This is a genomic window from Mycobacterium simulans, from assembly GCF_900232995.1.
Lineage (GTDB): Bacteria > Actinomycetota > Actinomycetes > Mycobacteriales > Mycobacteriaceae > Mycobacterium > Mycobacterium simulans.
This window is the reverse complement of record NZ_OCVX01000003.1, coordinates 535929-593599: the sequence shown is the minus strand read 5'-3', so window position 1 is coordinate 593599 and position 57671 is coordinate 535929. Positions and strand designations below refer to the sequence as shown.

Below are 57671 nucleotides of genomic sequence, written 5' to 3'. Positions count from 1 at the left end.
GAAACGTCGGTGGCATCAACACCGGGAGCGACAGCAAGAAGGTGATTAAGGAGGGCCTGGTCGATACCGTCGCCGGAGAGTTCGCGGTAGCGGACCGTAGGGCCAATCTGCTGCAAATTAGACCCCGCATCGGCCAGCGAGACGCTGGTGCCGCCGGCGCCGAAGTCGCACAACGCGACGACGCCGTCGGCCGGGAACCCGGGTTGGGCCCCCAGCGCCGCGAGCGCGGCCGTGGCGTCGGAGATCAACATCGGCGCACCGTCGGGCGCCAGGGTCGGCTGGGTTTGCAACGCCTGGCGCAGCGCCGCAACCTGCCCTTCCGACCAATAAGCGGGAACCGCGATGGTGACCGGTGCCCCGTAGCCGACGGTGCGTGCCATCGCGTCGAGCGCTGCGACCGTCAGCGCAGCGCCGGGGTACCTGGTCCCGTCGGCAGCCACCAGCGGAGCCTGGTCCCCGACCCGCTCGACAAATCCACGCAGCACCAGGCCGGGTTCATTCAGGTTCGGGTTCTCTTCTGGCAGACCGACTTCGGCCGCTCGGTGGTCGAATAGCGTCAATACCGAACCGCGGGGCACCGGGTTGCCGCCTGCCCGAGCTGCGACCAGGTTCGCCACCCCGATCGACAACCCGAGCGACTCGCTCATATATCGCATTCCCCCGTGTTCGTTGCTTCGCTGGTCGGTCGGCGGTCGTTCCCCACCATAGCGGCGGTCAAAGACCCGGCCGCAAATTGATCACGGTGGGCATCGAGGGCAGCGTTATCTCTGACGGCAGCGTCGGCAACGCCCCGGGCGCCGGGGAATTGGTGGTCGTCGGTGGCGTGGTGGTGGTGGTTGTGATGACCGACGCGGGAGAGGGGCCGTGCACGAGCTCGACAATGCCGTAAACAATCACCGCGATGAGAGCGGCGATGAGCACACCCCAACCGACCAAGGCCAGGGGTTTGGCCCATCCGGGGGTGGGCTCGGGCTGCGGCTGTTGCCCGTATCCGCCCTGGTTGCCGCCGTAGCCGTAGTTGCCATAGGCGGACGGATCGTTGGCCCCATAGTCCGGCGGGTCGTACCTTGCCACGGCCGCCGATGCTAGTTGCTACGAGCAAACGACCACCTCAGCCACGCTGGCCGTTGCAGATCGGTGACCTGGCTACGGAAGGTTGGGCGGCAGCGTGATCGTCGTCGGCACCCCGGGAATGGTGATTACCGACGGCAGCGGCGGCAGCGGCGGCAGATGCGGGTGATGGGGCGGCGGGGCCTGTGTCGTCTGTCGCGGTGGCTGGACAGGGGGATTGGTGGCCGGCGGAGCCGTCGTGGCCGGCGGGACCGTGGTTGTTGTGGTGATCGCCGGCGTAGGGGTGGTGGTAGTGATCGGCGCTGTGGTGCTGGTAGCGGGGACCGTCGTGGTATGGGGCGTGCGTACGGTGCCTTGGTTTTCACCGATCAGCTGGACAATGCCGTAGATGATCAGCGCGATCAGGATCGCGACGACCAGCGACCAGCCAATAAGCGGCACGGGTTTGCGGTACCAGGGCTTGAACTCGGTCTCTGGGTCGTACGGCTCGAATTGGTCAGTCGGAACTTGTGACAACTCGTCAGGGGGCGGATGTGGCGCCGGGTAGTCGCCCCCGCCAAAGGGAGCATGTTGCGTCTGCGCGCTGTTGACGTCCTCGGGTGGGCCATAACGTGCCACGGCACCGATGGTACTGATGCCAGCCAGTAACGCTTGGCCAACAGCTCAGAACGTATCGACCTTCTCGATGCTGACGAACATGCCGTGGCCCGTGCCGTTGTTCTGGAAGCGGGTGCCGTCCTTAGTCGCGATGATGGTCCAGCCCTGCGCGTCGTAGGTCTGGTAGTCGATGGTGACGGTGGGGATGGCGCCGAGATTGCCCAGGATCCACTGCACGGAGCCTGCGGCGGTGATGTGGACGCCGTTGGCGTGCTCGCCGTCCTTTATGGGGGAGTTAGTGAATGGGGCTTCGCAGCCGACGCTGTCCTTGTTGATTTGGCAGCGCGTCTGGCCGGATTTGGTTTCGATGAAGACGTAACCGCTCTCGTCGGGTGGAAGCGGAATGGCGCCCGCCGGCGCGGTGGGACTGGCCGGCGTTGTCGGTGGTGCCGAGCCGGTGGGCGGCGGCGTCGGCGGCCTGGATGTCGGGAAAGACGGCTCGGTCGGTCCCGACCCGGGTGCGGCGACAGGCCTTCCGTCAATGGTGGTGCTGCACCCGGATACCAGCGCGGCACCCGCCAGAGCGGCCAGTCCCCACCGTGCCTTTTGCGATACCCGCACGCCCTCCTCCCGAAATCTGAGATATCGATGGTCAGATTACGCAGCAGGAGGCGCGAGGTGGGAGGAGGGACGCGTTTTTGAAACACCGCCGATGACAAAGTGTTACCGCATTATCTCGGAGGCCCGACGAGCCGCGGCGACGATCCCTTGATAACCGGTGCATCGGCAGAAGTTCCCGGACAGCCCTTCGCGTATCTCCTCGTCGGTGGGATCCGGGTGGTCGCGCAACAGTGCGGTAATCGACATGACGAAGCCCGGGGTGCAGAAGCCGCATTGCAGGCCATGGCACTCCCGCAGGGCTGATTGAACCGCGGACAATTCGCCGTCGGGCGAGGCGATACCCTCGACCGTCGTCACCTCCATGTCGTCGACCTGCACCGCGAACAGCAGGCACGAGCGCACGGCATCGCCGTCCACCAGCACCGTGCAAGCGCCGCACGCCCCGTGTTCGCAGCCGAGGTGGGTGCCGGTGAGTCCACACTTGTCCCGCAGGAAGTCCGCCAGCGTCATGCGCGGTTCAACACTGGCCGCAGTGGGAGTTCCGTTGACCGTCAACCGGACTGATTGTTCATGCATGTATTGCCCCCACTGTTGCTTCGTTGACGGCGTGGGTCCAGGCGCGCGCCGTCATGGCTGCGCCCACCCGAGCGCGGTATGCCGCCGACCCTTGCAGGTCTGTCGGAATATCGTCGAGTCCCGTCATGGCGGCCCGTCCGATCTCCGCAGGCTCCAGGTCGCCGACGGGCTTGCCGATCATCGCCTCCTCTGCCGCGGTTGCGCGCTTGGGCGTGGAGCCCAGACCCAACAGCCCTATCGCGCAGCGGGATACCCGGTCACTTTCATCGAGCTCGACCGCAACGACTGAACCGGCGATCGCGTAATCGCCGTGGCGGCGCGCGAATTCGTGGACCGCGAAGCCGGATCTGCCATTCCACTGCGGGAATCGGACCCCGGTGAGTACTTCATCGGGCTCCACCGTGGTTTCCCATAGGCCGGCGAAGAAGTCCGCTGCGGCTATCTCGCGTCGCCCCCGTGGCGACAGCACCTCCATCACCGCATCCAGCGTCAGTGCCACCGCCGGATACTCGCCGGCGGCATCGGCGTGCGCGATCGACCCACCGAGGGTGCCCCTATTGCGGATCTGGAAGTGCCCGACGTACGGAGTGACCCGGGTCAGGAGCGGAACCGCCTCCCGGACTCGGTCATCGCCGCCCACCTTGGCCTCGGTGGTTCCCGCACCGATCCATAGCTGGTCACCCCGGTGCTCGATGCCCTGCAATTCGCCCAGCCGCGAGATGTCGATGAGGTGGTCGAAGAACGCCAGTCGCATCGACAGCATCGGCACCAGGCTCTGTCCGCCGGCCAGGATCTTGGCTTCTTCGCCCAGCTCGGCCAGCAGGCTGACGGCCTCCTCGATGGTGCCGGGGCGGTGGTAGGCGAACGGCGCGGGCTTCACCGCTGTCCTTCTTCGAGTAACGAGACGATCGACGCCGGGCTGGCTGGCAGCCGGGTGACGGTCACACCCAGCGGCGCGAGCGCGTCGTTGATCGCGTTGATCACCGCGGGCACCGAGCCGATGGCCCCGCCTTCGCCGACACCCTTGTATCCGCCGGGTCCCGGCCCGGGTATCTCAATGTGGCCGTATTCGATGGGTGGTACCTCGGCTGTCGTCGGCAGCAGATAGTCGACGAAGGTGGTGGCCAGCGGGTTGCCGTCGTCGTCGTAAACGAGGTTTTCCATCAATGCGCCACCGATGCCCTGGACCGTCCCGCCTGCGATCTGGCCTTCTACGATGGCCGGGTTGATCATGGGCCCGACGTCTTCGCTGACGATGTAGCGCAGCAGCGTGACTTTGCCTGTCTCCGTGTCGACTTCGCAGGTGCAGGCGTGGGTGGCGTTGGCCCACAGAATGGGCGCCTTGGTGACGTAGCGGGCAGTAACCTCCAGCATTGGCGATATGTCCGACGGCAGTTGCTGTGGCTGGTAATACGCGACGTAGGCCAGCTCACCGAAACTCACCGTCTTCAACGGGTCATCCCGCACCATGGCCGTTGAATGCGCCAGTTCCACTTCGGATTCGGCCACTTTGAGGTGGTGTGCGGCCAGCGCCACGATCTTGTTGCGCAGGATGCTCCCCGCCTCGTTGACGGCTCCGGCGGTCATCGGGCCGCTGCGGCTGCCTTGCGTCCCGGCTCCGTACGGCGTGATCGCGGTGTCGCCCTGGATGGTGGCTACATCGTCGATGTCGGCACCAAGCGCATCGGCAGTCAGTTGAATGACAGTGGTTTCCAAGCTGTTTCCGCTCGACCCGCCGTTGACGTAGACGTTGATCTTGCCCGTAGGCTCCATCCGCATGATGGCGCCTTCGGTGGCCAGGTGGCCGGTTGCGGCTCCCGTCGGCTCGATGTACGCCGAGAAACCGAGGCCGAGGTAGCGCCCTTGCGCCAGCGCTTCGCGCTGTTCTTTCCGAAATCCTTCGTGGTCAAGGATTTTCACGGCCTGCTCGAACGTCTCGATGGGGGCTACATGGTCGTAGGGCATGCCGTTGGGGTTGAAGTAGGGCATCTCGTCGCGGCGCAACAGATTGCGCCGGCGCAACTCCACGGGATCGATGTTTAACTTACGCGCTGCAATGTCGAGCAGGACCTCCCGCGCGAGCGTTTCAAATTGCCAAGGACCCCGGTAGGCGGCCAGGCCGCTGGTGTTGGAAAAGACCGTCTTGTATTTGAAACTGGCCTTCGGCACCCGGTAAGGCCCCGGGAAGAACATGCCAATGGCGGCGCTGGTCAACACCGGGTAGGGGGTCGGATAGGCGCCGACGTCCTGGGCATAGTCGATATCGACCGCCTGCAAAGTGCCGTCTTCATCAAAAGCAAGTCTCGCCATTCCATTTACGTGGCGAGCCTGCCCGGCCGACATCAGGTTCTCGCGCCGGTCTTCGATCCACTTCAGCGCCGCAGGCACCTTTCGGGCGGCCAGCATGATGCACATGTCTTCGCGCATCGGCACGACCTTTTGGCCGAAGCCGCCACCGGTATCGCGCATGATGACCCGAACGCGTTGTGCGGCAATGCCTAACAGACGTGCACAAAACGCACGAAGTTCGTGGGGCGTCTGTGTTGATGCCCAGAGCGTGAGTTCCTCGGTAGCCGCCGCCCATTCAACGACCAGGCCCCGAGTCTCGATCGGCACCGGCGCATAGATCTGTTGGTAGATGTTCTCCTTGACGGCACAGGGAGACGTCGCGAATATCTCTTCGTCCGGCGGCGCCCCGGCCATCCCGCCCGCGACGTTGTCGGGGTAACTGTCGTGCACAAGCACATCCGAGGACTGCGCTCGGGTGAAATCGGTGATCGCCGGCAGGGGTTCGTAGTCGACGTCAACCAGTTCAATCGCATCCTCGGCGGCATACCGGCTCTCGGCGACGACCAGCGCGACCGGATCCCCGACGAACTTTGCCTCGCCCTCGGCCAGCGGCGGCCGCGGGGTGTCCGGCACGTCCTTGCCCGCTACGGCATGCCAGGCCTCCCTGACGTCCGGGTTGAGGTCGTCGGCGGTGAACACCGCGCACACGCCGGGCAGCGCAAGCGCGGCGGAGGCGTCGATGCCGTTGATTCGGGCGCGGGCAAACGGACTGCGCACAAAGCAGGCATGCAGCAATCCGGGGCGGGTGATGTCGTCGACGAAGCCGCCGCGACCCGTCAACAGCCGGCCGTCTTCGACCCGTTGGAACCGGGTGCCGGCGTACCGGGGCGAGACGGCCCCCTGCACGTCTTGGGTCATCGTGCTCCATCCCGTTGTCGCCTGACGAGAAGCTCAATGTCATCATATGAGAGTGTCGTTATCAGAGTCGATAGTCGTCGGCGTCTTGCTGGCCGCGGGCGCTGGCCGCCGGTATGGCAAGCCGAAGATACTGGTCGACGGCTGGCTGGACGCCGCGGTCAGCGCGTTGCGCGACGGCGGCTGCGCCGATGTCATTGTGGTGCTCGGCGCCGCCGAGATTCCGGCTCCGCCGGGTGTCATCGCGATCGCCGCGCCGGACTGGCAGCAGGGTCTTAGTGCCTCGGTTCGTGCCGGTTTGGTCGAGGCGGAACGCCGGAATGCGGACTACGCCGCCTTGCATGTGATCGATACTCCCGACGTCGACGCCAAGGTGGTAGCTCGGGTCCTTGACCGCGCATTGACGTCCCGCAGCGGTCTGGCGCGGGCATTCTTCGGAGACCGACCGGGCCATCCGGTGGTCATCGCGCGCAAGCATTGGCCCGACGTGCTGGCCCGGATCTCCGGGGATCAGGGCGCGGCCGCGTACCTGGGCAGTGCCCCCGATGTCGAGGCGGTGGACTGTGCAGACCTGGCTAGTGGCCGCGACGTCGATGAGCCGGGTCCTGCGGGGTGCGCCGGTTCAAGCCGTCAATAACCCAATTGGCCCAATCGATTTCATGCTGGGTCCAACGCAGACCTTGCTCTAGAACCGCTCGGGCGAAGAAGGCGTCGTCGTCTTCCGACCAGTCGTAGGAGTCGAGGATCTCGCGATAGTGAGCGTGCTCCTGCTCGGACAGCGACCGTAATGACTGTAAGTACTCCTGCGCCTGGCTGGGGGAGAGCTGGCCGAGGAGGAAGACACGCAGCATCGCGGCGTTGCGAATTGGCGGATCCTCCCCCGGAGATGTCATCCACCGATACAGCTCGGCGCGTCCGGAGTCCGTGATCGCGTATTCCTTGCGCCCGCGCGGCCCGACGTCCGAGACCTTGATAAGGCCGCGGTCGGCCAGCTTGTTGAGCTCGCCGTAGAGCTGGCTCTGGGTGGCAGGCCACACGTTGTCGACCGACTGCTTGAACTTCTTGAGCAGGTCGTATCCGCTGGCGGGCTCCTGTGCGAGCAGTCCCAGAGCGGCGTGTCGGAGACTCACGCCACCACCTTAACCATGCACCTTTGACATGTCACCATAGAAATACCAATGTCGACATGTCAGGATTGGAGGCTCGGTCAGCGGCCTACTCGCTGATCTCCTGAACGGTAGGCGCCTCGGTGACGTCTTGAGCCGCCGCTACTACCCGATCGCGGACCAGATACCAGCCGCCGATGAGCGCGGGGACCCCGATCACCAGCGCGCCGAGCATCCAGGGACCGTGCACTTCATCGAAGAACATCAGGACCAGCACGCCCACCAGGAAGGCCAGTGTGAGGTAACCGCTGTAGGGGGCGAGCGGCATCCGGAACGTCGGTCGCGCCAGCTGTCCGGCCTTCACCAGCCGGTGGAATTTGAGTTGACAGGCCACGATCGTCCCCCAGGCCACGATGACTCCCGTCGCTGCGATGTGCAGGACGATCTCGAACGCTTGGCTCGGTTTGATGGCGTTGAGCACGATGCCGAAAAGACCGATCCCGGCGGTCAGCAGGATCCCTCCGTACGGCACGCCGTTCTTGGACATCGGCGCGGTGAACTTGGGGCCGCTGCCGTTGATGGACATCGACCGGAGAATCCTGCCGGTGGAATAGAGTCCGGCGTTCAAGCTCGAGAGGGCCGCGGTAAGCACCACGAGGTTCATCAGGCTGCCGCCGCCCGCAAAGCCCACTTTGGAGAAGAACGTCACGAACGGGCTCACGTGTTCGCGGTAGGCGGTGTAGGGCAGCAGCAGGGCCAGCAGGACGGTCGATCCGATGTAGAACACCGCGATGCGGAACACCACCGAGTTGATTGCGCGTGGCATGATCCGCTCCGGGTCGGCCGTTTCCCCGGCCGCGATGCCGACCAACTCGATGGCGGCATAGGCAAACACCACACCCGACGTGACGAGCACCAGGGGCAGCAGGCCGCTCGGCAAGAGCCCGCCATGGCTGCTCCACAGCGACACCCCGGTCGCCTGACCGTCGACCTTGAAGCGACCGGCCAGAAAGATCGTCCCGACGACCAGGAAAGTCACCAACGCCAGCACCTTGATCAAGGCGGCCCAGAACTCCAGCTCGCCGAAGAGCTTGACCGAGATCAGGTTCATCGACAGCACCACCATGAGCGCGATCAACGCGAGGGTCCATTGCGGAATGACTTGGAACGTTTTCCAGTAGTGGCAGTAGTGCGCGATCGCGGTGGTGTCGACGATTCCGGTCATCGCCCAGTTGAGGAAGTACATCCAACCCGCGGCGAAAGCTACTTTCTCGCCGAAGAATTCGCGCGCATAGGACACGAACGACCCCGACGACGGGCGGTGCAGCACCAGTTCGCCGAGCGCTCGCAGGATCAGGAAGACGAAGATGCCGCAGATTCCGTAGACCACGAACAACCCCGGTCCCGCCGACGCAAGTCGCCCGCCGGCGCCCAGGAAAAGGCCGGTTCCGATGGCGCCGCCCAGCGCGATCATCTGCAACTGACGGTTCTTGAGGGCCTTGTGATAACCGGTGTCTTCGCGGGCGAGCCGGTCGGCGGCGACGTCTAGCGGTGGCCCCAATTTTTGAGCTCCTAACGCCCGAGAAACGGCTGGCTGTCAGGCTATCGCACCCGGGTGCAACGAGCGCGCCAACAATCCATCAATCAAGCGCGGCGGACAGTGCGTTGGAGTCAGGCAGGACTCGTTCTTCCACGAGCTTGCCCCATACGATGCGGGTGAACTGTACGCCGCGGTAGACCAACTGTCCGTCGCGTCGCGCCGCGTAGCGGGTGGCGATCCGAGTCGACCACGGGCCGCCCTCGACGAGCATCTCTTCCACTTCAAAACGCAGGCCCGGCAGGCGACGGAAGAACACGTTACGCAGCCAGTCGCGCATCTGGTCGGCGCCGTGCAACTCCGTTGACAGCGGGTGGTCACCGAGGTAGACGAAGTGGACGTCGTCCGCGATCGGGATCTCATCGATACGTTGATCGGACAGCCGATCCCATAGAACCCGAGCCCGTTTGCGAACAAACCAGCGATAGAGCATCACTGCGAGCATAGCCCCTCGCCCAACGGTGGACCCTGCTGGAGGAGTTCATGCGCAACGCCCGTCGGTGACGATGAAAGCTATTCTGGTGGCGGGCTGTTCGGCCGGCTTCTCGGCCCGGCAGAGATCGAAGTCGACGACGCAGCCGTCGATTTGGGGGGCGCCAAGATGGGCGAGCGCAACTACATCCTGACCGAGACCGCGGCAGACGCGGAAAGTGCGCGCCTGACGTTACTCGAGCGGCTCTTCGACCCGGCAACCGTCCGCAGGCTGGAGCGCCTTGACATCTCTGCGGGGGCGCGCTGCCTGGAGGTCGGGGCCGGGCGCGGGTCGATTGCGCGCTGGCTCGTCGGCCGAGTGTTCCCGGGCGGGCGTGTGGTGGCCGCGGATATCGACTGCCGCCACCTCGGCGGGCTGCCGGAAGACATCGAGGTGCGCACCCTCGACATCCGCACCGACACGCCCGAGCCCGACGCGTTCGATCTTGTGCACTGCAGGGCGCTGCTGATGCACCTGCCCGACCCGCTCGACGCGCTGCGCCGCATGACGGCCGCACTGCGGCCGGGCGGTGTGCTGCTGGCCGAAGAAGGCGATCATGGGCTGCATGTTTACAGTGGACATCCCGATGCGCCCTGGCTCACCGAGCTCACCCACCGGGTATTCGCCGGACTCGCATCCGCAAAGATCATGAATGCCTACCTGGGTCGCAGTCTGCCCGGCATGCTCACAGCGGCCGGCCTGGAACTAGCCGGCGGCGAAATTGACAGCGGGGTCGCGCGATCCGGCGAACCCGCCTTCGAATTCGAAAGGCGCACCGCCGAAGCCGCGGCACCAGCCCTCATCGCCGCCGGCCTCATGACCGAGGCAGAGGATCGGCGTGCACGCGCTGTGCGGTCGGCATCGGCGACCGTGATGAACACCTGGTCACTGGTCGCCGCCTGGGGCCGTCGACCGAACTGACTGGCGCGCGATCGGCCCTAGCCTCGCTGCGGTGCGGTGCGGTCATCCGAGGAACGGATTGTGCGTCGGAAGCGGCTTGATGAGCGGATCGAGCAGTTTCGACGACTGTTCGACCGTAAGCACCTCGGACGGATCGAGCTCGATGATTTCTCGTACCGTGTCGTCGTACTCCCAGACGTCTTCGCCGATCAACCGGCCATGATCGTCGTATGGCCAGATCATGTGCTCGGCGGTCTTCACCAGATAGGTGGCGGCGGGGTTGACAGGCGCGCCCTCGGCGGCCAGGACGCTGCCGGGAGTCTGCTGGTAGATGAACGACGTCGACACGATCATGGTGTCGCTGATCGCCAGCGTCTCGTCGTCGGCGTAGAAGATGCACTGCGCCGTGTCCGCCCATGCGCTGTAAAGGGATTTGACCTCCTCGGCGCCTTCGACCGTGATGCTCTTGCCGAGCATGTTGAAGTGGTACACCGGTTTCTCGACGGTCATGTCCGGGGCGAAGATCTCCTCGTAACGGCCGGCCATTTCCAGGTAACGGTGGCGGTTGTAGGTTTGCAACAGGTAGAGGTGACGCGGGTTCTCCGTCGTCTCGATCAACCGTTCCACGGCGCGGTTCGTCTGTGTGATGTCGAAGCGGCTCATCTTGAGTTTCCTTTCTTGGGTTGGGTCAGGCTGGTATGAACAGGTGTCGCAGCTCGGATTTCTTGAACTTGCCGGTGGCCGGGCAGGGAATCGCGGCCACGAATTCGAAGCGGTCGGGCAACTGCCACTTGGCGAAGTCCTGTGCGAGGTGCTCGCGGAGTTCGTCGGCAGAGGCCTGGCCATCGTCACGGAGCGCCACGACGGCCAGCGGCCGCTCGCCCCAACGGTCATCGGGAACCGCGATCACAGCCGCCTGAGCGACCGCGGGGTGGGCCATGAGCTGGTTCTCCAGATCCACCGAGGAGATCCACTCGCCCCCGGACTTCACCAGATCCTTTGAGCGGTCGCAGATCCGGACGCAACCGTGCTTGTCGATGCGCACCACATCGCCGGTCTTGAACCACCCATCGGCGGTGAAGCTGTCGGCTCCTCGGCCACCGTGATAGCCGGACGCCACCCAGGGGCCGCGCACCTCGAGTTCACCCATGGCAGCGTCGTCCCAAGCGATGGGCTGGCCGTCCTCGTCGCGGGCTCGGATGTCGAAAAATGGGCTCGCGACGCCCTGCCGGGTGCGGTAGCGGTACCGCTCGTCGCGCTCGGCGTCGTCCAGGCTTGCCGGGAGCCGGCAGACCGTCCCCAACGGCGCCGTCTCCGTCATACCCCAGGCTTGGACGACGGTAAGGCCGTGGCGGTCGAACCCTTCGAACATCGACCGCGGCACGGCGGCTCCACCCACGATCAACCGGTCCAGCTCCGAGAGGTCCCATCGGTCTGGTTCGGCGTCCAGCGCGGCGAGCAGCCCCATCCACACGGTCGGAACGCCCGCCGTCATGGTGACCCGTTCGTCGACGCACAGGTCGAGCACGCCTTGCGGGTCGAGTTGTGGACCCGGCAGAACCAGGCGCGCCCCGGTTAGTGCCGCCGCGTAGGGCAGGCCCCAGGCGTTGGCGTGAAACATCGGTACAACGGGAAGGATTGTGTCCCTTGCGGATACGGCGAGCTGGTCCTGCAGCGCCGCGACCAGCGAGTGCAGCACGAGAGCTCGGTGCGAGTACACGACACCCTTCGGACGCCCGGTAGTGCCAGAGGTGTAACACATTGCCGCGGCTTGGCGTTCGTCGAGCGCCGGCCACTCGATTGGTTTCGCGCCTGCCACCAGCCACTCGTAGTCAAGTGTCCCGGCCGGGGCTTCCTCCGTGTGCGTGACGACGATGACATGGGTGAAATTGCGCCCGTTACAAAAGCTTTCGAATACGTCCAGCAACGACTCGTCCACGACGAGCACTCGATCTTCGGCGTCGTCGACGATGTAGCCGAGTTCATCAGGGAACAGGCGGGGGTTGAGCGTGTGGATGACCGCACCCATCGCCGGAACCGCGAAGTACAGCTCGAGGTGTTCGCTCTGGTTCCACAGCAGCGTGGCCACCCGATCGCCTTCGCGCACACCGAGTTCGGACAGCGCGCCGGCGAGGCGCCGGGCTCGGCGAGCGCAGGCACCCAACGTGGTGCGGGCAATCGCGCCGGAAGGACGACGTGATACGACTTCCTGGTCGGCGTGGAATCGTTGCGCCCGCTCGACGATGCTCGCCAACGTGAGTTGGTAGTCGTCCATGCTGTTGCCGCGGAACATGTTTCCGTTCATCAGCGTGCCTTTTGAGCGGTCGAACTGCTCGCCAGTTCGCGCAATTCGTCCAGGCCCGCGTGCACCGCATCCAGGATGGGCCACGGGTCGTCGAGCAGTTCGCGATCGACGACTATGCCGAACTCAAGCGAATCCTGGTAGCTCATCACGGTGATGTTGATGCCGATGCCGTCCAGCACTCCGGACACCGGGAACTGTGCGCGTTGCCTCGCGCCGCCGAGATACAACCGGGTCGACGGGCCCGGAACATTCGAGATCATCACGTTGGCCGGCTGGTTGATGCCGCGCATACTCGCCAATCGTGAAGTGGCCCTTGCTGCTTGCGCGAAGAGCGCTGGGGGAATGAAGTGATTGGCGTCCTGCAGAAGTGACGCCGGCAGCGCGCGGTGGCGCTCCTTGGCCGTCTGCATCGTCTCGTTGATGCGGCGCAGGCGCTCTAGGGGATCGGCCGAATCGGTTGGTAGCTCGGCGATCATTACCGAGACCCGGTTGCCGAATGTTCCCATCTGCTCCGGCGTTCGCACCGACATCGGGATGAAACCCGCAAGGGGTGCCGCGGGGAGCTCACCTCGCTCGTCCAACCAGCTGCGCAGCCCGGCCGTGCAGATCGCGAGGACGACGTCGTTGACGGTGCAGCCGAACGTGTTCTTGATCGCCTTGACCTCGGCCAGCGACAACGAGCCGAACGCGACCCGGCGGTGCGGAGACACCCGTGCCTGGAATCGGGTCCGAGGAGCCTTGACATCGGTGCCGCGCAAGGCGACACCGCCCGGACTCGTCGACAGTGCTCGCTTGAGCAGCCGCCCACTGCGCGCGATGGTCCTGACGCCGGGCAAGTGCCCGATCGTCGGTACGTCGTCGAGATGTGGCAATGCGGTGGGCCCAGCACGCAGCACGCGCAGCGGGTGGCGCAGCAGACCGACCAGACCGCGGCCCAGCATCTCCACCTCGGACGGGAAGGTCTCCGCGACGACCGCCGGCGCCGATTCCGGTTTCCGCCCGGTCGCGGCGTCGTCGAGAAGGATGCTCATGACCTCCGCCCCCGAAACTCCGTCCACGGCGGCGTGATGCATCTTCGTCAGCACTGCGACGCCGCCATCCTCAAGTCCATGGATCACATACACCTCCCAGAGGGGGCGCGCGCGGTCCAACTGTCGGCCGATGATCCGGGCCACCTGCTCGGCGAGCTGACGCTGACCGCCGGGGGCGGGCAGCGCGAGCTCGCGGACGTGGTATTCGAGGTCGAAGGTGCCGTCGTCGACCCAGTACGGGTAGTCAAGTGCGAACGGCACCGTCGCGAGCCGCCACCGGAAGGTGGGCAACAGATGCAATCGTTGGCCGATCAGCTCGCGGACCAGCGCGGCATCCAGCGGCCGTCCCGACTCGGTCACGGGGTCGTAGGTCCCCAGCACGCTCACGTGCCCTTGAACACGGTCGTTTTCCATGGCGAGGAACTGGGCATCGAGGCTGGTGAGTTGTCGCATGCGACGATCGTCGTGCGCACGCGCCGCGTTCCGCTTGTCTGCAAGCGCCAACGCGCCCCCCCGCCGTTGTCGAATATCCGCACCTGGGGATGGCCACGGCGATAGCGTGCAGGGCATGCAGCCGGACTGGAGCGCCGCACAGGGCGATGACCAGCGGCGGGGGGGGGCGGCGGTGCTGCGGCCGGCCGCGACCGAACTGGCGGAGCGTGCCGCCGAGATCGCGGCCGCGGTAAACACTTACACCAGTGAGCGATTGACCGATCTGCTCAGCAGCGCGGAGGCGCTCGAAGTAAACCGCGCTAGCACCGAAGCCAGCATTCGCGACTTCGCTGAGGTGCTCATATCCGGCGCCGACCCAGCCGAGGCCGCCCGCCTCGGCCCACCGACCCTCGCCTACGCACAAGCCGGTGCGCAACAGGGCATACCGCTCACCACGTTGATGCGCAGCTATCGGCTCGCCCATGCCGAGACGTCTCGACACTTCAACGCCATCCTGGACACGCACGCCCGCAATGCCGACGAGTTGAAGGTTGCTTCCGAGTTGGGTTCGGCGTGGATGTTCGCCTATGCCGACGCCGCGCTGTGTCTGGTCGAGGAGGTCTATACCGCCGAGCGCGACCGATGGCTGCGCAGCGCCGCCGCCAGCCAGGCCGAAACGATCCGCACCATCCTGGCCGGACAACCCATCGACACCGACGTGGCGAGCCGGCGGCTTCGTCACGAGGTCAGCCGCGTGCACGTCGCAGCCATCGCCTGGCTCGAATCTCACGAAGAAGGCCGTAACACCCAGGCCATTCTGGAAGCCGCCATCCGCGACATCGCCGCCCTAGTAGGCAATCAGAAACCTCTCGTCTATCCGCTCGGCATCCTGTCGGTCGCGGCCTGGATCAGCTCCCACAGCGACGTGCCGTCAAAGGTCCTCGACGAGTTGCGGTTTCGGACCGCGACCGCACCGGGCGTCCGGGTCGCCATCGGCGAACCGGCACGCGGCATCGCGGGGTTTCGCGCCAGCCATTTCGAGGCCCTGGAAGCGCAACGCGTCGCCGCACTGGCCGCTCGCCCCGTCGGCAGCGTCACCCGCTACCACAACGTCTCCCTGCGCGCCATCGCCACGGCCGACATCGAACAGGCGCGTGCCTTCGTGCGACGTGAATTGGGCCGCTTGGGATCCGACGATGAAACCACCCGCCGCCTCGTCGCCACGCTGCGGACCTATCTCGACGAGAACTGCAGCCGCGGGCGAACCGCCAAGCGACTGCACGTTCACGAAAACACGGTTGCCTACCGGATCCGCCAAGCCGAGGAGATTTTGGGGAGATCGATAGACAGGCGCACGCTCGAGCTGCGCGTCGCGCTGTCCCTTGCCGAGCTCGTCGCCCAGGCCTCGGACGCGCCGACGGCCCCTTAGGCGTCAAGCATCGCCTCGCGAACCCGTCCCACTCCGGCCAAGCGCGCGAGTTCGCCGATCAGAACCGGCGCGACGGCGCCGACCCCCACGAGTAGACGCACGCCGACCGACGCACCGGTGGTCTCCGGCCGGTCTCGCTCGATCGCATCCGCCACCGCCCGCGCGACATCCGCCGGTGAGCTGGTACCGAAGCCACGCGGCAGGGTGACCCCGGTTTCGGCCAACATCCCGGCATCGCGGATGGGCCCCGGAAAGATCGTGGAGACGCCCACACCCGTGCCGCGCAGCTCCTGCCTCAGGGCAAGCCCGAGCCCGCGCAGTCCCCATTTGGTGGCCGTGTAAACAGTGCCGTTTCCCGGTGTTGCGACCAGTCCCGCTCCCGACGAAATGAACACGATGTGGCCCTGGCCGCGCTGCTTCATCGGTGCCAACGCCGCGCGCGCGAGCGCGGCCGGGGCGAGCAGGTTGATGCGGACGGCCTCCTCGACCTGCTCGTCGCCCAGCATCGCGAGGTCCTGTGGGATGCCGATGCCGGCATTGGCGACGAGCACGTCCACCGGGCCCGTGCGTGTCATCAGCCGGTGTACCTCGTCCAGATTGGTGAGGTCGGCGGTCACCCCCCGGGCCGACGGGCCCAGCTCGCGGGCAAGGCGGCGGAGCTCCTGCTGCCGCCGACCCGTGAGCGTCAGCGCGCATCCGCGCGCCGCCAGTTCACGCGCGATGGCATTACCGATGCCTCCCGTCGCGCCGGTTACCAGAGCGTGTCGACCCTTGAGCTGCATATCGAATCCTCGTGCTCGTCAAGTCATTTCGACAGCTCGGCCGCGCGCATTGCGAGCCACCGGGCCAGCGGCGGGGTGACACGAGAGAGCGCGTACATCACGTGCGCCTCGGCGGCGGTCGGCGCCACGGCACGATTGCGGGCGACCGCGCGCAGTATGTTGTTGGCCACGCGCTTCGCCGTGTACCCGCGCTTCTCATAGGCCGATGCGAGGCGTTTGCGGCGTTCGCCGTGGTCCCCGCCGCCGCGGATGGGCGTGTTCTGCGTGATGGTGGTGTTGATGATGCCGGGGCATACGGCGGTGACGCCGATGCCGTGGGGGTTCAGCTCCATGCGCAGCGCCTCGGACAACCCGAGAACCGCGAACTTCGTTGCGCTGTAGGCGCTTAACTGGGGGTTGGCCAGCAGCCCGGCGGCCGAGGACAGGTTGACGACGTGGCCGCCGGGTCCCGACTCAACCATGGCGGGCAGGAAGGCCTCGCAGCCGTGCACGACCCCCATGAGGTTGATGTCGATCAGCCATTGCCAGTCCTTGCGGCTGGTGTCGAGGAACCCGCCGACCAGGCCGACCCCGGCGTTGTTGACCAACAGGTCGACCCGATCGAACTGGTCGAACGTGGCCTCTGCGAAGGGCGGCATGTCTTCGGGGTCGGACACGTCGACTCGCGAGGTCAGCACCTGGGTGCCCAGGTTTTGGGCCGCCTCGGCGGTGTCGGCCAACGCGGCCTCGTTGATGTCGCAGAGCGCCAGGCGGGCACCGCGTTCCGCGCATAACAGCGCCAGCTCGCGGCCGATGCCGCTGCCTGCGCCAGTGATGACCACCACCCGATCGGTCAGGTCAGTGGTCTTGAGACGGGATCGAAATCTAGGCATGGGAGCAAACTAGGGCCACGGCGCGACGATCCGCCTGTACTAAAGCGCCAGAATGTTGGTCGCCGGTTGTGGCACTGCGACAACGGTCCATCGTTGCGTCCGTTCGACCCGGCGCTCACTGCAGGTACCGGATGAGATGGGCCCCAATGAGTTTCATCGCCGCGTGCGCGGTATCGGTTTCTGATCTGGTGAAACCGTGGTCCGTGTGCGCGAAACGGTGATGGGTAACCGCGACACCGCGGCCAGACAGTTGTGCCGCGAGATCGTCGCCCTCGGGGCCGAGCGTGTCGAGCTCGCCGGTCATGATGAGCGTGGGTGGCATCGCCGCCGCCAGGTCGACGTCGAGTACGGGGGACGCCAACGGCTGGTGGCGGGCGTTCGGGTCGACGACGTAGGCGTCGATGGCCAGTCGCTGGATGCGCGGTGAGATTCGTGGGCGCTTCTTGATTGAGGTTCGATCGGCGCGGGTGAGGTCGACGACCGGGAACGCCAGCACTGCTGCCCGCAGTGCGAAATCCCCTGCACGATAAGCCTGTTGGCACACGTTGACGGCTAGTTTTGCGCCAGCACTGGCACCCGTGACCGACATCCGCGACGCATCCCAACCGCGGTGCGGAGCTTCGGCACGCACCCATGCTGCGATGTCGAAGCACTGTTGTTCGGCCACGGGGTATCGAGCTTGAGGTGCGGTCGCATAGTCGGCTAGCACCACCACGGCACCGGCCTCCGACGCAATGTATTGCGCGATGTACTCCTCTTGCCGCGGGTTGCGCACGATGAATGCGCCGCCGTGCAGGTGTAGGTCAATCGGAAGTCCGTCCCCGTTGGTCTTCGCGAGTGGGGCGTCCGGATGCGGCCAGTAGAGCAGGCACCGGACAGGTCCGTGGCGGGTCGGCACGTTTACCCTCGCCGGTTTGGCGACGTGACGGGTGGCGAAACGGAAGCTGCGCGGCGCGCGGACGAGCGGCAGCAGACGCTGCGCTAGATGGGCGGCGACCCACGTGCCCGCTCGGCGCCTCGGGGTTTCGGGCATCGGACTCCGCGTCTTTCGTTTGACCGCTTCGAACCACGTCCGCGCTGCGGCGGCTCTGCTCCTGACGGAAGTTAGCGACGGCGTGCCCACGCACGCTTGTCGCGAATGGACGAAACTCTTAGGTGCTTTTGTTCGGCGAGGACAACCCCAACAATTCGTCGCGCTGAACGCTCACGAAGTGCGCGGCCGCGCTGTCGCGCGCGATGCCGCCTGATCGGCTCGAATGGCTTGGACCCGGATGCGCGCGCCGCGGTGTGGGACGAAGGTGACGTGCTTTAACCTTTCGCGTTCATCGGGGGCTGTGGTGGTGCTCAATTCGACCCGGCGCAGAACCTCGCGCAGCACGACTCGCATCTCGACCATGGCGAAAGCGGCGCCGAGGCAGCGACGGTTGCCGCCGCCAAACGGTAACCAAGTGGAAGGGCTCAGCGTGGTGCCCAGCATCCGGTCCGGGTCAAAGCGGTCCGGATTCGGATACTGGTCGGCGCTGGCGTGCACCAGGCCGATCGCCGGGGCGACCAGGACACCAGCGGGCAGCCGGTAGCCGGCCAGCTTGACGGGCTCGGTCAGCACCCGGCCGACGTCGAACACGACCGGACGGATTCGCAGCGTCTCCTTGGCCACTGCGTCGAGGTAGTCGTCGCCAGCTGGGTCGCCCGCCGCGCTTGCCTCCGCGGCCCGCATCGCCTTGGCCAGCGTCGCCGGGTGGCGCGTCAGTCGCTCCAGCGCCCAGGACAGCCCCGTCGCTGTCGTGTCGTGCCCAGCGACGAGCAATGTCATGAGTTGGTCGCGCAGCTCTTGGTCGGTGATGGTTCGTTCGTCGTCGTGAGCGGCGCGAACCAGCATGGCCAGTACGTCGGAGCGCGAGGCCAGGTCGGGATCGTTTCGGCGCTCGGCGATCTCGGCGTACAGCAGGCGGTTCGCTTCCTCGATTCGCCGCTGCAGCCCTCGCCACGGACGGTGGCGCTGCAGATTCTGGTTGGCGATCGCCAGGCTCGCCCATGGTCCGATGGTGAGCAGCCGCGGCATCACCTGCCGCAGCGCGGCCAGCCGCGCCGGGTCGCTGGCGCCGATGACGGTGCGCAGGATCACCTCGAGCGTGATCTGCGCCATCTTGGGCGCCACGGCGAACTCGCGACCCACCGGCCACCCGGCAGCGTTCGCCGCTGCGATTTCGGCCATCACCGCGGCTTGGCGACTGACTGCGTCGCGATGGAACGGCGCCAGCATCAGCCGTCGTCGATCCTGATGCGCGTCTTCGTCGATGACCAGCACCGAGCTGTCGCCAAGCAGTCCGCGCAGCATCGAGTTGGCCTCCCCGGCGTGGAAAATCTTGGGGTTGCCGGCGAACACCTTCTTGATGTCGGCGGGGTCGCTCAGATACACCAGGGTGCCGATCGACGCGATTCGCAGTGTGAACACGCTGCCGTAGCGGCGTCGGCACGTGGCCGCCAAGCGCGGCCCGTAGCGGAGGATAAGTACGGTCTGGAGCCACTTGGGGAGCCGTGGCCCCGGGGGCAGGGTGGTGTCGAGTGTCATGACGCACCGGCAGCAGTGTTTTCAACAGAGGAAGTCCGAGGCCAGGCGGCGTCCGCCGGAACGGTCTCCCCGACGACGCAACGGTCACCGGAACGTTGCGACCCGACCGTGGGTGCGATGACACGACATCACCCGGTAGCTTCGTGCGGCTCGCTTCGTGGCCGGAAAGCAACGACAGGGAGTTGGCGGACCAGACGTTGTCGAGCGTCCTCGCTGCCGTCGTAGTGCCATCCGAGTAGCGCGCTCAGCCCTCGACGCACGATCGGCCCGATCCAGTGGTTGCGTCGTTCATAGCCCGCGATGACCGTTATCGCTTCGGGTTCGTCGAGCACGCGGTGCTGCGGCCGGAAACGGCGGCGGCCGACGACAACCTCGATGGCGGGGTTGGCCTCGATATTGCGATACCAATCCGACGACGGGCCCCACCCGGCGACAACCATGTACTCACCGGCCGTCGGCTTGGTGTCGACAACCTCGAGCACGGTACGGTACCGGCGACCCGACTTCCGTCCAACGTGTGTCAAACACAGCAGCCGCCTACTCAGCAGCCACCCGAAACCGGTGTCGTACAAGCGAATTGGGGCCCGGAACATCCAGCGGAGGAGCGGACCCGGATCACTCAAGCTCATTGCGCTCCTTCACCCCTGTGTTGGCTCCCGGCCAGCTCGCTTGCGCAAGTCCGGTTCAACTCGGTGATCAATGAGGCGGATTCGCCGGCTAGAGCTGCGGGCACTGCCTTTTCATTTGCATGCCTGCCATTTGCATGCCTGCCGCGGTCCTCCTCGTGGGTACGGATCGCCCGAGGGACCCCTTATCCCCGTGGGCAAGCCATCGGGAGCCGTCGTATCGAGTACGCATACCATGCTATGCACAATTGTTGCGCTAGGCAATTAAACGGCGAGCCCCATCGAGTCGAAAGCCCTCGGGAACAAGAACCGATCAACCCCCGTTAGCATGGGCAGCAAGTTGAGCGAACCAGACTCAATCCTAGGTTGACATCACGGCGCCGGTCAGGGCAGTCTTGAGCGAGGTTCACTCAGCATAGTGCTGGCAACAAGCTCTACATACTCAGGAGGATTCACCATGGCTCGTGCGGTCGGGATCGACCTCGGGACCACTAACTCTGTCGTCGCGGTTCTGGAAGGTGGCGACCCAGTCGTCGTCGCTAACTCCGAGGGCTCCAGGACCACACCGTCAGTCGTCGCGTTCGCCCGCAACGGCGAAGTGCTGGTCGGCCAGCCCGCCAAGAACCAGGCGGTGACCAACGTCGATCGCACCGTGCGCTCGGTCAAGCGGCACATGGGCAGCGACTGGCACATCGAGATCGACGACAAGAAATACACGGCCCCGGAGATCAGCGCCCGTGTCCTGATGAAACTGAAGCGGGACGCCGAGGCGTACCTCGGTGAGGACATCACCGATGCGGTGATCACCACGCCCGCCTACTTCAACGACGCCCAGCGTCAGGCTACTAAGGATGCCGGCCAGATCGCCGGCCTCAACGTGCTGCGCATCGTCAACGAGCCGACGGCCGCGGCGCTGGCCTACGGCCTGGACAAGGGCGAGAAGGAGCAGCGCATCCTGGTCTTCGACCTGGGTGGCGGTACCTTCGACGTCTCGCTTCTGGAAATCGGCGAGGGCGTCGTCGAGGTCCGTGCCACCAGCGGTGACAACCACCTCGGCGGTGACGACTGGGACCAGCGCGTCGTCGACTGGCTGGTGGAGAAGTTCAAGGGTACCAGCGGTATCGATCTGACCAAGGACAAGATGGCCATGCAGCGGCTCCGCGAAGCCGCCGAGAAGGCCAAGATCGAGCTCTCCAGCTCGCAGTCCACGTCGATCAACCTGCCCTACATCACCGTCGATTCGGACAAGAACCCGCTGTTCCTCGACGAGCAGCTGACTCGGGCGGAATTCCAGCGCATCACTCAGGACCTGCTGGACCGCACCCGCAAGCCCTTCCAGTCGGTGATTGCCGACGCCGGTATCTCGGTGTCCGACATCGACCACGTGGTGCTGGTGGGTGGTTCGACCCGGATGCCCGCGGTGACCGAACTGGTGAAGGAACTCACCGGAGGCAAGGAGCCCAACAAGGGTGTGAACCCTGATGAAGTTGTGGCGGTCGGAGCGGCCCTCCAAGCCGGCGTCCTCAAGGGCGAGGTGAAAGACGTTCTGCTGCTTGACGTTACGCCGCTGAGCCTGGGGATCGAGACCAAGGGCGGCGTGATGACCAAGCTGATCGAGCGCAACACCACCATTCCGACCAAGCGGTCGGAGACCTTCACCACCGCTGATGACAACCAGCCGTCGGTGCAGATCCAGGTCTATCAGGGCGAGCGCGAGATCGCCTCGCACAACAAGTTGCTCGGCTCCTTCGAGCTGACCGGTATCCCGCCGGCGCCTCGGGGCATTCCGCAGATCGAGGTCACCTTCGACATCGACGCCAACGGCATCGTGCACGTGACCGCGAAAGATAAGGGCACCGGCAAGGAGAACACCATCCGGATCCAGGAAGGCTCCGGCCTTTCCAAGGAAGAGATCGACCGGATGATCAAGGACGCCGAGGCGCACGCCGAGGAGGACCGGAAGCGTCGCGAGGAGGCCGATGTCCGCAACCAGGCCGAGACGCTGGTCTACCAGACGGAGAAATTCGTTAAGGAGCAGCGGGAAGCCGAGGGCGGCTCGAAAGTGCCCGAGGACACGCTGAACAAGGTCGATGCCGCTGTGGCAGAAGCCAAGTCGGCGCTTGGCGGCACCGATATCTCCGCAATCAAGTCGGCGATGGAGAAGCTCGGCCAGGAGTCACAGGCGCTGGGGCAGGCGATCTATGAGGCCACCCAAGCCGAGGCGGCCGCGGGTCAGCCCGGCGGCGCCGCGCCTGGCGGAGGCGCTGGGCCCGGCTCGGCCGACGACGTGGTGGACGCGGAGGTGGTCGACGACGACCGGGAGTCCAAGTGACGGAAAGCAACCCACCAGAACAGGTGACGGTCACCGACAAACGGCGCATCGATCCCGAGACAGGTGAAGTACGGCACGTCCCTCCCGGCGCCACGCCGGGGGGGACGGCCCCGGAAGGGGCGGCGCCGGGCAGGCCGGCGGCGGGCAAGGACGACAAAGTCGCCGAGTTGACCGCCGATCTGCAGCGAGTGCAGGCCGACTTCGCCAACTACCGCAAGCGAGCGTTGCGGGATCAGCAGGCGGCTGCGGATCGGGCCAAGGCCGCCGTCGTCAGCCAATTACTAGGTGTGCTGGACGATCTCGACCGGGCGCGTAAGCACGGCGATTTGGAGTCGGGCCCGCTGAAGTCGGTTGCCGACAAGTTGGACAGCGCGTTTGCCGGGCTTGGCCTCGTGGCCTTCGGCGCAGAGGGCGAAGATTTCGATCCCGTGCTGCACGAAGCCGTTCAGCACGAGGGCGACGGCGGCCAGGGGTCTAAGCCCGTGATCGGCACCGTCATGCGGCAGGGCTACCAGTTGGGCGAACAGGTGCTGCGGCACGCTCTGGTAGGCGTGGTCGACACGGTTGCCGGCGACACCGCCGAACCGGAATCTCCCGAGCCGGCCGAGGCGGCCGAGGACACAACCAAAGCCGAGCAGGCCGACACGGGCGATAACGCCGACACAGCGAGTGAGTAGGGCACAGAATCAACAGGGAGAGGGTGAGAGGGGGTGACGCGACATGGCCCAGCGTGAGTGGGTCGAAAAGGACTTCTATAAGGAGCTAGGCGTCTCCTCTGATGCCAGCCCCGAAGAGATCAAACGGGCTTACCGCAAGTTGGCGCGCGATCTGCATCCAGACGCAAATCCCGACAACCCGGCCGCCGGCGAACGCTTCAAGGCGGTTTCGGAGGCGCACAACGTGCTGTCCGATCCCGCCAAGCGCAAGGAGTACGACGAAACGCGCAGGCTGTTCGCCGGCGGCGGCTTTGGCGGCCGTCGGTTCGACAGCGGAGGGTTCAGCGGCTTCGGAATGGGTGGCGACGGCGCCGAGTTCAACCTCAACGATTTGTTCGATGCCGCCAGCCGAAGCGGCGGCACCAACATCGGTGACCTGTTCGGCGGCTTGTTCGGGCGCGGCGGCAGCGCCCGTCCCAGCCGGCCGCGGCGTGGCAACGACTTGGAGACCGAGACCGAACTGGATTTCGTGGAGGCCGCCAAGGGCGTGGCGATGCCGCTGCGGCTGACCAGCCCGGCGCCGTGCACCAACTGCCACGGCAGTGGCGCGCGGCCGGGCACCAGCCCGAAGGTGTGTCCCAGCTGCAACGGTTCGGGCGTGATCAACCGCAACCAGGGTGCTTTCGGCTTCTCCGAACCATGCACCGATTGCCGGGGCAGTGGCTCGATCATCGAGCACCCCTGCGAGGAGTGCAAGGGCACCGGCGTCACCACCCGTACCCGCACCATCAATGTGCGGATCCCGCCCGGTGTCGAAGACGGACAGCGGATCCGGTTGGCCGGGCAGGGCGAGGCTGGGCTGCGTGGCGCCCCGTCGGGTGACTTGTACGTGACAGTGCATGTGCGGCCCGATAAGGTCTTTGGCCGAGACGGTGACGATCTCACCGTGACCGTTCCGGTAAGCTTCACCGAATTAGCTTTGGGCTCAACACTTTCGGTGCCCACGCTGGACGGCACCGTCGGGGTCCGGGTGCCTAAGGGTACCGCCGACGGCCGCATACTGCGGGTACGTGGAAGAGGCGTTCCCAAACGCAGTGGCGGCAGCGGAGACCTACTCGTCACCGTGAAGGTGGCCGTCCCGCCAAACTTGGAAGGTGCCGCTCAGGAGGCGCTCGAAGCCTACGCGGCGGCCGAGCGGTCCAGCGGGTTTAACCCGCGGGCCGGATGGGCAGGTAATCGCTAATGACTAAGAAGCGCGAAGAAGCTCGGACGTTTTTGATCTCGGTGGCCGCCGAGCTGTCCGGCATGCATGCGCAGACCCTGCGCACTTACGATCGGCTCGGGCTGGTCAGCCCGCAGCGCACGTCCGGTGGCGGACGTCGCTATTCCCAGCATGATGTCGAGCTGTTGCGCGAGGTGCAGCGCCTTTCGCAGAACGAGGGGGTCAACCTCGCCGGTATCAAGCGCATCATCGAGCTGACCAATCAGGTCGACGCGCTGCAGTCGAGGCTGCATGAAATGGCCGAGGAGTTGGCGGTTTTGCGCGCCAACCAGCGCCGCGAGGTCGCCGTGGTACCCAAGAGCACCGCCCTCGTGGTCTGGCAACCGCGTCGTTAGTCATCAGGCGTTGCTGCGGAGGATGCCGGCGAGTTCGTTGCCGTAGTTCCCGAAGCCGGAGATAAAGGCCTGCGTCATAAGGTCCAGTACGCTCGTGTTGTAGAAGCCCGAAATGAAGTTGCCGTAGTTCGCCCAGCCCGACTCCAGCGTGCCGAAGTTTTGCAGGCCCGAGAGGCCCACGCCGCCGGCGTTGAACATGCCCGAAGTCTCGGTAAACGCGTTCCAGAAGCCCGAGACGGCGCCCTGGGCGTCGTTGAAGAAGCCCGATGCGCCGCCAGACCCGGAGTTGAAGAAGCCCGACGACGGGTTGGTGGTCGAATTGAAGAACCCGGGGGTCTGCTGCCAGCCAAATCCGAAGGTGTAGGGGCCCACCGTTCCGTTGCCGGCGAAATCAATGGGTTGCGTGAAGGTGATGTCGATCGGGGTTTCGGGGTTGAGCACGTTCGTACCGATGCCGAAGGGGCCGACATGTTCGGTGGTTATGTGTATCGGCGGGGAGGTGACGTGAAGAACGCACCCGACGAAGGGGATGTAGATGAGGCAGACCGTGACTTCCAGACTGATGTCGATCGGGAACTCGGAGAGCGTGAACGCCTCTTGGGTAACGGCATTGATGGTGCCCGTGAGTGGTATTTCGATGTCGCCGCTGATGTCGTAGTTCCAGGGGATTTCTTGCATCGTGGCTTCGTACTGGAAACCACCTAGGCCCTGGTAGTCGCCTCGCCAGAAGAAGCCGTTGTTGTAGTTGCCCGCGATGAAGGCGCCGGTGTTGACATTGCCGGAGTTGGCGAAGCCCGTATTCGAGTTGCCGGTGTTGAAGTAGCCGGTGTTGTAGTTGCCCGGGTTGAAGCCGCCGGTGTTGTAGTCGCCCGGGTTGAAGCTGCCCGTATTGACGTTGCCCGCGTTGTAGAAGCCGGTGTTGTAGTTGCCCGAGTTGCCGATGCCGCTGTTGACGAAGCCGCTGTTGAAGAAGCCCGTGTTGGTGGTGCCTGCATTGCCGATGCCGGTGTTGTAGCTGCCGGTGTTCCCGATGCCCCAGTTTCCGGTGCCCGAGTTGCCGATACCGATGTTGTTGGTACCGGAGTTGAACAAACCGATGTTTCCGGTGCCGGAGTTCCAGCCGCCGAAGCCGGTCTGCGCGTTGCCGGTGAGTCCGATGCCGATGTTTCCGTCGCCCGTGTTGCCGAAGCCGATGTTGCCGTCGCCGGTGTTGCCGAAACCGATGTTGAAGCTGCCGGTGTTGCCGAAGCCGAAGTTTTGCAGAGCCGCAGTCAACCCGGGACCGGAGTTTCCGAAGCCGACGTTGCCGCTGCCGATGTTGCCGGCGCCGAAGTTGCTGCTGCCGATGTTGCCGCCGCCGAAGTTGCTGCTGCCGATGTTGGCGTTGCCCAGGTTGAAGCTGCCGATGTTTCCGTTGCCAATGTTGTAGTTGCCAATGTTGGCACTACCCAGGTTGAAGTATCCGTGGTCCGCCAAGCCGAAGCTGAAGGTCGTCGCGTCGGGGCCGCTGCGGAACCAACCGGCTAGGTCGTTGCCGATGTTATGCAGGCCCGAGACACTGGCCGGCGTTCCCGTGCCGGTGTTGAACCACCCGGAAATGTTGTTGCCGAGGTTCGCCCAGCCAGATTGCATCGAACCGACGTTCTGCAGGCCGGAGTTTCCGATGGCCCCCATGGTGTAGTTGGCGAAGCCCGAGTTGTTGCCGAAGTTGAAGAAGCCCGACGCGTTGCCGGTGCCCCAGTTGAAGAAGCCCGACGACGGAACCGGGGTGGCGTTGAAGAAGCCCGGCATCGGCTTGATGTCGATGAGCGTGAGGTAGCCGTCGCCGAAGCCGGCGGTGCCTCCGATGTGCACCACGGTTGAACCGTCGGGAGCGCCGATGTTGAAATTCACCGCAGGGTCAGCGCCGAAGTGGATCACGATTGGCGTGGTCGGCAGGTCCGCGGAGCTGCCGCCGTGGAGATTGATAGGACCGACGGGCGCGATGACAGTGCCCTTGAGGATGCCGATATCGAGGGTTCCTCTGGCGGGGATTTGCGGAATGGTGACCCCGGGGATGTTGACGTCGGTGATGTGTCCGACGATGGGTATGTTGATCGGGGCGTCGACCGTGAGGAAGGCGGGGATCCTTTCCATCTTGATGGTGTAGTTGAGGGCCAGTAGGCCCTGCTCATCCGCGCGCCAGAAGAAGCCATTGTTCATGTTGCCGGTGATGAACCCGCCGGTGTCGAAGTCGCCGCTGTTTGCCAGGCCGGTGTTGAAGTCTCCGGTGTTGGCCAGGCCGGTGTTGAAGTCGCCCCGGTTGCTGAATCCGGTGTTGAAGTTGCCGATGTTGAACAGGCCGGTGTTGTAGTCGCCGGGGTTGGCGATGCCGGTGTTGAAGTTGCCGGTGTTGAAGAAGCCCGAGTTGTATGTGCCGGTATTGCCGATGCCGGTGTTGCCGGTGCCGGTATTGCCGATACCCCAGTTTCCGGTGCCCGAGTTCCCGAAACCGACGTTTCCGGTGCCCGAGTTGAACAGGCCGATGTTGAAGCTGCCGGAGTTGGTGCCGCCGATTCCAATCTGGTTGTTGCCGGACAGGCCGATGCCGACGCCGCCGGTGCCCATGTTCCCGATGCCGATGTTGCCGGTGCCGGAGTTGAACAGGCCGATGTTGGCGGTGCCCGAGTTGAACAATCCGGTGTTGGCGGTGCCTGCGTTGAAGAAGCCGGTGTTGCCGAAGCCCGAGTTCAGCGAGCTGAACCCGGATTGGTTGTCGCCGGTGAGCCCGATGCCGACGTTGTTGTTGCCGGTGTTGAACAAGCCGATGTTGTTGTTGCCGGCGTTGGCGAGGCCCTGGTTGAAGTTGCCGGCGTTGCCAATACCAACGTTGTTGTCGCCCAGGTTGAACAAGCCCATATTGGCGATGCCCGAGTTCAGCGGGCCCAATCCGACCTGGTTGTTGCCGGTCAGGCCAATGCCGATGTTGCCGTTGCCGGTGTTGCCGAACCCGAAGTTGCCGTCTCCGGTGTTGCCGAAGCCGAAGTTGGTGTTGCCGGTGTTGCCGAAGCCGATGTTGTTCAGCGCCGCCGTCAACCCCGGACCGGCGTTGCCGAACCCGAAGTTGCCACTGCCGATATTGCCGCTGCCGAAGTTGTTGTTACCGACGTTTCCAAAGCCGATGTTGCCGCTGCCGATGTTGCCGCTGCCCAAATTGAAGTCGCCGACGTTTCCGCTGCCGATGTTCAATTGCCCAAGGTCGGCGAGACCAAGGTTGAGGATTGGCGTCCCGGACGGGCCGCGCAACAGGCCGGACAGGTCCGTGCCGAGGTTGGCAAAGCCCGACAGGTGGGCCGCGGTCGCGAGGTTCGCTTGGCTGGTGTTGTAGAAGCCCGAGACGGTGTTGCCGAGGTTTGCCCAGCCCGACTGCAGCGAGCCGAAGTTTTGGCCGCCCGAGCTTCCCAAGATGCTGCCGACGTTGGTGTTGCCGAAGCCCGAGAGGTTGGCGCCGAAGTTTCCGAAGCCGGAGACGGTCCCCCCGGTGGCGTTGTTGAAGAAGCCGGACGAAGGGGTGCCGGTGGGCGAGTTTCCGATTCCTGGGGCCGGTGGGATGTCGACGAAGACAATATGGACGGGGCCGGTGCCGCTGCGGATCGCGATCGGAATTGATGTATTTGGTCCGCCGATGCTGATATCGATCACCGGCAGCGTACCGGTAATGCTCGGGATGACGATGGGTCCGAAATTCAAGTCGATAATGCCGATGGCACTGATATTGAACGCCGGAATGGTGAATCCACTGAGGGCGAGGCTGTTGAGGTTGGCGTGGATGGGGATATTGATGGGGATATTGATGTCCATGTTCAGTACGGGGAATTCGGGGACATAAATTTCATAGTGAGCGCCCCATAGGCCCTGGTAGTCGCCCCGCCAGAACATGCCGTTGCTGAAATTGCCCTCGATGAAGGCGCCGGTATTGACATTGCCCGTATTTGCCAGTCCGGTGTTGTAGTCGCCGAGGTTGAAGTAGCCGGTGTTGTAGTCGCCCGCGTTGAAGCTGCCCGTGTTGGTGCTGCCCGTGTTGTAACTGCCGGTGTTGTAGGTGCCGGGGTTGACAAAACCGGTGTTGGTGCTGCCGGCGTTGTAGCCACCGGTGTTGTAGGTGCCAGCATTGGCGATGCCGGTATCGCCGAGGCCGGCATTCCATAGCCCCCAGTTTCCGGTGCCCGAGTTCCCGAGACCCGTGTTGCCTATGCCGGGGTTGCCGATCCCGACGTTTCCGGTGCCCGAGTTTCCGATGCCGACGTTTCCGGTGCCCGAGTTGAACAAGCCGATGTTGTTGGTGCCGGAGTTGAACAGGCCGGTGTTGCCAATGCCGGAGTTCCAGGCCCCGAAACCCACCTGCCCATCGCCGCTGAGGCCGATGCCGATGTTGTTGTTGCCGGTATTGGCGAACCCGATGTTGTTGCTGCCGGTGTTCCCGAAGCCCTGGTTCGCGTTGCCCGCATTCCCGAAGCCAAAGTTGTAGTTGCCCAGGTTGCCCAGGCCGATGTTGTAATTGCCCAGGTTTCCTGGGCCGATGTTGTAGATGCCGTGGTTTCCGGAGAAGACGTTGAAGTCACCGATGTTGCCGCTGCCGAAGTTCCCGCTGCCGACATTTCCGAAGCCGATGTTGTTGGTGCCGATGTTGCCACCGCCGACATTCGCGCTGCCGATGTTTGCGAAGCCCACGTTCGCGATCGGGTTGTTATTGAAGAACCCGGCAATGTCGTTGCCTATGTTGCCCAGGCCCGAGACATTGGCCGGCGTCGCGAGGCCCGGCGCGCCGGTGTTGAGGAAGCCGGAGACGGTGTTGCCGAAGTTGGAGAAGCCGGATACCAGGTCGCCGAAGTTTTGGACCCCGGAGATTCCGGAGCTGCCCGAGGTGAGGTTGAAGAACCCGGAACTGTTGCGGCCCATATTTCCAAAGCCCGACACGGTACCGGACCCGGAGTTGAAGAACCCGGATGACGGCGTGGTCGTCGAGTTTCCGATTCCGGGCGCCGCTGGGATGTTGATCGTCGGGATCTTGATGGGGAGCATGCCGCCGGTCGCGACGATATCGATCAGGGGTCCCGGACCGGTACCGATGTTCATGTTGATTGGAGGAAGGGCAAGCGCAATATTCGGGATAAAGATCGGAGTGACGGTTACGACGTTGGAAAAAGAAATAACGCCGAATAAAGTCAAATCCACGGTGACCGATGGAATGGTGAAGCCTATGACGGTGAAGACGCCCAAAGTGCCGTTGATCGGAATGTTGAGGTAAATGGGAATATGGAAATTCACCGGAATGGGTGTGTCGGGGATGGTGATTACCCCGTCAACGCCGAACAGCCCCTCGTAGTCACCCCGCCACAAAAACCCGTTGCTGTAGCTGCCGGAGTTGAAAGCACCTGTATTCACATTGCCCGGGTTCGCAAATCCGGTGTTGTAGTTGCCCGCGTTCAAGTACCCGGTGTTGTAGGAGCCCGGGTTTAGACCTGCCGTGTTGAAGCTTCCGACGTTGAAGCTGCCGGAGTTGTAGCCGCCCGCGTTGCCGATTCCGGTGTTCACGTTGCCGGGGTTCAAGAAACCGGTGTTGACGTCGCCGGTGTTGAGAAGCCCGGTGTTGATATTTCCGGCGTTGCCGACACCCCAGTTTCCGGTGCCGGAGTTTCCGATGCCGACGTTTCCAGTGCCCGAGTTGAACAAGCCGACGTTGTTGGTGCCGGAGTTGAACAAGCCGGTGTTGCCGCTGCCGGAGTTCCAGGCTCCGAATCCCTGTTGGCCGTCGCCGGTGAGCCCGATGCCGATGTTGTTGTTGCCGGTATTGGCAAAACCGATGTTGTTGCTGCCGGTGTTCGCAAATCCCTGGTTGGAGCTGCCTGCGTTGCCGAATCCGACGTTGTAGCTGCCCAGATTCGCCAGGCCGATGTTGTAGTCGCCGAAGTTTCCGGGGCCGAAATTGTACGAACCGTGGTTTCCGGAGAAAACGTTGAAATTGCCGAGATTGCCGCTGCCGAAGTTGGCGGTGCCGAGGTTACCTAAGCCGACGTTTAAGTCGCCCACATTTCCGAAGCCCACATTGTTGGCGCCGACGTTGCCCAGGCCCGCGTTGAACGTCGACATCCCGGCGACCTGGTTGTGGAAAAAGCCTGCGAGGTTGGTACCGATGTTGTAGACGCCCGAGACGTTGGCCGGCGTTCCGATGCCTGTGTTGAGCAGGCCCGAGACGGTGTTGCCGAGGTTCGACACTCCCGATTGCAGGTTGCCGTAGTTCTTGAAACCCGAAGTTGCGGCGGTTCCATAGTTTTGGAAGCCCGAAAGGTTGGCGCCGACATTGCCGAAGCCCGATACCGTCCCGGTTCCGCTGTTGAAGAACCCCGAGGACGGGTTTGTGGTGGCGTTGGAGTAGCCCGTAGACGCCGGGATGTTGAAGACCGTCCAGTCCGCGGGGCCAACGCTGGCCGTGGCGGGGATCAGTATCTTGGTTGAACCGCCGGGTATGCCGATGTTGAACGTCACGGCGGGACCGGTAGCGGTGACTGGGGGGACGGTGACCGAATTAATCACACCGGTAAGAAGGGGGACTGATGGGGAGATCTCGAACCCGTAATGGACGTCCGCAAGACTAATCCCGCTGTAGACGGTGTTGGTAAAGCCGGCAGTGATGGGGATATCGATGGGAGCGGTTACGTCGACGTGGCCGGGAATTTCGGGAATATGGATGACATAGCTCGCGCCCCACTGGCCCTCTTTATCACCTCGCCACATCAAGCCGTTGGTCTCGTTGCCGGTGAGGAAAGCGCCGGTGGCAATGTTGCCCTGGTTGGCAAAGCCGGTGCTGTAGTTGCCGGTGTTGTACAAGCCGGTGTTGTAGTCGCCGGGGTTGGCTATGCCGGTGTTGGCATTACCGGTGTTATACCAACCAGTGTTGTAGTTGCCCACGTTGGCGGCGCCGGTGTTGACCATGCCGGTGTTGAAGAAGCCCGTGTTGGTGTTGCCGGCATTGCCGATACCGGTGTTGAAGCTGCCGGAGTTCCCGAAGCCCCAGTTTCCGTTGCCCGAGTTGCCAATTCCGACGTTATTGGTACCGGAGTTGAACAGGCCGATGTTGTTGCTGCCCGAGTTGAGACCGCCGGCGAAGTTGATGCCCTGCTGGTTGTTGCCGGTTAATCCGATACCGAAGTTGTTGTTGCCGGTGTTGCCGAAGCCGATGTTGCCGTCTCCGGTGTTGCCGAATCCGAAGTTGTCGCTGCCGATGTTGCCGAAGCCGACGTTGTTCAGCGCCGCCGTCAACCCCGGGCCCGCGTTGCCGAACCCGAAGTTGGCGCTGCCGATGTTGCCGCTGCCGAAGTTGCCGCTGCCGATGTTGGCGCTGCCGAAGTTCTGACTGCCGACATTTCCGCCACCGAAATTGAAGTCGCCTAGGTTTCCGCTGCCTACGTTCAATCGCCCAAGGTCTGCAAGACCCACGTTGACGAGTGTCCCGGCGTTGTCGCGCAGCACGCCGACCAGGTTGGTGCCGGTGTTGACCAATCCCGAAACATTGGCTGGCGTAGCGAGATTCGCCGTGCTGGTGTTGTAGAAACCCGAGATGCTGTTGCCCAGGTTTGCCCAGCCTGATTGCAGCGAGCCGTAGTTTTGCAGGCCCGAATTGCCTATGGCCGTCCCCAAGCCGCTGTTCATGAACCCCGAATTGCCAGCGCCGAAGTTTGTGATGCCAGATGTGCCACCGGTGCCCGAGTTCCCGAAGCCCGACGACGGGTTGGTGGTGCTGTTCCCGAAGCCGGGGGCCGGGTCGATCTTGAGGAACGTGATCGTGCGGCTCTCGATGGCGCCCTGAAAGGTAATGGGTATCGAGACGTTCGGTCCGCCGATGGCCAGTGTGACGTTCGGAAGGCTAATAGTGGATCCGCCCAGAATCACCGGGCCGAAATAGAAGAAGCCGCCCAGGTAATACGTCTTGGGGAAAACTGTCCCCGCCGCGGTGACCTCGATCACTTGGCCGCCGAAGTTCATTACATTATTTACCGGGATTATGTACTTCTCGTCTATGGGAACGTATGGGGTCGTGACCGAAAGGTCGATGGAAATTTGGCCGTGGTTATCACCGGAAATGAGGAAGCCATTGTTGAAATTCCCGGTATCGAAAGCGCCGGTGTTAACGTCTCCCGGGTTGAAGTAACCGGTGTTGATGTTTCCTGTGTTGTAGCCGCCGGTGTTGGTGTTGCCCACGTTGAAGCTGCCGGTGTTGGTGTTGCCGACGTTGAACAGGCCGGTGTTGTAGTCGCCCGTGTTGCCAAAGCCCGAGTTGAAGATTCCGGCGTTGAGTGCGCCCGTGTTGTAGCTGCCCGCGTTGCCGAATCCGGTGTTTCCGGTACCTGGGTTTTGGATGCCCCAGCTTCCGATTCCTGCGTTTAACAAACCCGAATTTCCGGTGCCCGAGTTTCCGATGCCGATATTTCCGGTACCGGAGTTGAACAAGCCGATGTTGTTGGTGCCTGAGTTGAAAAAGCCACTGTTGCCGGTACCTGAGTTCAGGGCGCCGATCCCGAACTGACCGTCGCCGGTCAGGCCGATACCGAAACTGTCGTTGCCGGTATTCGCAAAACCGATGTTGTTGTTGCCGGTGTTGGCAAAGCCCTGATTGTAGTTGCCCGCGTTCCCGAAACCGATGTTGTAGTTGCCCAGGTTTCCAGGGCCGAAGTTGTAGTTGCCGAAGTTTCCGGAACCGATATTGAATATGCCGATGTTGGCATTACCGAAGTTTTGGCTGCCGATGTTGCCGCTGCCAAAGTTTTGGCTGCCGACGTTCCCGCTACCGAAAATGTTATGGCTGCCGACGTTACCGCTGGCGAGGATGTTGTAGTTGCCGACGTTTCCGCTGCCGAGGATGTTGTAGTTGCCGACGTTTCCGCTGCCGAGGATGTTGTAGTAGCCGGCGTTTGCGTTAGCGAGAATATTGCCGGCACCCTTATTTGCCAAGCCTATATTAAATGTAACCGGGCCACCGAAGAAGCCAGCCATGTTGTTGCCGGTATTAAAGACACCGGAGACATACGCCGGCGTCGTGATAGCTACGAGGCTGGTGTTGAGGAAGCCCGACACGGTATTGCCGGAGTTGAATATACCGGATTCCTGTAAGCCGGTATTGGCGAGCCCAGAGTTGCCAATGCCGGTGCTCTGCGAAGAGTTGAAGAAGCCAGAATTGTTGGCGCCGGAGTTGAAGAAGCCCGATGCGCTACCGGCACCGCTGTTAAAGAAGCCGGAGGAGAAGGCCGTGGTGGTGTTTCCGAAGCCCGGGCCATTCTGGCGGTAAAACCAGCCTTGGTTGTCGCCCCTCCACAAGATGCCGTTATTGTTGTCGCCCCCGATTAAAGCGCCGGTGTTAACGTTGCCGCTGTTGGCGAAACCGGTGTTGTAATTGCCGGTATTGAGATAGCCAGTGTTGTAGCTGCCGGCATTGAAGCCACCTGTGTTGTTACTGCCCGAGTTATAGCTGCCCGTGTTGTAGTTGCCCGAGTTTGCGATGCCGGTACTGGCTATGCCGGAGTTGAAGAATCCGGTGTTGGCGTCACCCGAGTTGCCGATGCCGGTGTTGTAGCTGTTGCCCGAGTTGCCGATGCCCCAGTTTCCGGTGCCGGAGTTGCCGATGCCGACGTTGCCGGTGCCGGAGTTGAACAAACCAATATTGCCCGTACCCGAGTTGAGGGCTTCGAACCCGGATATACCGTTGCCGGTGAGTCCGATGCCCTGGTTGTTATTACCGGTGTTGCCGAAGCCGATGTTGTTGTTACCAGTGTTGCCGAAGCCGATGTTGCCGCTGCCGGTGTTGCCGAAGCCGATGTTGGACAAGCCCGCCGTCAGACTAGGCCCGACGTTTCCGAAGCCGATGTTATTGCTGCCGCGGTTTCCGCTGCCGATGTTGTTGCTGCCGATGTTTCCGGAACCGATGTTGAAGTCGCCGACGTTTGCATTTCCGGTGTTGCCCACGCCGACATTTGCAAAGCCCAGGTTGCCGAAGATTCGTTGGACGAGCGCTCCCAACGCATCTGGGGTGCCGGCAGCGGGGGCAGGCAGGCTTGGCATCCCCGGGACGAACGGCGTCAACGCAGAAGCGGCGGCCGCGGCCCCGGAGTAGTAGCCAAACATTGCGGCCACATCCTGGGCCCACATCTGCTCATACTGAGCCTCGGCCGCGGCGATCGCCGGGGCGTTCTGCCCCAGCAGGTTCGAAATCACCAGCGACACAAACTGAGCGCGGTTGGCCGAGATAACTGCTGGCTGCACCGTGGCCGCGAGCGCCGCTTCGAAAGCCGCCGCGGCCACCCGGACCTGGGTGGCCGCCTGATCGGCCTGCGCCGCTGCCGCGTTTAGCCATCCCAGGTAGGGCGCCGCCGCACGTGCCATTGCGACCGACGCGGGACCCTGCCATGAGTAACCCGCCAAGCTCGAGGTCACCGACGAAAACTGGGTCGCGGCCAAACCCAACTCGTTGGACAGCCCCTCCCAGGCGGCCGCCGCGTTCAGCATCGGCTCCAGTCCCGCACCGAGCAACAGACGCGCCGAATTGATCTCTGGGGGCAGCACCGCGAAGCTCATCACCTGTCCCTTACTGGAACCGTTGGTCGTCACCGCAGTGGCGGTCTGTGCCATCACATCCCGTTGGACGCCTGACTGTCTCAGAGGTCGATTATTCAACAGTTGTCAGATTCAGGATCGACTTTGAGACGTCAAAAGTTTACACATGTCAAAAATTTCCAGACTGTGTCGGCGACCTGCGCCGCGACGTCGCGTCGACGGGGCGCGATGAGCGACGAGCGAGGCCCTAGGGTGGCGCGGAACCGTCGGCGGTCGCGGTCAGGGGCTGAACCCGACGGGACCCAAGTCGAAGGGGCCGAATCCGCTGTTGTCGAAGAACCGGAAAACCTGTTGCTGGCTGACGCTAATCCGGCGTAGGCGTCACCGCGCCGGCCCGGCACGTGCAGATAAGGGCAGATAGGGGTGGTAGCCGAAGCACAGCGGCACCGCCCGATCGCCCGTCGCCTCACCGTGGTGACCACGGCAAGCAACAGCGGATCGGCGCCGAAGTCCAGCTCAGCTGCCATTTCGTACGCCGATTCGGCGGCCACCCGCCAGCCCGGATGCGCGGCCAGCACACCCCGGCGCGATGTAGGTTTCCAGACCGCGTCGTCGACCGAGCACATCTGCGCTCTACCGCGCACTAACGCCGCGAACCTCGTGGCGGGCATACGACCCCCGCTGCACAAATCTACGCGTCGTGGCCGATGGGATTTGTTGCGTCGAATCGCACAGTAATAGGCACCTGAAGGTTGATTGGAAGGAAGACCCACATGAACACCCTCAAAGGCCGGGTGGCACGTGTTCGCGCATTGCTGAAACCGACTCCGGGTGGCTTGGCACCGCGTCAGGGCTGCACAAAATATCGTCCGGCACGCCACGAGTACCTCGAGCACGCCGGCATGGCGCGCGCGGCGCATCGCCTTTGAGGACTGTGAGCATCACACACGGCCGGCTGCAGCTTGGACGAGTTGGATGCGGGTCAAACCAAGAGCTAGCGCGACAGCGGGTCGTGCTGGATACGTTCTGGCGGAGCTCCTTTGGCGATCAGAGCGGCCTTGGTCGCCCGGATCATCGCCGGTCCGCCACTGATCAGGATTTGCCGGTCGCCCCAGCCGCCGTACTTGGTGACGACGTCGGGCAACCGGCCGGTTTGGCGAACGTGCAAGCCACGCGGCGGTGACACGTCGGGATAGTCGGCGGCCCAAGACGGATCGCGGTTGTACTCCGATACCGGCGAAACCGAAAGCCACGGATTGTGCGCCGCAATCTGCCACAGCGTGCGCAGGTCGTACAGCTCGCAGAGGTAACGCGCGCCGAAGAACAGGTGCACCCGTGGGTTCTCGGCGTAGCGACTCAGCTCCATGATCAATGCGCGTAGCGGTGCCAGCCCGGTGCTGCCGGCGACCATCAACACGTCGCCGCCGTCGCGGTCGACCCGCAGCCCGCCGTGCGGACTGGACAGTCGCCACCGGTCGCCCAGGCGCGTTTCGCAGACGATGGCGTTGCTGACGATGCCGCCGGGAACCACACGGACGTGAAATTCGATCCCGCCGCCGCCGGCGTCGGGGGGTATCGCGGGGCTGAGGAATCGCCAACGACGCGGGCATTGCGGGACATGGACGTTGAGATACTGGCCCGCGTGAAAATGCAGCGGGTGGTCCGGCTGCACCCGGACGACCGCGAGATCCCTTGATACCCGTGATTGCTCGATGACCGTGGCGTCCCACCAGGCGGGCCCGTCGTCGGATTCGGCGGCGCCGCTCATCACTCCGGTGATCAGGTTGAGCGACTGATCGGCGGCCCTTTCGACGGCACCGGTCCAAGCCTCGGACAGGCAACTGCGCAGCGTCGCATACAGCGCGCGGCGCAGCGTGTCGTAATGTGCTGGTAGCACGCCGTATTTGCGGTGGTCCCGGCCGAGTTGGGCCAGGAAGGCCACCGGTTCCTCGGCACGTTGGGCGACGAGTTCGCCGAATATCCAGCGCAGGGCGTGCGCGAAAGCGGCTCGCTGGCCATCCATTTCGGGCGGGAACAGGTCGCGCACCGAGACGTCAAGGGCGAACCAGTGTGTGTAGAACCGGTGGACGAGGTCTGGATCATCGGGGTTGAAGGCGTCGTGCAATACCCGCAGCGCGTCCCGGTCCTCAAGCCCCACGGACCCCAACTCTAAGCCCGTCGTGGAATAGCGGGGATTGGATCAGCACCGCTCGGTGTCCCGGCGGCCTACCGGGACCTGAATCCACTCGTGCAGCGGGTGTGAACCCCTCGTGCGACACCAAGGGGCCAGCACTTCTCAACCGGTTTGCGAAAGATGTTCAACCGGTTTGCGAAAGACATCATGCAGAATGCACTGATTCCCTAGCATCGAGCCGTGGTCTGGCCGGAGCCCTCATCGCGGGTACGTCAGCTCATCCGCGCGGGAGCGAGAATTGTCCTCGACAGCAGCCAAGACTTTTTAGCCGGCGTTGCCCGCGCCATGATCGCCGCCAATCCGACCGTCGCAAACGACCCTGCGCTGGCGACATTGGTCAGCCAAGCCAGTCGTGCCAATTTGATCCACTTTGCCACCGCCTGTCTGCGCAACCCCGGCGCCCCGGTGCCCGCCAACCTCGGCGCCGAGCCAGTGCGGATGGCCCGCGAGCTGATACGTAGCGGCCTCGCTGACTCCGCGCTCGATATGTACCGCATCGGACAAAACGCCGCCTGGCAGCGCTGGCAGGACATCGCGTTCGGTCTCACCCGCGACCCTCAAGAACTGCGCGAGCTGCTCGAGTTGCAGTTTGGGTTGGCCAACGATTTTGTCGACGCCACCCTCACCGGCATCGCCGCGAACATACAGGAGGAATACGACCAACTGACCCGTGACGGTCGTGCCGAATGCCGCAAGGTCGTTGAGCGGATTCTTGACGGTGCTCCCTTCAGTCGTGAGCGCGCCGAAGCGCGATTGGGCTATCCCCTCGACCGGTCTCACACCGCCGCCATCATCTGGAGCGACCCACCCAACGGTGATCCCGGCATCCTCGACCGAGTCGCCGACGCATTCGGTCACGCCGTGGGATGCTCGCGTCCGCTTACCGTGGACGCCAGCGGCGAGACCCGCTGGGTGTGGGTCAAAGACACCGATCTCCCGGACAGCGAGCAGATCGAACCGGTGCTCGCCAGCGCGCCACAGGTGCGCCTCGCGATCGGGACAACCGCCATTGGAGAAGACGGGTTCCGGCGCAGTCACCTGGAAGCCCTCGCCACCCAGCGCATGATGTACCGGCTCCGGTCGCACCAGCGCGTAGGCCGTTTCGCCGACGTTCAAATGGTTGCCTTGCTCACCGAAAACTCCGACGGCGCAGACAATTTCATCGAAACCACGCTCGGAGAATTTGCCGCCGCCAGCCCCACCCTGCAGCACACCGTGCTGACATACATCAGTGAACAATGCAACGCTTCCCGGGCCGCCAAGCGCCTCTTCACCCACCGCAACACCCTGCTGCACCGACTCGACACCGCTCAACGGCTCCTCCCGCAACCCCTCGACCAATCCATCATTGAGGTCGCCGTCGCACTTCAGGCCGTGCGGTGGCGCGGTACTCATACCACCCAGGAGCACCACAACGGCGCGGTGCCCACGGCACAACAAGGCGTACATCACCGACCTCGTCGGCGTCCGGAAGCAGCTCGGCGGGCAGAAGGATTCCACCAGCGTTGAGTGGAGCAGACTCCATCTAGGGTTGAGCGGAACAGACTCAACCTTGACGGCGTTAAAGAAGCCGACAAGCATTTTTAGGTAGCCCGAACGGAGGTGTCGTGGACTCTTTCAATCCGACAACCAAGACGCAGGCGGCTCTGACCTCGGCCCTCCAGGCGGCCTCAGCCGCCGGAAACCCCGAGATCAGGCCCGCTCATCTGCTGATGGCGTTGCTGACGCAGAACGACGGGATCGCCGCACCGCTGTTGGAGGCTGTGGGTGTTGAGCCCGCCACCATTCGCGACGAAACCCAGCACCTGCTGGATCGGCTGCCCCAGGCCACGGGTTCGAGTTCGCAGCCGCAGCTGTCGCGGGAATCGCTCGCTGCCATCACTACGGCGCAGCAGCTGGCCACCGAGATGGACGACGAATACGTCTCCACCGAGCACCTGATGGTGGGGCTGGCCACCGGCGACTCCGACGTCGCCAAACTGCTGACCGGCCACGGAGCCTCGCCGCAAGCATTACGTGACGCGTTCGTGAAGGTGCGCGGCAGCGCCCGCGTCACCAGCGCCGACCCCGAGTCCACCTACCAGGCGCTGGAAAAGTACTCCACCGACCTGACCGCCCGGGCCCGCGAAGGCAAACTCGACCCGGTTATCGGGCGGGACAACGAGATTCGCCGTGTCGTGCAAGTACTCTCCCGTCGCACCAAGAACAACCCGGTGCTCATCGGCGAGCCCGGCGTCGGCAAGACCGCGATCGTGGAGGGCCTGGCTCAGCGCATTGTCGCCGGCGACGTTCCGGAGAGCCTGCGTGACAAGACCGTCATCGGCCTGGACCTCGGCTCAATGGTGGCCGGCGCCAAGTACCGCGGCGAGTTCGAGGAGCGGCTCAAGGCCGTGCTCGACGACATCAAAAGCTCTGCGGGACAGATCATTACATTCATCGACGAGCTGCACACCATCGTCGGGGCCGGCGCGACTGGTGAATCGGCGATGGACGCCGGCAACATGATCAAGCCCATGCTGGCCCGCGGCGAGCTGCGGTTGGTCGGCGCCACCACGCTCGACGAGTACCGCAAGTACATCGAAAAGGACGCCGCGCTGGAGCGCCGCTTCCAGCAGGTGTTCGTCGGTGAGCCCTCGGTGGAGGACACCGTCGGCATCCTGCGAGGGCTCAAGGACCGCTACGAGGTGCACCACGGGGTTCGGATCACCGACTCCGCGCTGGTGGCAGCCGCCTCCCTATCCGACCGCTACATCACCGCCCGGTTCCTGCCCGACAAGGCCATCGACTTGGTCGACGAGGCCGCCAGCCGGTTGCGCATGGAAATCGACTCGCGGCCGGTCGAGATCGACGAGGTCGAGCGCCTGGTGCGCCGGCTGGAAATCGAAGAGATGGCGCTGGCCAAGGAGGAGGACGAAGCGTCCAAGGAGCGCCTGGAGAAGTTGCGGGCCGAGTTGGCCGACAAGAAGGAACAGCTTGCCGGTCTTACCTCGAAGTGGCAGAACGAGAAGAACGCGATCGACGTGGTTCGCGAACTCAAGGAACAGCTCGAGGTATTGCGCGGCGAGTCCGAGCGCGCCGAACGCGACGGCGACCTGGCCAAGGCTGCCGAACTGCGCTATGGACGCATTCCCGAAGTCGAGAAGAAGCTCGACGCCGCAGCGCCTTTGGCCGCCGACAGCGGCACAGCCCGTGAGGACGTGATGCTCAAGGAAGAGGTCGGTCCCGACGACATCGCCGACGTGGTGTCGGCATGGACGGGCATTCCGGCCGGGCGGCTGCTGGAAGGTGAGACGGCCAAGTTGCTGCGCATGGAAGACGAGCTGGGCAAGCGGGTCGTCGGGCAGAAGAAGGCCGTGCAGGCGGTTTCCGACGCCGTGCGCCGCGCTCGCGCCGGGGTCGCCGATCCAAACCGGCCCACCGGCTCGTTCATGTTCCTCGGCCCCACCGGTGTTGGGAAGACCGAGCTGGCAAAAGCGTTGGCGGACTTCCTGTTCGACGACGACCGGGCGATGGTCCGCATCGACATGAGCGAGTACGGCGAGAAGCATTCGGTGGCCCGACTGGTAGGTGCGCCTCCCGGCTACATCGGTTACGACCAAGGCGGCCAGCTGACCGAGGCGGTGCGCCGCCGGCCCTACACCGTGGTTCTGTTCGACGAGATCGAAAAGGCCCACCCGGACGTGTTCGACGTGTTGCTGCAGGTGCTCGACGAGGGCCGTTTGACTGACGGTCAGGGCCGCACGGTCGACTTCCGCAACACCATCCTCATCCTGACCTCGAATCTCGGGTCGGGCGGCAGTGATGAACAGGTGATGGCTGCGGTGCGCTCAGCGTTCAAGCCCGAGTTCATCAACCGGCTCGACGACGTGCTGATCTTCGACGGGCTCAACCCCAAAGAACTGGTGCAGATCGTCGACATCCAGCTTGAGCAGCTCGGCAAGCGGCTCGCGCAGCGGCGGCTGCAGCTGGAGGTATCACTGCCGGCCAAGCGGTGGCTGTCGCAGCGCGGCTTCGACCCCGTCTACGGCGCCCGGCCGTTGCGCAGGCTGGTGCAGCAGGCCATCGGCGATCAATTGGCCAAGATGCTGCTTGCCGGCGACGTGCACGACGGCGACCTGGTGCCGGTCAACGTCAGTGCGGACGGAGACTCGCTGGTCCTGGGCTAGGTGTCACCCAGCTCGAACGCACGGGTCTGGGCGCCGGCGTCGATGATCGCCTGGAGCCGCTCGCGGGCGACCGGCTGCGCGAGGGTTTCGCGACCAGCTGGTCCTCGATGCGCAAGCCGGTCGTGAGGTCCTCGGTCAGGGCGGCGTCGACCGCGCGTTTGGCCGCTGCGATGGCCCCCCGCGGGGGCCGACGCGATGCGTGCCGCCAGCTTGTCGACGAACGGCCGTAGTTCATCGACGGGCAGCGCGCGCTCGACATATCCCCAGGCCTCGGCGGTAGCGGCGTCGATGTCCAGGCAGCCGAGGATGACATCGAGGGCCCGGCCACGACCGACCAGCCGGGGCAGCCGCTGCGTGCCACCGCCACGGCAGATACCTTCGATGACCGCGATGGTGGCTTTCGACAGGGTGCGGAACATCTCCACGGTCGCGTGGACGCGTGTGCGATGAAGAACTCCGGGTCGGCCGAGTCGACGACGAGCACGCGAACTTCGTCGTCGGCCGCGACTTGGGCTGTGAGGCGCGCGATTTCGGTAAGCAGCGCCATGTCGAGGAGGTTGATCGGCGGATGGGCCGATCGTCGCCCGGCAAATGCCGCCGTCCATGACGATGCGAATGAGCCGGTAGTGCTTGGTAGTAGCCCAACATCCGTACGATTCCGAAGTCTTCGCGTAGCCCTGCTGGACGAGCTGCGTCAATCTGGCCATGGCGTTTCTGTTGATCTTGATACCGGGGATCAGGTCGGCGTTGTGCCAGGCGTTGGCCTTGGCGGTGGCACCACACAGCTCGACTTGCGCGCCCCGCTGAATGAGGGCGGCGACGACAGGCTTGTCGGGATTACCGGTGGCGATGTGACGGTTCGCGCTGTACGCCTCATCGTCGAGCGTCACATGTCCGGCATTGGTGTGGAACACGACGACCACCTGCGACTTCGCCTGCCAGTCCGCGGCGTCGGTGATGACGAGTCCCGCGTGGAAGAGAACGGCCGGCATGTCCCCCTCGAACGACAAAGAGGCCACGCTGACCGCGACCTTCACCTCGTCCAACTGGATCGGAATGTCGATATGCAACGGATCGTCTTAAGGTGACACCCAAGTACTCCTAATCGCTGACAGCCTTCCTCAACCCATCGTGCTGGGGCGCAGGTGGTTACTCGACGGGTGGGTAGCTGGCATTTTGCAGGAGCAGCAGAAACCGCGGATAGGTGCTGACTTTCTCTTGCAATGAACGCAATATCTTGAACCAGTATTCATCGGCGCCTCGCCCGAAACGCAGACCTGAGCCGACCAGAGTGCTCCCGAACGAAATGTCGGTCAGAAATAGCGCCCGTGCCCAGTCCAGATCAGACAGAGGCTCCTTGTTCCTGATAGCGGTTTTCAGCCGCGTAGTGAGCTGGTACCACCCATCTTCAGTGAATTGGCCCAACACCGGGCAGAGCAGCTTATAGGTGTGTTGCGCGGTCCCGGCGTACTCGTTGAGGGCGAGAATGATGAGCTTGCGCTCTTCGTCGGTCAGCTTGATCGCGACAAGCTCAGGATCGGTCATCGGTTGAGCCTAGCGAGCTGCAAGGACAACGGCGGTCGACCGCAAAGTGATGGCTTGCGCGGCCCAGGCTTGGCTATCCCATCCCATGAGCAGCAGGCCTTGACATCAACAATTCCGAACGTCCAACCGACACACCTGTGTCGGTTCGCTTAACCTTCGTGATCATCTGGAAGCTCGCCCAATACCGGCGGGTGGTGGTGGTCGTGCGGTGGGTGGACGGGGTGAGGTCCCGTCGCGGGTGAATCCCAGGGCGTGCCGCCGCCGAAAGGAAGCACCGGCATTCGCGCGCCTCCTTGTGTGATGCCGGGCGCGGGCTTAGGTGCCGGCGCCTCGACCGGCGCACCGACTGGTGGGTTGGGCGGCGCAGGTGCTCTGGCCGCCGGCGGCCCGGCAGGCCGCGGCTCGGCGGGTGCGGGCAGAGGGTTGTCGACGAGTTGCCCGGGCTTGAACGATTCGACGCTCCCGCCGAACTTGTCGCGCACGTAATTAGGGTCCTTCTTCAGGTTTGGCTTGAATACGGTGCCACAGTCAGCTCCGCGCGGATCGCGCACAATCAGCACATTGTCTTTAGGGTCATAGATAACTGGGGCGCCGTCGCTGCCGCTGGGCCCCAGTCGCAGGCCTGTTGGGTTTTCGATCGACCTCTTCAATTTTCCGTAGATCAACTCAGCGAGTTGGTCTTTGGTCATCCCGGGGAAATCGCCCATATGTCCGTCGGGCCCACTGGCGTGCCCGTAGGCGATTTTCTGGGCGGCCCGCATTAGTGGGTCGCTGCTCCAGCCTCCCGGTGGGGGAACGGGCTCCGGATGCGGCGCGTCTTTGAAAGTGTGGTTGTCGACGAGTTGGACCCCGGAGTGCTTGTCGTCGCCGGCGACGGCGTCGTCGATGCCGGGCGCCTCCTGGAACGTAAGGGTGTCGATGCCGTTGGTGGCGGCGCCGATCTGCGTGGTGATCTCTTGATCCTTGGCGACCAGCGTGGCGACCCGGTGGCGGATAAAGGCGGCGTGGCCTTGAGCCTGGGCAAGGCGTGCCGCCCGGAACTCTGCCGAACCGCCTCGCGAGCGGTCAGTAACCGAGTAATCGTCACCGACATCGAAGCCATCCGCGCGGGCATCGGCTACGGCATCAAGCGCTCCCGCTTTGCAGGCCTGTAACTGGTCGTCTGCTCGCCGGGCAACGGCAGCGGCCTCGTGCAGCTGGTAGGAAGCGCCGCGAACCTCGACCATGTCGCGGTAGGACCGCTCCTGCGCCCGGGTTGCGGCCTGACCTTTCCATGGGGTGCCGCCGGGGGTGGACACTCGGTCGTGGATTTGGGTGAAGACCTGCTCCCACAGCTTGGCTGTGCGTGTCCAATAGTCGGCCGCCTCAAGCAGATACGTGGTGTCCATGGTCTGGATTTGCGACAACGTTGGCAGTGGTGTGCTGACCGCCATTTAGCACACCTTCGGCACGTCGAGCGCCCGCAACCGGGCAGCCGAGTCGGCTTCGTTCTCGGCGTAACGACCAACGGCGGCCGCGAGTTCGGTCGCAGTCGCCTGCACTCGGTACGTGCATCTCATGCCAGCCGCCGCTATCTCTGCGTGGGCAGTGTTGACCGCCGCTGCGCTGCCCGGCCATGACGACCCCAAACCAGCTGGCGGGGTATTGCCGGCCAGCGTGCCTGCCAATGATTCACACCAGCCAGCTTGCGCACGCAGTCCCTCGCCGCTGACCCACAGCTCTGCAGTGCCCCGGCGCGATTCCATGCCGCAGAGTGTAGGGACCGCGATGCGTGGTCAGCACTTCAGCGACTCGCCTGCAAGCGTCTATCGGAAATACCCGGCGGGCCGGCGGCGCGACTGATGCCGCGTTCCGACCCCCGGGGCCGGCAAAGACCCGCTCGGAGGTGCTGTTGGGCCCCAACCGCGCGAAGTTACCCAACGTCACGGCCCCTGGCGAGAGGGCGCTACAGTCCGGACCGCCAACGAGCCCAGCAAACCTTAATTCTGTTGTGACCTGCTGGCATTCTCGGTTAAGGGCCAGTAGCAGATAGGCTATTCACCAATGGTCCCGCTTTGGTTCACACTGTCCGCACTGTGCTTCGTCGGTGCGGTGGTGTTGCTGTACGTCGACATCGATCGACGCCGTGGCCGCAGCCGACGCCGCAAGTCGTGGGCGCGGTCGCACGGATTCGACTACGAACGTGAGTCAACCGAGATACTGAAGCGCTGGAAGCGCGGCGTGATGTCGACCGTGGGTGACGTCGCGGCCCACAACGTGGTGCTGGGTCAAATCCGCGGCGAGGCGGTGTACATCTTCGACCTCGAAGAAGTCGCCACCGTGATCGCGCTGCACCGCAAGGTGGGCACCAACGTCGTGGTCGATCTGCGGCTCAAGGGGCTCAAAGAGCCACGGGAGAGCGACATTTGGTTGTTGGGCGCGATCGGGCCGCGGATGGTGTACTCCACCAATCTGGACGCGGCCCGGCGGGCCTGCGACCGGCGCATGGTCACCTTCGCGCACACTGCGCCCGACTGTGCCGAGATCATGTGGAACGAACAGAACTGGACGCTGGTCAGCATGCCCATCGCGAGCACTCGCGCCCAGTGGGACGAGGGTCTGCGTACCGTGCGCCAGTTCAACGACCTGCTGCGGGTTTTGCCGCCGCTGCCGGCCGAGACCCCGCAGGAATCGGGCGAGCCGAAGCCACGCAGCGCGGCACCGAGCCGTCCCTTGGCCCCGGCAGGCCGGGCGGAGCTGCCGCCCCGGCGCACCGACCAGGATGTGGCCGGGCTGCTCGGCGAGGCGGGTCGCCGCGGCGCGGCTCGTGAGGCCGAGCCGGTGCATCGTGAGGAGGGCCGCCCCGAGGCGGGTCAGCGCCCGCCGCATGGTCGCAACGGCAGTCAGGCCACCCACTACCAGCGTTAACGGACCGGCGGTTCGCTACCCTGTCGCTCATGCCCCGACCCGTCGCGCTGATCACTGGGCCCACTTCCGGGATCGGCGCCGGCTACGCACGCCGCTACGCGCGCGACGGCTTCGACCTGGTTCTAGTCGCCCGCGACGTCCACCGGCTGGAGCAGCTCGCGGACGAACTGGGCGGCGCGGCCGGCAACATTGAGATTCTGTCCGTTGATCTCGCCGACACCGCCGGCCGCGATAAGGTCGCCCAGCGGCTCACCGAAGGGGTTCGGGTCCTGGTGAACAATGCCGGCGTCGGCACATCCGGGGAATTCTGGACGGCCGATCCGGCCCTGCTGCAAGCGCAGCTGGACGTCAACGTGACCGCGGTGATGCACCTCACCCGGGCCGCCCTTCCGGCCATGCTCACCGCCGGCGCCGGCACTGTCATCAACATCGCCAGCGTCGCCGGTCTGCTGCCCGGAAGAGGATCGACATACTCAGGGTCGAAGGCGTGGGTGGTCGCGTTCACCGAAGGCTTGGCCAACGGGTTGGGAGGCACCGGCGTTGGGGTGCATGCGGTGTGCCCGGGATATGTCCGCACCGAATTCCACAGCAGGGCCGGCATCGACGTCGCCAAACTGCCGTCGTTTATGTGGCTCAAGGTCGACGACGTGGTCAGCCAGAGCCTGGCCGATATAGCCGCCGGCAAGGTGATCAGCATCCCCAGCACGCGGTACAAGGCGTTGGTGGTCAGCGGGCGGATGATTCCGCGAGGGCTAACACGTGCCGCCATGAAAAGGTTTGGCAGTGGCCGTGGCAGAACCTGAGCGCGAGGAGCTCGCCGAGCTGGTGCGCCGGCTGTCGGTGGTGCACGGCCGTTTCACGCTGTCGTCGGGCAAGGAGGTCGACTATTACGTCGACCTGCGCCGCGCCACCTTGAACCACCGAGCTGCCGCCTTGATCGGTCGGCTGATGCGCCAGCTCACCCAGGACTGGGACTACGCCCTCGTCGGTGGCCTGACGTTGGGTGCCGACCCGGTAGCGACCGCCATCATGCACGCGCCGGGCCGTCCGATCGACGCATTTGTGGTCCGGAAGTCGATGAAAACCTATGGCATGCAACGACTTATCGAGGGATCTGACGTTTCCGGTCAGCGGGTGCTGGTTGTCGAGGACACCAGTACGACGGGCAACTCGGCGCTGACGGCGGTGCGCGCCGTCCAAGAGGAGGGTGGCCAGGTGGTCGGCGTGGCTACTGTGGTGGACCGCGCCACGGGTGCCGCCGAGGCTATCGAAGCCGAGGGAATCCCGTACCGCAGCGTGTTGGGGCTCGCCGATCTCGGGCTGGGCTAGGCCGCCTGCCGTGCGCACACTCATTGCGTTGGCACTGGCTGTGGCTTGCTTGGCGGGTTGCACTGGTTCGAACAATTCCGGCCGCATTTACGGCGCCCAGAGCGCCCGGTTCGGTGAGTCGCTGGCAGTGCTCGGCTGGAACATGTCGGTGTCGAATCTCCGCTGGGACGGCGACTATGTGCTCGTCGACATCTCGGCTAGTGCCGCGTCGCCGACGGATCCCAAGACGCCACACGCCAAGGCCGAGGACATTCGCTATGGGCTCTACGGGGCGCTTGCCCATCCGCTCGAGTCCACCGGGCTGGGAAGCTGCGGCGACGCGATGAACCGCGTGGCCAACGTCGCTTCGCCGCTGTCGGCGCCGCCCGACCGGCTTACCGGCACGGTGTGTCTGGGTCCGCTGAAGGACCGAAGTGCGGTCCGCGGCGTGTACATCTACTCACCGCGTGATCGGATCGCCGATACCGCGGCGGCCTATCCGGCGGCATTTCCGGTGGGGCTGTTGCCGACAAAGGAAAACGACAGCGGCATGGTCGTCAAGTCCACCAGCGCCGAGGCGTGGCGCGCCGACGGTACGCCGGTGACCAAGGCCCAGCTGGGCGACCCAACGGCGTTCACCGGCAATGGCTACATGCTGCTGGGACTGGAGGCCGACGCTGTGGCGGCCCGGTATCGCGACGATTCCGCGGCCCGCGGTGGTCCCATGATGCTGCTCGCCGCACCGACTTTGCCCGGGCGCGGGCTGAGCCCGGCCTGCGCGGCATACGGGTCCTCGGTGCTGATCCTGCCCGATGCGTCGCGCGACGCGGTGCGAGTCAACACGTCGCTATGCACGCAGGGCGAAATCAACCAGGCGCTGCTGTATGCGACGGTGGCGATCGTGGGCACCCACGCCGCGGTGTGGACCACGCGATGAGTGAACCCGGGCCCACCGAATGGGGTGCTGCGGTCGGCGGTGTCGGACCGTGGGTGGGCGACCCGCCGGCCGATTCTCGGTATGACCCGAACTTGTTGCGCGAGGGTGACACTCGCAATGTCGTCGACGCCTATCGGTATTGGACCCGGGAGGCGATCATCGCCGATATCGACCGGCGCAGGCACCCGCTGCACATCGCGATCGAAAACTTCGGCCATGACGCCAACATCGGCTCGGTGGTGCGCACCGCGAACGCGTTCGCCGTCGACACCGTGCACATCGTGGGTCGTCGGCGCTGGAACCGGCGTGGTGCCATGGTGACCGATCGTTACCAGCGGTTGTGCCACCACGACAGCACCGCCGAGTTGTTGGACTTTGCTGCGGGTGCCGGTTTGACAGTGGTTGCGGTGGACAACGTTCCCGGCGCGACGCGACTGGAGGAGACCACGCTACCGCGGGAATGCCTATTGGTGTTCGGTCAGGAAGGTCCGGGCATCAGCGACGACATCCGGGCGGGCGCGGCGATCACGGTGTCGATCGCCCAGTTCGGCTCGACTCGCAGCATCAACGCCGGTGTTGCGGCCGGGATCGCGATGCATGCCTGGATTCGGCAGCACGGGGATTTCGGCCGCGCGTGGTGAGGTTCCGTCAGCGAGGTTGCGCGGGCCGCATCTTGAACGAGACCTCCAGCTTGATGCGATAGGTGATCTTGCCGTCACCGTCCACCGCCATGTCCTGCTCGATGACCCGGGCGACGCGGATGTCGTCGACGCTGTCCCGCGCCCGCTGCACCGCTTCGGCCGCGGCCTGCTCCCACGACGTAGGGCTCGTCCCAATGATGTCGATCACCTTGTACACGCTCATGGAGGTAAAGCGTATAGCTAACTCCACAACGTGACGTGAACCTTCGGGCGGAACCTTGTCACGCCGACACCGCTGCCCCGGATCATCGCCTGGATGCACCTCGGGGTGGTGATGAAGCGAACGAGTTCGGATACGGCGGGTTGGCGCGCCGACGGCGCCAAGGTGGTCGCACACCACTCGCCCGCTTTGTCCAGTCCCGGGCCGGTCACGTGGGTCAGCCGTCCGGCCGCAAGATCCTTGGCGACGGCGAAGCCGATAGTCAGCGTCGCACCGCCGACGCGCATGACCTCCTCCAGTGCAGCGGCGTCGCTCTGGAAGATCCTTTGTTGCGACTCGGGAATTGCCAAGTCGCGCAACATGGTTGCGATCTCGCCGTCCACGCTTCCGGCTGACGGGCCGAGCATCCACTGCTGCTGGCGCAACAGCCCGGGTGCCGGAATACCAACGGCTAGAGGACTTTTCGGAGCGACGACGGCGATGATCTGATACTTCAGAAAGGGCCGGACAAAGATTGCGCCGTCGGAACCAAGCGAACTCTCACTGCCCGGGCCAATGGCAATGTCGACCGCGCGCGAGCAGATCAGGTCGCGGAACTGGCTCGTCGGATGCACGCTCAACTCGACGGACAGGTCGTCGGCGCGCGACGAGAACAGCTCGATCAGGCCAGGCGCCGCGTGCTCGGCGAATGTGCTGGACGCGGCGATGCGCAATAACCGGCGGCCGTGGGCGGCCTCGGTAACCTCGATCGCCGTCTGCTGTTGCAGGCCCAAGATTTCGACCGCGCGGCTCGCCAGCCGCAGCCCGCCGGGCGTGAAGGCCAGCCCGGCACCGGTTCTGGTGAACAACTGGTCGTCGAGCTCCTTGCGCAGTGCCGCAACATGCATCGAGACTCCGGCGTCGGAAAGGCCTAGTTCCGCGGCGGCGGCTCGCACCGAGCCCAAACGCACCACCGCAGAGTAGGCCCGAAGTTGAGCCGGGGTCATGGGCTCAGCCTACTTCTGTGGCCTACGTTGGATGCGTGCGTGACGTGCTTGCCGAGCTGATGTCGGTTTGGCGCGCCGGTGACACCGCGGGGCTGGCCACCGTGGTGCGAACGATGCGGTCGGCGCCTCGTGCGCCGGGTGCCTCGATGGTGGTGGCGCCGGACGGTTCGGTGAGCGGGTCGGTGTCCGGCGGTTGCGTGGAGGGTGCCGTCTATGACCTCGCCGCAGAGGTAGCGCGCACCGGGCTGCCGCTGCTGGAACGGTACGGCGTCAGTGACGACGACGCCTTTGCCGTTGGACTGACCTGTGGCGGCATCATCGACATCTTCGTCGAGTCCGTATCGCGGGCGTCGTTTCCTGAACTTGGCGGGGTCGCCGACGACATCGGCGCCCATCGGCCGGTGGCCATCGCGACCGTCATCGCCCACCCGGATGGGCAATGGGTCGGCCGACGACTGGTGGTGCGGCCGGATACCGCAACCGGGTCGCTGGGTTCGGCGCGCGCCGACGCGGCGGTCACCGACGACGCGCGGGGTCTGCTGGCGTTGGGCCGCAACGAGATTCTCAAATACGGTCCCGACGGGCAGCGCCGCGGTGACGGCATGGAGGTGTTCGTCTCGAGCTACGCGCCGCGTCCTCGGATGCTGGTGTTCGGCGCCATCGACTTCGCCGCTGCCCTGGCGCGGCAGGGATCGTTCCTTGGCTATCGGGTTACCGTCTGCGACGCCCGTTCGGTGTTTGCTACGTCGGCGCGCTTCCCGACGGCCGACGACGTCGTCGTCGACTGGCCCCATCGCTATCTGGCCGCCGAAGCCGACGCGGGCGCGATCGACGACCGCACGGTGATCTGCGTGCTGACCCATGATCCGAAGTTCGACGTGCCGGTGCTCGAGGTGGCGCTGCGACTGCCGAAGGTCGGATACGTGGGCGCGATGGGCTCTCGGCAAACCCACGACGACCGGATGGACCGGCTGCGCGCGGTCGGGTTGACCGACGCCGAGCTGAGCCGGCTGTCCAGCCCGATCGGACTGGACCTTGGGGCGCGCACCCCCGAAGAGACCGCGGTCTCGATCGCCGCCGACATCATCGCTCGGCGGTGGGGTGGCGGGGGCCGGCCGCTGGCCGAAGTCGTCGGCCGAATCCACCATGACGCGCAGGTAGAAGACCAAAAACACGGCTAGTTAAATGATCGCTTAACTCGATATTGACGCCTATTCGATAGCGGCAGAAACTGAGCCGCATGCAAGTACCTGGCCCCTTCGAGTACGAACGCGCAACCAGTGTCGACCACGCCGTCGGACTGCTGGATCGGTTGGGGGATACGGCGCGCATAGTCGCCGGCGGACACAGCCTGCTGCCGATGATGAAACTGCGTATCGCAAACCCCGAGTACCTCGTCGATATCAACGACCTGGCGCCTGAGCTGGGGTATGTGATCACTGATCCGACGCTGGTTCGCATCGGCGCCATGACCCGCCATCGCGAGATCCTGGAGTCGGACCGGCTCGCGGCGGTGTGCCCAATTTTCCGCGATGCCGAGCGGGTGATCGCCGACCCAGTGGTGCGCAACCGCGGCACCCTCGGTGGTTCGCTGTGCCAGGCCGATCCGGCCGAGGATCTGTCGACAGTGTGCACAGTGCTGGGCGCGGTGTGTCTGGTGCGCGGTCCGTCGGGTGAACGCGAGATTGCGATCGACGACTTCCTACTGGGGCCTTACGAGACGGCGGTGGCTCCCAACGAGATCCTGATCGAAATACGAATACCGTTGCGGCACAACACGTCCAGTGCATACGCAAAGGTGGAGCGCCGGGTTGGCGATTGGGCCGTCACCGCGGCTGGGGCAAGTCTCACCCTCGATGACGACAAGGTAGCCGCCGCGCGGGTGGGACTGACTGCCGTGAATCCCAACCCGGCCGCGTTGGCGGAGCTCTCGACGGCGCTGGTCGGCCAGGAGGCCACGGAACCGACCTTCGCCGAGGCGGGCCGTCGCGCCGCCGAAGCCTGCGAGCCGGTGACCGATGTCCGCGGCACCGCGGAATACAAACGGCACCTGGCGTCCGAGCTAACCATCCGCACGCTGCGCACGGCCGCACAGCGGGTACGCAGCATCCCTGAGCCCGAAGGCAATTAAAGGAGCAAAGCTCATGCAAGTAAATCTGACCGTCAATGGCCAACCGGTCACCGCCGAAGTCGAACCTCGGATGCTGCTGGTGCATTTTCTGCGGGATCAGCTGCGGCTCACCGGAACTCACTGGGGTTGCGACACCAGCAATTGCGGCACCTGCGTGGTCGACGTGGACGGGGTTCCGGTGAAGTCATGCACCATGCTGGCCGTCATGGCATCCGGACACAGCGTCCGGACCGTCGAGGGACTCGCAGGACCGGACGGCTCTCTCGACCCGGTGCAGGAAGGGTTCATGCGGTGCCACGGCCTGCAATGCGGTTTCTGCACACCAGGAATGATGATCACCGCCCGCGCCCTGCTGGACCGCAACGCCGACCCCGATGAGGAGACTATCCGGGAGGCCATCTCCGGCCAGATCTGCCGGTGCACCGGCTATACCACCATCGTGCGGTCGATCCAATGGGCCGCGCAGCATCCCAAGACAGAGGCGCTCAGCTCATGACGACCATCGAGTCGCGTCCACCAGCACCCGAAGACCTGGTCGACAACGACCAAAAGCCGTGCGGCCACGGCCGGATGCTGCGCAAAGAGGATCCGCGGTTCATCCGTGGCCGCGGTAACTATGTCGACGACGTGTCGTTGCCGGGCATGCTGCACCTGGCGATCCTGCGTTCGCCGTATGCGCACGCCCGCATCGTCAACGTCGATGTGACGGCAGCCCTTGCCCATCCGAAGGTCAAGGCTGTTGTGACCGGCGCTGCCCTGGCCGAGAAGGGCCTGGCCTGGATGCCGACGCTGTCCAACGACGTGCAGGCGGTGCTGGCCACCGACAAGGTGCGCTTCCAAGGCCAGGAGGTGGCGTTCGTCGTTGCCGAGGACCGGTATTCGGCGCGCGACGCGCTGGAGTTGATCGACGTCGAGTACGACCCGCTGGACCCCGTCATCGATGTGCGCAAGGCGCTCGACTCGTCCGCGCCGGTCATCCGCACCGACCTCGAGGGCAAGACCGACAACCACCTTTTCGATTGGGAGACCGGCGACGCGAGCGCGACCGAAGCGGCGTTCGCGAAGGCCGACGTCGTCGTCAAGCAGGAGATCGTCTACCCCCGAGTGCACCCGGCGCCGATGGAAACCTGTGGCGCAGTGGCCGATTTGGACCCGGTCACCGGCAAGCTGACGCTATGGACCACCTCGCAGGCGCCGCATGCCCACCGGACGGTGTACGCCCTGGTGGCCGGGCTGCCCGAACACAAGATTCGGGTGATCTCGCCGGACATCGGCGGCGGGTTCGGCAACAAGGTGCCGATCTATCCCGGCTACGTGTGCGCGATCGTCGGCTCGCTGCTGTTGGGCAAGCCGGTCAAGTGGATGGAGGATCGTAGCGAGAATCTGACGTCGACGGGTTTTGCGCGCGACTACATCATGGTCGGCGAGATCGCCGCGACGAAAGAGGGCAAGATCCTGGCGATCCGGTCCAATGTGCTGGCCGATCACGGAGCCTTCAACGGCCAGGCGGCGCCATTGAAATACCCCGCCGGTTTCTTCGGGGTGTTCACCGGCAGCTACGACATCGAGGCCGCGTACTGTCATATGACCGCGGTCTACACGAACAAGGCTCCCGGGGGCGTGGCCTATGCCTGCTCGTTCCGGATCACCGAGGCGGTATATTTCGTTGAGCGGCTGGTGGATTGTCTGGCCTTCGAGCTGAAGATGGATCCGGCCGAGCTGCGACTACGAAACCTGTTGCGGCCCGAGCAATTCCCCTACAAGAGCAAGACCGGCTGGGTGTACGACTCGGGTGACTACGAGGCCACCATGCGCAAGGCCATGGGCATGCTCGGCTACGAGGCGTTACGGGCCGAGCAGCGGGAGCGGCGGGCACGGGGCGAGCTGATGGGCATCGGGATGTCATTCTTTACCGAAGCCGTCGGCGCCGGGCCCCGAAAGGACATGGACATCCTCGGCCTCGGCATGGCCGACGGCTGCGAGCTGCGAGTGCACCCGACAGGCAAAGCCGTTGTGCGGCTTTCGGTTCAGACCCAGGGTCAGGGCCACGAGACGACGTTCGCCCAGATCGTCGCCGAGGAGCTGGGTATTCCGCCCGACGACATCGACGTCGTGCACGGCGACACCGACCAGACGCCATTCGGTTTGGGGACCTACGGTAGCCGGTCCACGCCGGTTTCGGGTGCGGCCGCGGCCCTGGTGGCGCGGAAGGTCCGCGACAAGGCCAAGATCATCGCGTCGGGCATGTTGGAGGTTTCGGTCGCCGACTTGGAGTGGGAGAAGGGAGCATTCCGCGTCAAGGGTGACCCGTCGGCGTCGGTGACCATTCAGGACATCGCGATGCGCGCGCACGGCGCGGGCGATCTGCCGGAGGGCATCGAGGGCGGACTGGACGCCCAGATCTGTTACAACCCGGAGAACCTGACCTACCCATACGGCGCGTATTTCTGCGTCGTGGACGTCGATCCGGGCACCGGGGTGGTCAAGGTGCGGCGCTTCCTGGCCGTCGACGATTGCGGCACCCGTATCAACCCGATGATCATTGAGGGCCAGGTGCACGGCGGTATCGTCGACGGCATCGGCATGGCGCTGATGGAGATGATCGCCTTTGACGAGGAGGGCAACTGCCTCGGCGGCTCGTTGATGGACTATCTGATTCCGACCGCGCTCGAGGTGCCCCACCTGGAAACCGGGCATACGGTGACACCGTCGCCGCATCACCCGATCGGCGCCAAGGGCGTCGGCGAGTCGGCAACCGTTGGGTCACCGCCGGCGGTGGTCAACGCGGTGGTGGATGCGTTGGCGCCGTATGGAGTTCGGCATGCCGATATGCCCCTGACGCCGTCGCGGGTGTGGGAGGCCATGCAGGGTAGAGCTAGGCCCCCGATCTAGCAGGTGTGGATGATGATCAGTGAACGGGCTCAACAACTCGCGGCCGCGCGCACGCCGTTCGTGCGCGCGACCGTGGTACGCGCTCAACAGCCCACCTCGTCACGCCCCGGCGACGAGGCGATTCTCTTGGCGGACGGCACTATTGAGGGTTTCGTCGGTGGCCATTGCGCGCAGAACTCGGTCCGCAAGGCGGCACTGGGAGTCTTGCAGGCCGGTGAAAGTGTGTTGCTACGAGTACTTCCCGACGGCGACGTCCACTTCCCGGAGGCGCCGGGTGCTTGCGTGGTGGTCAACCCGTGTCTGTCCGGCGGCTCGTTGGAGATCTTCTTGACTCCACAGCTGCCGGCCCCGCTGATCAGGATCTACGGTGCCACGCCGATCGCCGATGCGCTGATCCAGCTGTGCGAGGTGCTCGGTTACGACGCCCGGCGCGAGGCCGATCTCGCGGATGCCACCGCTGTGGTAATTGCGAGCCACGGTGGGCCGGAAGCCGAAATCATTCGCGCCGCACTGGACAACGGCGTCGGGTATATCGGCTTGGTGGCCAGCAGGGTTCGCGGTGCGTCGATCCTCAATGACCTCGAACTGACCGACGCCGAGCGGGCCCGCATCCACACCCCGGTCGGCCTGGCCATCGGCGCCAAGACCCCGGCGGAGATCGCGGTGTCGATCGCCGCGGAATTGATAGCTACCCTGCACAACGGCGGCGCATGACCGCGCCGTGGGTCACCGGTGTGGTGCTGGCAGCAGGCGGTTCCAGCCGCCTGGGTACGCCCAAACAGCTGCTGCCATACGGGAATACGACCCTGCTCGGCGCGACGCTCGACGTCGCCCGCGGCGCCGGATTCCACCAACTGATCGTCACCCTCGGTGGTGGCGCGCAAGCGATCCGCAACCAAGTGCCGCTGGGCGGCGCCGACGTGGTGAGCTTGGACGAGCCTGAGGCGGACTACGGCACCGGCTGTTCGGCATCACTGCGTGCCGCGCTGGAACGGGTGGACCCAGACGCCGACGGCATCGTGCTAATGCTCGGCGACCAGCCTCGGGTAGACCCCGCGACGCTACAGCGAATAATCAATGAGGGCCCGCCCAACGACATCATGGTGTGCCGCTACACCGACGGCATCGGACACCCGTTCTGGTTCAGCCGCAACGTGTTCGACGACATTTCCCAACTGCATGGCGACAAGGGGGTCTGGAAGCTCATCGAGTCCGGCCGGCGCCCGGTAAGCGAACTTGCCGTCGACGGCCCGGTGCCGCTAGACGTGGACACCTGGGATGACTATCGGCGCCTACTAACATCGGTGCCGTCATGACCTTTACAAACCCCGACGACGTGGCGTGCCGATTCGACCAGCAGGACTACCTGCTCGACACCGGGACCGCGTCCGCGATCTACCTCGCGGTCACGCTCGGCAGGCCGCTGCTGCTGGAAGGCGAACCCGGTGTAGGCAAGACAACAGCGGCGAAAACCCTTGCAGCGGTGTTAGATACGCCGCTTGTGCGGCTGCAGTGCTATGAAGGGTTGACGGCAAACGAGGCGCTCTACGACTGGAATTACCAACGCCAGCTGCTGTCCATCAGATTGGCCGAGGCGCGAGGCGCGGCGATCGAAGAGGCGGATCTCTACACCGAAAAGTATCTGGTGGATCGGCCCATTCTGCGGTGCGTGCGGCACCGCGGCCCGAAACCCCCAGTGCTATTGATCGACGAAATCGACCGGGCGGACGACGAGTTCGAGGCGCTGCTACTGGAGTTCCTCGGCGAATCCGCGGTGACCGTTCCCGAGCTGGGCACCTTCGTCGCCGATCGCGCACCGATCGCCGTACTCACCTCAAACCGCAGCCGGGATCTGCACGACGCGCTGCGTCGTCGCTGCCTTTACCACTGGATCGACTATCCCGAGCCGGCCCGCGCGGCCGCGATTGTTCGGCGGACGGTGCCCGGCGCAACCGCGCCCTTGATCGCGCACGCCACCCAATTCGTCGGCAACGCACGCGATCTCGACCTGGACAAGCCGCCCGGCGTCGCCGAGACCATTGATTGGCTGGCCGCGCTCGTGTCACTGGGCGTTGCGGATCTTGTCGACCCGGCCGCGCTGGCCAGCCTGGGGGCGCTGGCGAAGACACCCGACGATCGTAATCTCATTCGTGACGCGTTTGTTGAGTACATCGGGACATGAGAGAGGACTTCAAGGATGAAGATCGCCAACCAGTTCACCGTCAGCGCGCCCATCGAGCGGGCCTGGGACGTGCTATCCGATCTGGAACAGGTGATCCCCTTGATGCCCGGGGCGCAGCTGACCGGCCATGAGGGCGACGACTACCTCGGCAAGGTCAAGGTCAAGGTCGGGCCGGTAACG

48 protein-coding genes and 1 pseudogene (2 of these 49 cut by a window edge) are annotated in these 57671 nt (G+C 64.6%); 22 read left to right on the top strand and 27 right to left on the bottom strand.

The features are described from left to right. The 7 genes from MSIMFI_RS03525 to MSIMFI_RS03495 all read right to left on the bottom strand — a co-directional run. Positions 1–647, bottom strand: partial view of an Hsp70 family protein gene (locus MSIMFI_RS03525; RefSeq protein ID WP_191496150.1) — the beginning only. The gene continues 1135 nt to the left of window position 1, outside the view; only the first 647 of its 1782 coding nucleotides appear in the window; its start codon is at positions 645–647; the stop codon falls past the left edge of the window. Positions 648–714: 67 nt separating this feature from the next. Continuing rightward, the gene (locus MSIMFI_RS03520; RefSeq protein ID WP_191496149.1) at positions 715–1074 is read right to left on the bottom strand and encodes a hypothetical protein; all 360 of its coding nucleotides are present in this window, start codon (positions 1072–1074) and stop codon (positions 715–717) included. A gap of 72 nt (positions 1075–1146) precedes the next feature. After that, the gene (locus MSIMFI_RS03515; RefSeq protein WP_191496148.1) at positions 1147–1689 is read right to left on the bottom strand and encodes a hypothetical protein; all 543 of its coding nucleotides are present in this window, start codon (positions 1687–1689) and stop codon (positions 1147–1149) included. Positions 1690–1734: 45 nt separating this feature from the next. Beyond that, entirely contained in the window at positions 1735–2289 is a 555-nt protein-coding gene (locus tag MSIMFI_RS03510) for a hypothetical protein (RefSeq protein WP_191496147.1), read from the bottom strand. A gap of 102 nt (positions 2290–2391) precedes the next feature. Further along, on the bottom strand, positions 2392–2865 hold the full coding sequence (locus MSIMFI_RS03505) for a (2Fe-2S)-binding protein (RefSeq protein ID WP_186241362.1): 474 nt from the start codon (positions 2863–2865) through the stop codon (positions 2392–2394). Further along, a complete protein-coding gene (locus MSIMFI_RS03500; RefSeq protein WP_191496146.1) occupies positions 2858–3745 on the bottom strand; it encodes an FAD binding domain-containing protein in 888 nt (295 codons plus the stop codon). The genes MSIMFI_RS03505 and MSIMFI_RS03500 overlap by 8 nt, the downstream gene beginning before the upstream one ends. Continuing rightward, positions 3742–6072: a xanthine dehydrogenase family protein molybdopterin-binding subunit gene (locus tag MSIMFI_RS03495; RefSeq protein WP_191496145.1), complete on the bottom strand. Its 2331-nt coding sequence runs from the start codon at positions 6070–6072 to the stop codon at positions 3742–3744. The genes MSIMFI_RS03500 and MSIMFI_RS03495 overlap by 4 nt, the downstream gene beginning before the upstream one ends. Positions 6073–6124: 52 nt before the next feature. On the opposite strand from MSIMFI_RS03495, the gene MSIMFI_RS03490 reads away from it, so the two are divergent. After that, entirely contained in the window at positions 6125–6706 is a 582-nt protein-coding gene (locus MSIMFI_RS03490) for a nucleotidyltransferase family protein (protein ID WP_224770054.1), read from the top strand. Here MSIMFI_RS03490 and MSIMFI_RS03485 read toward each other — a convergent pair. The 3 genes from MSIMFI_RS03485 to MSIMFI_RS03475 form a co-directional block, all read right to left on the bottom strand. Next, entirely contained in the window at positions 6645–7199 is a 555-nt protein-coding gene (locus MSIMFI_RS03485; protein ID WP_191496143.1) for a PadR family transcriptional regulator, read from the bottom strand. The genes MSIMFI_RS03490 and MSIMFI_RS03485 overlap by 62 nt on opposite strands. 85 nt (positions 7200–7284) lie before the next feature. Continuing rightward, positions 7285–8736, bottom strand: a complete 1452-nt coding sequence (locus tag MSIMFI_RS03480) for an amino acid permease (RefSeq protein WP_191496142.1) — start codon at positions 8734–8736, stop codon at positions 7285–7287. A gap of 79 nt (positions 8737–8815) precedes the next feature. Beyond that, the gene (locus MSIMFI_RS03475) at positions 8816–9205 is read right to left on the bottom strand and encodes a nuclear transport factor 2 family protein (protein WP_191496141.1); all 390 of its coding nucleotides are present in this window, start codon (positions 9203–9205) and stop codon (positions 8816–8818) included. A gap of 168 nt (positions 9206–9373) precedes the next feature. Between MSIMFI_RS03475 and MSIMFI_RS03470 the strand changes: the two genes are divergently transcribed. Next, positions 9374–10165, top strand: a complete 792-nt coding sequence (locus MSIMFI_RS03470) for a class I SAM-dependent methyltransferase (protein ID WP_191496140.1) — start codon at positions 9374–9376, stop codon at positions 10163–10165. Between the two features lie 42 nt (positions 10166–10207). Here MSIMFI_RS03470 and MSIMFI_RS03465 read toward each other — a convergent pair whose 3' ends face one another. Genes MSIMFI_RS03465 through MSIMFI_RS03455 form a run of 3 tightly spaced genes read right to left on the bottom strand, consistent with a single transcriptional unit; the run spans position 10208 to position 13933 of the window. Continuing rightward, complete coding sequence (locus tag MSIMFI_RS03465) at positions 10208–10807, bottom strand: hypothetical protein (RefSeq protein ID WP_191496139.1); 600 nt, start codon at positions 10805–10807, stop codon at positions 10208–10210. Positions 10808–10832: 25 nt separating this feature from the next. Beyond that, positions 10833–12449 carry a long-chain fatty acid--CoA ligase gene (locus tag MSIMFI_RS03460; protein WP_224770053.1) on the bottom strand — a complete coding sequence of 539 codons (1617 nt, stop codon included), beginning with the start codon at positions 12447–12449 and terminating at the stop codon, positions 10833–10835. Then, positions 12449–13933: a WS/DGAT/MGAT family O-acyltransferase gene (locus MSIMFI_RS03455; RefSeq protein ID WP_191496138.1), complete on the bottom strand. Its 1485-nt coding sequence runs from the start codon at positions 13931–13933 to the stop codon at positions 12449–12451. The genes MSIMFI_RS03460 and MSIMFI_RS03455 overlap by 1 nt, the downstream gene beginning before the upstream one ends. A gap of 115 nt (positions 13934–14048) precedes the next feature. Between MSIMFI_RS03455 and MSIMFI_RS03450 the strand changes: the two genes are divergently transcribed. Then, a complete protein-coding gene (locus MSIMFI_RS03450; protein ID WP_191496137.1) occupies positions 14049–15341 on the top strand; it encodes a PucR family transcriptional regulator in 1293 nt (430 codons plus the stop codon). Here the strand turns inward: MSIMFI_RS03450 and MSIMFI_RS03445 are convergent. The 5 genes from MSIMFI_RS03445 to MSIMFI_RS03425 form a co-directional block, all read right to left on the bottom strand. Beyond that, positions 15338–16123, bottom strand: a complete 786-nt coding sequence (locus tag MSIMFI_RS03445; protein WP_191496136.1) for an SDR family oxidoreductase — start codon at positions 16121–16123, stop codon at positions 15338–15340. The genes MSIMFI_RS03450 and MSIMFI_RS03445 overlap by 4 nt on opposite strands. A gap of 23 nt (positions 16124–16146) precedes the next feature. Next, entirely contained in the window at positions 16147–16995 is an 849-nt protein-coding gene (locus MSIMFI_RS03440; protein ID WP_191496135.1) for an SDR family NAD(P)-dependent oxidoreductase, read from the bottom strand. A 115-nt stretch (positions 16996–17110) separates the two neighbouring features. Further along, the gene (locus MSIMFI_RS03435) at positions 17111–18028 is read right to left on the bottom strand and encodes an alpha/beta hydrolase fold domain-containing protein (RefSeq protein WP_191496134.1); all 918 of its coding nucleotides are present in this window, start codon (positions 18026–18028) and stop codon (positions 17111–17113) included. Positions 18029–18199: 171 nt separating this feature from the next. Continuing rightward, positions 18200–19567, bottom strand: a complete 1368-nt coding sequence (locus MSIMFI_RS03430; RefSeq protein WP_191496133.1) for a cytochrome P450 — start codon at positions 19565–19567, stop codon at positions 18200–18202. Positions 19568–19695: 128 nt separating this feature from the next. Further along, entirely contained in the window at positions 19696–20196 is a 501-nt protein-coding gene (locus MSIMFI_RS03425; protein WP_224770052.1) for a nitroreductase family deazaflavin-dependent oxidoreductase, read from the bottom strand. Between the two features lie 454 nt (positions 20197–20650). Here MSIMFI_RS03425 and dnaK point away from each other — a divergent pair, with 454 nt between their 5' ends. From dnaK to MSIMFI_RS03405, 4 genes are read left to right on the top strand one after another with little or no spacing between them, the layout of a single operon-like run. Continuing rightward, positions 20651–22525 (top strand): molecular chaperone DnaK, encoded by a 1875-nt coding sequence (gene dnaK / locus MSIMFI_RS03420; protein ID WP_191496132.1) that lies wholly within the window; start codon positions 20651–20653, stop codon positions 22523–22525. After that, positions 22522–23202 (top strand): nucleotide exchange factor GrpE, encoded by a 681-nt coding sequence (grpE, locus tag MSIMFI_RS03415; RefSeq protein WP_191496131.1) that lies wholly within the window; start codon positions 22522–22524, stop codon positions 23200–23202. Before dnaK ends, grpE begins: the two co-directional genes overlap by 4 nt. Before the next feature lie 43 nt (positions 23203–23245). Further along, positions 23246–24424 carry a molecular chaperone DnaJ gene (gene dnaJ / locus MSIMFI_RS03410; protein WP_186241379.1) on the top strand — a complete coding sequence of 393 codons (1179 nt, stop codon included), beginning with the start codon at positions 23246–23248 and terminating at the stop codon, positions 24422–24424. Beyond that, positions 24424–24798, top strand: a complete 375-nt coding sequence (locus MSIMFI_RS03405) for a heat shock protein transcriptional repressor HspR (protein WP_191496130.1) — start codon at positions 24424–24426, stop codon at positions 24796–24798. The genes dnaJ and MSIMFI_RS03405 overlap by 1 nt, the downstream gene beginning before the upstream one ends. A gap of 3 nt (positions 24799–24801) precedes the next feature. Here MSIMFI_RS03405 and MSIMFI_RS03400 read toward each other — a convergent pair whose 3' ends face one another. The 3 genes and pseudogenes from MSIMFI_RS03400 to MSIMFI_RS03395 form a co-directional block, all read right to left on the bottom strand. Beyond that, the gene (locus MSIMFI_RS03400; RefSeq protein WP_191497999.1) at positions 24802–35403 is read right to left on the bottom strand and encodes a PPE domain-containing protein; all 10602 of its coding nucleotides are present in this window, start codon (positions 35401–35403) and stop codon (positions 24802–24804) included. A 387-nt stretch (positions 35404–35790) separates the two neighbouring features. Further along, a pseudogene (locus MSIMFI_RS27750) lies at positions 35791–35963 on the bottom strand (aldose 1-epimerase); the annotation flags it as partial. A 413-nt stretch (positions 35964–36376) separates the two neighbouring features. Beyond that, positions 36377–37540 carry an FAD-binding oxidoreductase gene (locus MSIMFI_RS03395; protein ID WP_191496129.1) on the bottom strand — a complete coding sequence of 388 codons (1164 nt, stop codon included), beginning with the start codon at positions 37538–37540 and terminating at the stop codon, positions 36377–36379. A 216-nt stretch (positions 37541–37756) separates the two neighbouring features. Here MSIMFI_RS03395 and MSIMFI_RS03390 point away from each other — a divergent pair, with 216 nt between their 5' ends. Together MSIMFI_RS03390 and clpB are read left to right on the top strand one after the other, a co-directional pair. Beyond that, positions 37757–39085, top strand: coding sequence for an Rv1453 family transcriptional regulator (locus MSIMFI_RS03390; protein ID WP_191496128.1), 1329 nt, complete (start codon positions 37757–37759; stop codon positions 39083–39085). 98 nt (positions 39086–39183) lie between these two features. Further along, positions 39184–41742: an ATP-dependent chaperone ClpB gene (gene clpB / locus MSIMFI_RS03385; protein WP_191496127.1), complete on the top strand. Its 2559-nt coding sequence runs from the start codon at positions 39184–39186 to the stop codon at positions 41740–41742. Here clpB and MSIMFI_RS27745 read toward each other — a convergent pair. From MSIMFI_RS27745 to MSIMFI_RS27740, 4 genes are all read right to left on the bottom strand, one after another. Next, positions 41739–42812: a DsrE family protein gene (locus tag MSIMFI_RS27745; protein WP_224770051.1), complete on the bottom strand. Its 1074-nt coding sequence runs from the start codon at positions 42810–42812 to the stop codon at positions 41739–41741. The genes clpB and MSIMFI_RS27745 overlap by 4 nt on opposite strands. Positions 42813–42891: 79 nt before the next feature. Then, positions 42892–43287: a hypothetical protein gene (locus MSIMFI_RS03370; protein WP_186241384.1), complete on the bottom strand. Its 396-nt coding sequence runs from the start codon at positions 43285–43287 to the stop codon at positions 42892–42894. 149 nt (positions 43288–43436) lie between these two features. Next, entirely contained in the window at positions 43437–44720 is a 1284-nt protein-coding gene (locus tag MSIMFI_RS03365) for a hypothetical protein (protein WP_191496126.1), read from the bottom strand. Beyond that, a complete protein-coding gene (locus tag MSIMFI_RS27740; RefSeq protein ID WP_224770050.1) occupies positions 44721–45032 on the bottom strand; it encodes a hypothetical protein in 312 nt (103 codons plus the stop codon). Positions 45033–45330: 298 nt separating this feature from the next. Here MSIMFI_RS27740 and ttfA point away from each other — a divergent pair, with 298 nt between their 5' ends. From ttfA to MSIMFI_RS03335, 5 genes are read left to right on the top strand one after another with little or no spacing between them, the layout of a single operon-like run. After that, on the top strand, positions 45331–46194 hold the full coding sequence (ttfA, locus tag MSIMFI_RS03355; protein WP_191496125.1) for a trehalose monomycolate transport factor TtfA: 864 nt from the start codon (positions 45331–45333) through the stop codon (positions 46192–46194). Between the two features lie 29 nt (positions 46195–46223). Then, a complete protein-coding gene (locus MSIMFI_RS03350) occupies positions 46224–46997 on the top strand; it encodes an SDR family NAD(P)-dependent oxidoreductase (protein ID WP_191496124.1) in 774 nt (257 codons plus the stop codon). Next, complete coding sequence (gene pyrE / locus MSIMFI_RS03345) at positions 46984–47523, top strand: orotate phosphoribosyltransferase (protein WP_191496123.1); 540 nt, start codon at positions 46984–46986, stop codon at positions 47521–47523. The genes MSIMFI_RS03350 and pyrE overlap by 14 nt, the downstream gene beginning before the upstream one ends. A 10-nt stretch (positions 47524–47533) precedes the next feature. Then, positions 47534–48439, top strand: a complete 906-nt coding sequence (locus MSIMFI_RS03340; protein ID WP_191496122.1) for a hypothetical protein — start codon at positions 47534–47536, stop codon at positions 48437–48439. Next, positions 48436–49080, top strand: a complete 645-nt coding sequence (locus MSIMFI_RS03335) for a TrmH family RNA methyltransferase (RefSeq protein WP_191496121.1) — start codon at positions 48436–48438, stop codon at positions 49078–49080. Before MSIMFI_RS03340 ends, MSIMFI_RS03335 begins: the two co-directional genes overlap by 4 nt. Before the next feature lie 7 nt (positions 49081–49087). Here MSIMFI_RS03335 and secE2 read toward each other — a convergent pair whose 3' ends face one another. Both secE2 and MSIMFI_RS03325 read right to left on the bottom strand, forming a co-directional pair. Further along, positions 49088–49303, bottom strand: coding sequence for a calcium dodecin (gene secE2 / locus MSIMFI_RS03330; RefSeq protein ID WP_085252130.1), 216 nt, complete (start codon positions 49301–49303; stop codon positions 49088–49090). 17 nt (positions 49304–49320) lie between these two features. After that, entirely contained in the window at positions 49321–50286 is a 966-nt protein-coding gene (locus MSIMFI_RS03325) for a LysR family transcriptional regulator (RefSeq protein WP_191496120.1), read from the bottom strand. 35 nt (positions 50287–50321) lie between these two features. Between MSIMFI_RS03325 and MSIMFI_RS03320 the strand changes: the two genes are divergently transcribed. The 8 genes in view from MSIMFI_RS03320 to MSIMFI_RS03285 are tightly spaced (at most 59 nt apart) and all read left to right on the top strand, a layout consistent with a single transcriptional unit that may run on beyond the window. Beyond that, a complete protein-coding gene (locus MSIMFI_RS03320) occupies positions 50322–51467 on the top strand; it encodes an XdhC family protein (RefSeq protein WP_191496119.1) in 1146 nt (381 codons plus the stop codon). A gap of 59 nt (positions 51468–51526) precedes the next feature. Further along, positions 51527–52417 carry an FAD binding domain-containing protein gene (locus MSIMFI_RS03315; RefSeq protein ID WP_191496118.1) on the top strand — a complete coding sequence of 297 codons (891 nt, stop codon included), beginning with the start codon at positions 51527–51529 and terminating at the stop codon, positions 52415–52417. Positions 52418–52430: 13 nt separating this feature from the next. Continuing rightward, positions 52431–52913: a (2Fe-2S)-binding protein gene (locus tag MSIMFI_RS03310; protein ID WP_191496117.1), complete on the top strand. Its 483-nt coding sequence runs from the start codon at positions 52431–52433 to the stop codon at positions 52911–52913. Continuing rightward, complete coding sequence (locus MSIMFI_RS03305; RefSeq protein WP_191496116.1) at positions 52910–55309, top strand: aerobic carbon-monoxide dehydrogenase large subunit; 2400 nt, start codon at positions 52910–52912, stop codon at positions 55307–55309. Before MSIMFI_RS03310 ends, MSIMFI_RS03305 begins: the two co-directional genes overlap by 4 nt. 9 nt (positions 55310–55318) lie before the next feature. After that, on the top strand, positions 55319–56023 hold the full coding sequence (locus MSIMFI_RS03300; RefSeq protein WP_191496115.1) for an XdhC family protein: 705 nt from the start codon (positions 55319–55321) through the stop codon (positions 56021–56023). Further along, positions 56020–56625, top strand: a complete 606-nt coding sequence (locus MSIMFI_RS03295; protein WP_191496114.1) for a nucleotidyltransferase family protein — start codon at positions 56020–56022, stop codon at positions 56623–56625. Before MSIMFI_RS03300 ends, MSIMFI_RS03295 begins: the two co-directional genes overlap by 4 nt. Further along, complete coding sequence (locus MSIMFI_RS03290) at positions 56622–57491, top strand: AAA family ATPase (RefSeq protein WP_191496113.1); 870 nt, start codon at positions 56622–56624, stop codon at positions 57489–57491. The genes MSIMFI_RS03295 and MSIMFI_RS03290 overlap by 4 nt, the downstream gene beginning before the upstream one ends. A 15-nt stretch (positions 57492–57506) precedes the next feature. Then, positions 57507–57671: the 5' end (the start) of an SRPBCC family protein gene (locus MSIMFI_RS03285; RefSeq protein ID WP_191496112.1), read on the top strand. It continues 429 nt past the right edge of the window; the window shows 165 of its 594 coding nt (coding positions 1–165); it begins with the start codon at positions 57507–57509; its stop codon lies off the right edge, out of view.

What these genes read in the sequence shown, in the direction of transcription:
- MSIMFI_RS03335 (WP_191496121.1), top strand. Translation starts at nt 48,436, where the DNA reads ATGAGTGAACCCGGGCCCACCGAATGGGGTGCTGCGGTCGGCGGTGTC.
- MSIMFI_RS03310 (WP_191496117.1), top strand. Translation starts at nt 52,431, where the DNA reads ATGCAAGTAAATCTGACCGTCAATGGCCAACCGGTCACCGCCGAAGTC.
- MSIMFI_RS03495 (WP_191496145.1), bottom strand. Translation starts at nt 6,072, where the DNA reads ATGACCCAAGACGTGCAGGGGGCCGTCTCGCCCCGGTACGCCGGCACC.
- MSIMFI_RS03470 (WP_191496140.1), top strand. Translation starts at nt 9,374, where the DNA reads ATGGGCGAGCGCAACTACATCCTGACCGAGACCGCGGCAGACGCGGAA.
- MSIMFI_RS03305 (WP_191496116.1), top strand. Translation starts at nt 52,910, where the DNA reads ATGACGACCATCGAGTCGCGTCCACCAGCACCCGAAGACCTGGTCGAC.
- MSIMFI_RS03445 (WP_191496136.1), bottom strand. Translation starts at nt 16,123, where the DNA reads ATGCAGCTCAAGGGTCGACACGCTCTGGTAACCGGCGCGACGGGAGGC.
- MSIMFI_RS27740 (WP_224770050.1), bottom strand. Translation starts at nt 45,032, where the DNA reads ATGGAATCGCGCCGGGGCACTGCAGAGCTGTGGGTCAGCGGCGAGGGA.
- MSIMFI_RS03455 (WP_191496138.1), bottom strand. Translation starts at nt 13,933, where the DNA reads ATGCGACAACTCACCAGCCTCGATGCCCAGTTCCTCGCCATGGAAAAC.
- MSIMFI_RS03450 (WP_191496137.1), top strand. Translation starts at nt 14,049, where the DNA reads ATGCAGCCGGACTGGAGCGCCGCACAGGGCGATGACCAGCGGCGGGGG.
- MSIMFI_RS03300 (WP_191496115.1), top strand. Translation starts at nt 55,319, where the DNA reads ATGATGATCAGTGAACGGGCTCAACAACTCGCGGCCGCGCGCACGCCG.
- MSIMFI_RS03295 (WP_191496114.1), top strand. Translation starts at nt 56,020, where the DNA reads ATGACCGCGCCGTGGGTCACCGGTGTGGTGCTGGCAGCAGGCGGTTCC.
- MSIMFI_RS03400 (WP_191497999.1), bottom strand. Translation starts at nt 35,403, where the DNA reads ATGAGCTTCGCGGTGCTGCCCCCAGAGATCAATTCGGCGCGTCTGTTG.
- MSIMFI_RS03325 (WP_191496120.1), bottom strand. Translation starts at nt 50,286, where the DNA reads ATGACCCCGGCTCAACTTCGGGCCTACTCTGCGGTGGTGCGTTTGGGC.
- dnaK (WP_191496132.1), top strand. Translation starts at nt 20,651, where the DNA reads ATGGCTCGTGCGGTCGGGATCGACCTCGGGACCACTAACTCTGTCGTC.
- MSIMFI_RS03475 (WP_191496141.1), bottom strand. Translation starts at nt 9,205, where the DNA reads ATGCTCTATCGCTGGTTTGTTCGCAAACGGGCTCGGGTTCTATGGGAT.
- MSIMFI_RS03430 (WP_191496133.1), bottom strand. Translation starts at nt 19,567, where the DNA reads ATGACACTCGACACCACCCTGCCCCCGGGGCCACGGCTCCCCAAGTGG.
- MSIMFI_RS03290 (WP_191496113.1), top strand. Translation starts at nt 56,622, where the DNA reads ATGACCTTTACAAACCCCGACGACGTGGCGTGCCGATTCGACCAGCAG.
- secE2 (WP_085252130.1), bottom strand. Translation starts at nt 49,303, where the DNA reads ATGAGCGTGTACAAGGTGATCGACATCATTGGGACGAGCCCTACGTCG.
- MSIMFI_RS03440 (WP_191496135.1), bottom strand. Translation starts at nt 16,995, where the DNA reads ATGCCTAGATTTCGATCCCGTCTCAAGACCACTGACCTGACCGATCGG.
- MSIMFI_RS03405 (WP_191496130.1), top strand. Translation starts at nt 24,424, where the DNA reads ATGACTAAGAAGCGCGAAGAAGCTCGGACGTTTTTGATCTCGGTGGCC.
- MSIMFI_RS03365 (WP_191496126.1), bottom strand. Translation starts at nt 44,720, where the DNA reads ATGGCGGTCAGCACACCACTGCCAACGTTGTCGCAAATCCAGACCATG.
- MSIMFI_RS03425 (WP_224770052.1), bottom strand. Translation starts at nt 20,196, where the DNA reads ATGAGCTTGAGTGATCCGGGTCCGCTCCTCCGCTGGATGTTCCGGGCC.
- ttfA (WP_191496125.1), top strand. Translation starts at nt 45,331, where the DNA reads ATGGTCCCGCTTTGGTTCACACTGTCCGCACTGTGCTTCGTCGGTGCG.
- MSIMFI_RS03350 (WP_191496124.1), top strand. Translation starts at nt 46,224, where the DNA reads ATGCCCCGACCCGTCGCGCTGATCACTGGGCCCACTTCCGGGATCGGC.
- MSIMFI_RS03435 (WP_191496134.1), bottom strand. Translation starts at nt 18,028, where the DNA reads ATGCCCGAAACCCCGAGGCGCCGAGCGGGCACGTGGGTCGCCGCCCAT.
- dnaJ (WP_186241379.1), top strand. Translation starts at nt 23,246, where the DNA reads ATGGCCCAGCGTGAGTGGGTCGAAAAGGACTTCTATAAGGAGCTAGGC.
- MSIMFI_RS03465 (WP_191496139.1), bottom strand. Translation starts at nt 10,807, where the DNA reads ATGAGCCGCTTCGACATCACACAGACGAACCGCGCCGTGGAACGGTTG.
- MSIMFI_RS03315 (WP_191496118.1), top strand. Translation starts at nt 51,527, where the DNA reads ATGCAAGTACCTGGCCCCTTCGAGTACGAACGCGCAACCAGTGTCGAC.
- MSIMFI_RS03370 (WP_186241384.1), bottom strand. Translation starts at nt 43,287, where the DNA reads ATGACCGATCCTGAGCTTGTCGCGATCAAGCTGACCGACGAAGAGCGC.
- MSIMFI_RS03460 (WP_224770053.1), bottom strand. Translation starts at nt 12,449, where the DNA reads ATGAACGGAAACATGTTCCGCGGCAACAGCATGGACGACTACCAACTC.
- MSIMFI_RS03505 (WP_186241362.1), bottom strand. Translation starts at nt 2,865, where the DNA reads ATGCATGAACAATCAGTCCGGTTGACGGTCAACGGAACTCCCACTGCG.